Here is a 56661-nt window from a genome sequence, read left to right as displayed (position 1 = left end):
TCGTAATATGTGGGAAAGGATAGGCATCTGACACTGGATAAACAAAGGCTGCTAATGTCCCAAATGTTCCTAGTAATGCAAAATACTGCCTATATTTGGACTGACCAGGTAGCAAGAGCACCACAAACATAGCCATACGACAATGGTAAAAGGGTAAACTTTCTGACAGAGGCATATGATTGACCCCATACCAACCATAAATCAGGATCAACTGAACCGCCTGCAAGATTTGGAAAAATCGTTGGTAAGCCTTCTTTTCACGATAACGATAGGCTGTATAAAAGGTCAAAGCTAAAAGCGTAAATAGGCTAACATACCAAAAAAGGTCAAATTTAGGTGGTTCTGTTGCTTGGGTCGTAAAGAAAATATCCCATAAATTCATCTAGTCTTCCTCATGATTCAAAATTTTCCTGCATTTTATTATACCATGCTATTTGTCAAAAATGGATTTAAAAATACATAAATGTTTGACAAAATCACTTTGCTTAATTTTCTAAACTTTCTACCAACTTGGCTAGATTCATAGAGTTAGAGCCTTTGAGCAGGATTTGGTCATTGACTCCAAGGCTTTCTTTGACCTGCTTGACTAGGTCTTCAAATTGGTCTTGGTCTTCTGTTTTCTTGAAGTAGTAAACGTGGCCAATTGGGAACATTTGACTGGCCAATTGGGCTAATTCAGCAATGTCTTCTCCATAGAAAATAACGGTATTCAGCACATCAGGCGAGAGGCTCAAAATCATCTGATTATGAAGCTGAATAGACTGGTCACCAAGCTCCTTCATATCCGCCAACACTGCAATTTTCTTGCCACCTTCATTGGCTGGAATGGCAGAGAATGTCTCCAAAATCAGCTTCATAGCAGTTGGATTGGCATTATATACGTCTGACAGGATATCTGCTCCATTGGCTGCTTTCTTCCACTCAGTACGATTACGCGTCAATTCAAGACCTTGGAAAGACTGACGAATTTGCTCCTCTGAAACTCCTTCTTGTAGGGCAACATAGGATGCAATCATAGCATTGGTGGCATTGTACTTGCCAGTTACTGGCAAATCAAGGTCTTGCTCCAAGAAATTGGCCTTAAAGGTCAAGCTATCCTTACGCTCAACCAAGTCGGTAATTTCCAACTCTGCCCCTTGCCCAAAACGAACTACCTTTTTGTCAGTTGGCAAGTAGTCCTCTACAATCGGATCTGCTGGTGCCAAGAGCAAGGAATTCGAAGACATCCCGTCTGCAATTTGCATTTTTCCTTTAGCAATTTCAGAACGATCTTTGAAAAAGGCCAAATGGGCTTCTCCAACCAAGGTCACGATGGCTGTTTTTGGATGAGCCAATTCTGACAAGAGATGAATATCTCCCAAGTGATCCTGCCCCATCTCCAAGACCAACTTTTCTGTTCCTTCAGGCATATGGAGAACTGTGTAGGGAAGACCAATCTCATTATTGTAGTTGCCTTGTGTCTTATAGGTTTTGTAGGTTGTTGATAGCAAGTGCGCTAACATATCCTTAGTCGTTGTCTTGCCATTTGAACCTGTGACAGCAAAGACATCAACATCCATTTTCTCAAGATAGTAGGATGCTAGGGATTGAAAGGCAGCCAAAACGTCATCTACTAGAATGTAGGGATGATTTGCGACCTTTTTCTCAGACAGGGTTACAGCAGCACCTTTTTCAAAGGCTGTTTCGATAAAGTCATGACCGTCACGCGCACCTTTGAGGGGGACAAATAAATCTCCTGCCGCAATCAAACGACTATCAAACTCAGCATTTTCCAACCGAGCATCCTCAAAGATGCTGACATCATTTTTAGCTCCGACAACTTGGGCCACTTCATGGATTGTTAATTTCATTTCTACTCCTTTAAAAAGGGTCGAAGCACGAGAACTCTAGTCACCTTGCAGTGATGGTTCTGGCTTCTACCCTCTCTTTCATTTTATAGCAAATGCGCTTCGCGCTTGTCAAAACTTTCCTTGGCAAGATCAACCAATCGCTCGATTAGTTCTGGGTAGCCGATTCCCATATTGTCCCAAAGTAATGGATACATAGACCACTGGGTGAAACCTGGCATGGTATTAAGCTCGTTGAGGAAAACCTCTCCCTTATCTGTATAGAAGAAATCGCAACGAGATAGACCGAGCCCACCAATGGCACGGAAGGCAGTTTCTGCATTTTGACGCATGACAGCTACCACATCATCACTAATTTTGGCTGGGATATCCATAGTAATCTTGTTATCAATATACTTGGCATCGTAGTCGTAGAAGGCAACATCCTTAACAACTTCTCCTGGAAGCGTGCTTTTGACATTGTAGTTACCCAGTAGACCAACCTCGATTTCACGGGCATTTACCCCTTGTTCAACCAAGATACGACTGTCATATTGGAAGGCAAGTTTCAAGGCTTGACGAAGTTCCTCTTGATTTTCAGACTTAGAAATACCGACACTAGAACCCATGTTGGATGGTTTTGTGAAAACTGGATAAGTCAATTTTTCTTCAACTTCAGCAATTTTAGCAGTCATATCATCGCCTTCAACGATAGCCACATAAGGAACTTGGGCAATCCCGACAGATTCTAAGACACGCTTAGTGGTGATTTTATCCATGGCAAGGCTTGATGACAAGATATTACAGCCGACATAAGGCATTTTCAAAACTTCGAGGAAGCCTTGAACAGAACCATCTTCTCCCATCGGACCATGAAGGACTGGGAAGACCACTGCACCATCTTCGTAGATGGCACTTGGTGCAACTTGCTTATCCCAATCAATGGTTTCATTAGTCATAAGACGATCCTCTTGACCTGGAGTCTGGTTAAATTCTTGCGTTTTAATAAAGTCACCTGACTGGCTGATGAAGAAAGTCTTGACTGTGAAACGGTCGTAGTTGACCGCACGCATGACACTTTCAGCTGAAAGAACAGAGACTTCACGCTCTGCACTACGTCCACCGTATAAAAGAATAATCGTTTGTTTCATATTATTTGTTCCAATTCTAATAGAATACTCGTTCTTTAGTATATCATATTTGCTTCTTTTTTGAAACTTGAACCTGATACTGGTCTTCAATAAATCTAAAAAGAGACCGATAAAACAACTGTCGGTCTCCGTGATTTTTGTATAAATGAATTGAGTGTGTTAATTTGTCTACACTTACAACTCTGTTCGATTTTCAATGGCTCGTAAGAGTGTAACTTCATCCGCATACTCAATATCCGCTCCGACAGCGAGACCTCGTGCTAGACGCGTAACCTTGATACCAGCTGGCTTGAGCAAACGTGAAAGATACATGGATGTCGCTTCCCCATCTGCTGTAGCATTTGTTGCTACGATTACTTCTGAAACTTCACTATCCATAAGACGAGTCATAAGGCTCTTGAGATTGATATCATCTGGACTGACGCCATTCATGGGAGAAATGAGTCCATGCAAGACATGATAAAGTCCATGGTATTCTTGAATATTCTCCATAGTCGCCACATCGCGACTATCTTCGAGAACTAAAATCGTTGTCTGGTCACGAGTCGGATCGGTACAGATAGAGCAAGGATCGTCATCAGTCAGGCGACCGCAGATGGAACAGTAGGTCAGCTCTCTCTTAGCAGAAAGGAGATTTTTAGCAAATTCATTGACATCGTCATCAGACATTCCAATAGTATAGAAGGCCAGACGGGTAGCCGTCTTAATCCCGATACCCGGTAACTTCGAATAACTGTCAATTAGCTTAGCAATAGGTGTTGGATAAAGCATATGTTCCTTTCTAATTCATTGGATGATGTTGGTTATAGAGGTTGATAATATCGCGCGCAATGGAAGGTCCGACACCATTTGTAAGGTTGGTGTTATGAGGGAAGACAACAGCTACAGCGATTTGAGGATTATCTGATGGTGCATAGGCCACAGCATTGGTATTGTTAGCTTCTTGACCTCCCGCAACATAACTTTCGGCAGTACCTGTTTTTCCACTAATGGATACCGCTGCGCCATTTGAAAAGGCACGACCGGTTGTCAAAGCACTACCACCATGTGACACTTGATAAAAGCCTTGTTGGAGGATGGAAACATCAGACTCAGAAATATTAATTTTATTCATTTCCTTGGTTTCAACAGATTGGATTAAGTTCCCTAAGCCACCTTGTTCGTTGTTTCCATAAATCCCCTCGACAATGTGAGGTGCAATCCGAACACCGTTGTTGGCAATGGTTCCAACGTACTGGGCCAATTGCATAGGGGTGTAGTTATCAAACTGACCAAATGCATTGGTAATGTAATTAGCAAAATTATACTCTTTTGGTATAAAACCAGTTGACTCATCTGGAAGGTCAATGCCTGTTGAGGCTCCGAGACCATATTCCGCAAATGTCGAGCGAAGTTTCCCCATGGCGGAGTCTAAATTGTTAGTTAACACAAACATATTGGGTTGATAGGTCTGACCCATAATGCCCAAAGCCGTTTGGACCATGTAGGTATTAGAAGAATACTCCAAGGCTTCCACAGCTGTAATCGGAAATGAACCGTAAGCCTGAGTGTACCAAGAATTAATTGGAGCTGAACCTTGGAAAACAATCGGTTGGTCTGTCAAGGTCTGATTCCCTGATAAGACTCCATTCTCCCAACCAGAGCTGATGGTCGCCGCCTTGACAACAGAACCCGGGACAAAGACATTGGTTACTGTTCCCAAGGAATCAGGTGTTAAATCTCCCGTTTTCAAGTCATGTTTTAGCCCTGACATAGACAAAACCGCACCTGTTTTTGGGTTGAGGGCGACTGCATACACACCTTCTGAATACTTGGCTCCTCCATTTCCCAGTTCGGAATTGAAATAACTCTTAAGCAGATTGTCCACGCTATCTTGGAAGGCCAAATCAATAGTCAGTTTAATATTATTCCCTTTGGTACCATCTTCGATATTTTCGACACTTTCCATGTTACCGTACTTATCTAGATGGATCTCCTTAACTGAGCGTTTTCCTTGCAAGGTTTCTTCATATTGTTTTTCTAGATAAGAAGTCCCAACACGATCATTTAAAGAATAACCCTTTTTGATATAAGCATCTGCTTCTTCAGCTGGTAGACCAGCTTTTTCACTGGATACACTTCCTACTATAGACGAAAGAGAAGTCTCTAGAACCTTTCGATCCCACGAAGTTGAAATACTGATACCAGGTAAATTCTTAGAGGCCGAAGCAATCAAGGCAATCTGTGTATCTGACAAAGAATCTGTCGCAATGGTTCCTGTCGCAAAATTTCCAACTGCATTGAGTTGGCTAAAGAGGTAAATTTCTTTCTTTTCGTCATCCGAGTAGGCCAATTGGCTTGGATCGATACTTTCAACAGTATTATTGTAAAGCTCGGATTCAGATAATTGATTGCCATCAGAATCAAATCGCTTCTCACGTGGTAAACTTTCCACTGCTTTCTTATAGACATCTTGATCTGCTAGGTAATAGTCCGCCAACTGTCGGTCAGTCAATGTTGGAGAAGAAACTCCCACATAAGCCAGCAACTTCTTGGCTGTTTCTTTTAAATCTGCAGCCGTCATTTTGTTGTTTCGAGTAAAGGAAACAACTTGTTTCACAGTATTTTCAACTAAGGGCTTGCCGCTGGCATCATAAATTTCGCCCCGAGCCGAACTAGTGGTCACCTTTGTTTTACTAGCAGATGCTAATTTTGTCTCATAAAAATCCTTGTTCAAAACCTGCATATAAAGCAGGCGACCTATAATGGCCATAAAGAGCAAAATGACAATCGAAAACAATAAATTAAGCCGAATCGGAATCGAATGGCTGTCAAATTTTCTCATACAAATCAGTCTCATTTCTATTTTAAGTCTTACTCTTAATTGTACCATAATTTGAGAAGAAAATTATGGAAAAGAAGTGAGCTTTTTTAATTTAGTTTCTGATGGTTTTTTTATTTAAACATAACTATTTTATATGATATAATATTTACAAAAGCTACAAAAAATAATTATCGATTAATAGCTAGACTCAAATAAAGGAGTATCATGAACCCGCAAGATATCGCAAGCATTATTGATCTTCATTTTGAAGAGTTAACAGATCTAGAGCAAGAAATCGCTCGCTATTTTTTACAATCTGAAACCATTGCAGATGATTTATCTTCTCAGCAGGTCACTCAAAAATTACATATCTCTCAAGCCGCTCTGACCCGCTTTGCTAAAAAGTGTGGTTTTACAGGTTATCGAGAATTTATTTTCCAATACCAACACCAAGCAGATAATCAAGCTAGCCAACATCCCGACCACAGCCCCCTGACAAAACGAGTTCTTAGAAGCTACAGTAATATGCGAGAACAAACACAGGACTTGATTGACGAAAAACAACTAGAACGAATCGCCCAGTTAATCGAAGGTGCTGATCGTGTCTACTTCTTCGGAACTGGCAGTTCTGGCCTCGTCGCTCGTGAAATGAAATTACGCTTTATGCGTCTGGGGGTGGTATGCGAGGCTTTAACCGATCAAGACGGCTTTGCTTGGACAACCAGTATTATGGATGAAAATTGTCTCGTACTCGGTTTCTCACTTTCTGGCACAACACCTTCTATTTTAGATAGTCTATTAGACGCTAAGGAGATGGGGGCAAAGACTGTACTCTTTACAAGTGTTCCCAATAAAGATAGTCAGACCTATACAGAAAACGTTCTTGTTGCTAGCCACAGTCAGCCTTCCTACATTCAACGTATATCCGCTCAACTTCCTATGCTCTTCTTTATCGATTTGATTTATGCCTATTTTTTGGAAATCAATCGTGAAAGCAAGGAGAAAATCTTTAATAGCTATTGGGAAAATAAAAAACTCAATGGCTATCGTAGACAAAAACGCGTCAGAAAATCCTAGTTTGGCTCAGCCAAACTAGGATTGTTTTGTTTTAAAGTGATAATAAGCTCCCAACATACCTGCTGTATTTTGGTGATGGGCAAATTCTAATCGTGTTTTTTCAGCTAGGCTTGGCACCAAGGCATCTTTCAAGGCTGTGCGAATCTTGGGTTTGAGGATAGCCTCTTGTCCCATGATACCGCCACCGAGAATAACCACTTCTGGATTAGCAACGTAGCAAATATTTGCCAAACCTTTCCCTAGGTAATCTACCATCCGGTCAATACCAGCCATGCAGATTTTGTTTCCTTCAGTGGCTTCCTTAAAGATACGTCGGCCATTCCACTGGTCAACTGGATCTCCATGACCTGCTGCTACATACTCTACCAAGGCTGTCGTAGAAGCCAAGTCTTGGAAATCTCCATCCTGCATATGCATATAACCGACTTCGCAGGCTGAATTGCTAAAACCATGGAAGACTTTCCCATCCATAATCAAGCAGCCACCGATACCGGTTCCAATGGTCAAGCAAAGTGTCACACTCGCTCCCTTGCCTGAACCAGATACCGCTTCAGCAAGACCTGCACAGTTGACATCATTTTCAATCTCACAAGGAATATTAAAGCTAGTCTCGATTTCCTTCTTGAACTGAGTACCTGCGTAGTTGGGAATCTGAGGCCCAGCATAGAAAATCTCACCCTTGTCTGGATCCACCATTCCTGCAGAAGAAATGGCAACACCTGCTATTGGGCCTTTTTCTAAATAGCTAGCTACAGTATCTTTGGTCTTTTGTAAGATATGAGGTCCACCTTTATGCGCCTCTGTTGGCATTTCATGCGATTCAACAAGTTGGCCTTCTTGGTCGATCAAACCATATTTGATGTTGGTTCCACCGATATCAATTGCAACGTAGTGTGTCATAAATACCTCCTTATGGATTAGAGGAAGCGCTCCTTGGTTTCACGAATCAAGGCTGCAGCTGCTTCTACAACTGGGCGATCTTCTTCAGTCACTGGTGTCAATGGTGAACGAACTGATCCAATGTTAAGTCCTTCATTGATTTTCAAGACTTCCTTAATCACACCATACATATTTCCATGTGCAGCAGTCAATTTGCCAATGATTGCATTGATAGCGTATTGCAATTCACGCGCTTTTTCCAAGTCTTTGTCAGCAATCAACTGATTGAGTTTCAAGAATAGTTCTGGCATAGCACCATAAGTACCACCGATACCAGCTTTAGCTCCCATGAGACGACCACCTAAGAACTGCTCATCTGGACCGTTGAAAACGATATGGTCTTCCCCACCAAGGCTCACAAAGGTTTGGATATCTTGAACTGGCATAGAAGAGTTCTTAACACCGATAACACGAGGATTTTTCAACATTTCTGTGTATAGACTTGGAGTCAGAGCAACACCTGCCAATTGAGGAATGTTGTAAATCACGTAGTCTGTGTTTGGAGCTGCAGAACTGATATCGTTCCAGTATTTAGCAACTGAGTATTCTGGCAAGCGGAAATAAATTGGTGGAATCGTTGCAATGGCATCTACACCCAAGCTTTCAGCATGACGAGCAAGTTCCATACTATCTTTGGTATTGTTGCAAGCAACGTGAGCAATGATGGTCAATTTACCTTTGGCAACTGCCATGACTTCTTCCAAGATTAACTTGCGGTCTTCAACGCTTTGGTAGATACATTCACCAGAAGAACCATTGACATAAAGACCTTGAACACCTTTATCAATGAAGTATTGAACCAAGGCACGCGTACGCTCTGGACTTACTTCTCCTTGATCATCATAACATGCGTAGAAGGCTGGAATGACACCTTCGTATTTTTTTAAATCTGACATAGATTTTCTCCTAAGATTTCTTTTTTTCTGCTAAAAGCAGGATTTATTCTTTACGTGTTTAGTATACACCTTATGAAAAACGCTTTCAATATCTTGTGTACACTTAGATTTTAGTTTCGATATGAATTTTGAAATGTTTATGGCTTGAAAGTAGTTTCATAGACAAGCCATCCTATTGGTATTTTGCGAAAATTTTCTCCATCAATCCAGTCTGGAGAAAGACCAAGAGCCCAAACCCAAAAAGCAGGAAGGCTGAACCACCTAAAAGTAAAGTGAAGGCGGACAGATAAAGAACCATCACAATAAGAAAGAGAATAGCTAACATGAGGAAGAACCAAGGAAAGTTAAAACTTGCCAAGATAAGTCCTTTTTGTAAGACTTCTTTCCAAGTCAAATCATAGCGTGCAGCTATGGGATAGCTAGCCAACATCACGATAGTGAGGAAGATAAGAACGCCTAGACAGATAGCTTTCACCATTTGGAAAGGCATAGCTGTCTGACCCCAGAAGAGATAGAGGTCTAGAAGGCTTAATGAGACAATGCCCAACTCAAGCAGACCTAACTGAAGACCTAGTTTCAGATTTTGCTTGAAAGCTCTTAAATAGATTCTAAAGACAGGCACACGTCTACTCTTCTTAATCTCAAACATAGTCTCGTAGAGACTAATTTTAGCCACTCCAATCGTCACGATGGGCAAACAAGAGACGACAAAAAGAAGATTGGCTGTCACGATATCCAAGACCTTCTCACTAAAACGCATGAGAAAGTTATCTGTATCAAATGCTGCCTTGATAAGGCTTACTCCTTTTTGTGCCATATTTGCTCCTCCTGATTTTTTAATCAATCAAAATTTTAAAGAGATATTTGCGAACCTTCTCTTCCATACCTGCATAGCCATTCGGCTGGTGCGGTTCTCCTGGGAAGAAAATCGCAAAATTGTGATAACCCAACAAGAGTGGGTAGTGTTCATGACAATGAACAAAGCCAATGTCACTTGCTTCGTCGAATGCTACTGCCTCGTCTTTGATACGTGAACCGTAGCTCGAATATTCATGTCCTTCTAGCAGCAAATGCAAATCTGCATAGTTTTTATGATGCTCAAATTGATCATTTTCAGCTTGATTGAGGACATTTTCCTGCACAACTAGAAAGACCTTGTCCCCGTCAATCTCATACTTACCTAATTCAAATGAATCTTTACGATGCTGGTAGAGATAGTCGATAGCCTTGTCTAGATTGGGATGAATTCCTTTGTAAAAGGTGATGTTTTTCAAATCGTCAAAAATCATACTCTTTCCTTCGTTTCTGATAGTTAACTAAAATTATTCTTAAGTTGATAAGTGTCTAACAAAATCTCTAAGGTAAGCAAATACCCTACATTTTGTAGACACTTATAACTCTGTATTCTCTTATACTCAATGAAAATTGAAGAACAAACTAGGAAGCTAACCGCAGGCAATACTTAAGTATGGCAAGGTGACGCTGACGTAGTTTGAATTCAATTTTCGCAGAGTATTAACCTTTGACCGCTCCCATAGTAATACCCTGAGTGAAAGATTTTTGGAAGACTAGGAAGACTGTTACGATTGGAACTGCTGCAAGAGCGGCACCTGCCATGATCAAACCATAGTTGGTTGCCATTTCAGCTTGCATAGTTGCAACCCCAAGTGAGATGGTCAAGTTTTGACGTGAAGTCAACATAACCAACTGCATGAAGTAGTCGTTCCATGTATTGATGAAGGTAAAGATTGCAAGGGCTGCAAATCCTGGTTTCACAATCGGGAAGGCTACGCTCCAGAAAGTACGAATCTCACCACAACCGTCGATTTTAGCTGACTCAAGCAACTCTGTAGGGATATTCTCACTGAACTGTTTCATGAGGAAGACCCCGAATGGCCATCCAATCAAAGGCAAGATAACTGCCCAAAGTGTATCATGGATTCCCATGAAGTTGACGATACGTACCAATGGCACAAGGACAACTTGTTTTGGAAGTGCCATGGCAGCGATAAAGATGGCAAAGAGAATACGCTGACCATAGAAACGTTTTTTAGCCAATACATAACCTGCTAGAGAAGAGGTCGCACAGACTAAGAACATGGTTACCAATGAAATAAATACAGAGTTCCACATCCACTGCAAGGCAGGGTTTTGCACCATAAGTTGTTGGAAGTTTTCCATGGTTGGCATTTTAGGGAACCATTGTGGTGGAATAACGATTGTATCAGGTTGTGACTTGAAGGCACCTGTCAAAATCCAGTAGAACGGAAAGATGAACAGCACGGTCAACAAGAGCAAGATAATAGTTGAAATAACAGTAAAAGCTGTTAAAGGTTTCTTTTGTGTAGATTGCATAGCTGTCTCCTTTCTTTAGTATTCTACGTCGTTTCCAAGTACTTTAAATTGAACAAAGCTTACGATAGCGATCATAACTGCTAGGAATACACCAATTGTGTTGGCATAGCCATATTCTGTCAATTGGAAGGCTTTTTCGTAAAGGTAGTACATAAGTGTACTTGTTGAGTAGTTTGGACCACCAGATGTCAACAACTGAATCAAGGCGAAACACTGGAATGAGTTGATTGTTGTAATGATTGCGATGTAAAGAGTTGTTGGAAGAAGGCTAGGCCATTTAATCTTCCAGAAAACTTGCAATTCAGTCGCACCGTCAACCCGAGCTGCTTCTACCAATGAATTGTCAATATTTCCCATCGCTGCGATATAAAGGATAATCGGCTGACCAACAGATGTAGTCAAAAGGATAATCATAATCGCCATCAAAGCCCAGTTTTTATCTCCCAACCAAGAAATGTTTTGGCTGATGATGTGGCTTGACTTAAGGACAAAGTTTAGAATCCCTGATAGTGGGTCATAAATCCATTTCCAAACAACTGTTACGGCAACACTACCTGTTACAACAGGAAGGAAGAAGACGAAACGGTAGAAAGATCTGGCAATGGCATTTTGATGATAGGTCTGAGATGCTACAAAGAGTGAGAATAGAACAACCACTGGTACAGATCCAATAACCAGAATAACGGTATTGATCAAAGACTTCATAAAGACAGGGTCTTTAAACATGCGAACATAGTTGTCCAAGCCTACAAACTCAAATTTAGTCATTGAGTAGTTAAAGAAACTTGTAATGAATCCCATAATCATAGGAGCCAATACAAAGATGACAAAGAAGAATAATACTGGTGCTAGGAAAGCGTAGGAAATCACTGTTTCCCGCATACGAATTTTATTGACTTTCACAGTCGGCACCTCTCTTTCACAAATAAAATATTTTGGATTTTTTTAAACTATTTTAAAATCAAAATGAAATTTTTTAAGATTCGCTTATGTAAGAACTTCATTTTAATTTCGTGACAGTTCCTTACATTTCAAATAAAATCCCCCCTTTTCTTACATAGACTATGCACAGGGAAAAGGGAGGAGTCAATCTGATTTAGTGCTTATTGTTTTGTAGCTTTTTTAATTGTTTCGTTAGCTTTTTCAGTGAAGGCTTTCAAAGCATCCGCTGGTTTTTCGTCACCATTTGATACAGATTGCAACATTGGGAACCAAAGTGTTCTCATTTCAGCAAAACCATTGATAGTGTTGTAGTATGGTGAGTAGTATTTAGTCCAACCACTGATTGTTTCCATACGTTTGTCTTCATAAAGTTTGCCAAATGAAGTACGAACTGGGAAGGCACCTGTACGAACAACGTCTTTTGGACCCCATTCTTTGTCATCCGCGATGAATTGAACGAATTTCTTAGATGCTGCAACTTTCTTGTCGTCTTTATTGTTGAATACTGCAAATCCGTTTACAAGGTATTCAAGAGCTGGTTTACCTGAATCTGATGGGAATGGTACTTCTACCACTTCTACTTTACTTGCTTCCAAGAGTTTAGCTTGGATACCGTTTTGAGCTGGTGCCCAAAGGATTGTGTAAGATGTTTGACCGTTGGCAAAGTTTTGGATATCTGCTCCACCGTCAAATTGTGAACCATTGTTCAACAAACCGTCTTTAATCCAGCCAGCTGCTTTTTCAAGACCTTTGACGAATTTAGGATCATCAGTTGTATATTTTGTTACATCTTTATCTGTTACAGAACCGCCGTAAAGGTTTGAGATGAAGGCACGTGTTCCTTGGTCTCCCCCTTGACCAGAACTGAACAATGAACCTGGTGTGTAGCCTTTGTCTTTAAGCGCTTTCAAAACTTTTTCAAAATCATCAGTTGTCCAACCTTCTTTTACAAGGTTTGCAACTCCAGCCTCTTCCAACATTTTCTTGTTCATAGCCATATAGAATGGTGCAGAACTTATTGGATACATGTAAGCTTTGTCTCCAGCTTTACTTGCTTGTACAATGTTTTCATTGTTAACATCTTTAACAAATTCGTCTGTGAAGAGATCGTTCAACTCAGCCAATTTACCATTTTTACCGTATTGGATGATACGTCCTGGTGCGTCAAAAAGTACGTCTGGAGCTGTTCCTGCTTCGATAGCTGTTGTGATTTTTTCAGGACCTGACTTGAAGTCGATGGTTTCCAATTTCACTTTTACATCTGGATTTGCTTTTTCAAAAGCTTCGATGATTGATTTTTCATATGTTCCAACACCGTCACCAGTTTTTTCTTGAGTGAAGACTGGGAATGCCCACCAAGTGATTTCTGTTTTAGCGCCATCTCCACCTGATTTAGCAGCATCTTTGCTACCACCAGAATTACCACATGCAGCAAGGCCAAGAACCGCAGCACCCGCAAGTACTGTACAAGCTAGTTTTCTAAATTTCATTTGTATTCTCCTAATTGATAAGCGTATCCATATTGGATAATGAGTAAGATTGCATTTGTATACGTTTTCATTTCATCCGACGCATCCACCACTCTCCTCTGTTTTTAAATTGTGTTATTTAAGACCAGCAACGAAGCGTTCTGTAATCTCTTTTGGTCTAGTAATAGCGCCACCTACAACGATGCCTCGCACTCCATATCCCAGGATTTGTTTGGCTTGTTCTGGTGTATGAATTTTCCCTTCTGCAATGACATCTACACCGGCATCACAGAGTTTTTTAATTAATTCAAAATCGGGACCATCCACTTTTGGACTGTAAGATGTGTATCCTGATAAGGTTGTTCCGACAAAGTCAATTCCTGCTTCAACAGCTGCCAATCCTTCTTCGAAAGTACTTGTATCAGCCATCAAGAGCTGGTTAGGATATTTCTCCTTAACCTGACGAATGAACTCTTGGATCTCCAAACCATCATAGCGTTCACGCTTGGTACAATCCAGAGCAATCACTTCTATGTCCAGTTCTGCTAATTCATCAACTTCTTTCATAGTAGCAGTGATGAAGGGTTCTTGCGGTGGATAATCTCGTTTAATTATCCCAATGATTGGAAGGTTGGTAACCTCCTTGATTTCCTTGATATCGCGAACACTGTTTGCTCGGATACCAACTGCTCCACCTTGCTCAGCCGCTTTGACCAGCAAGGGAATGACTCCTCCCGCTTCTGTATAAAGCGGTTCGTGAGGAAGGGCCTGACAAGAAACGATGATTCCATCTTTGATTTGTGCAATCAAGGCTTCTTTAGTAATCTGTGGCATCCTCTTTCCTCCTTTTCTTTGTTCTTATGGGTTTATTATATATTATTTTTAAAGCGCTTTCAACACTTTGTAGTATAATAGATTTCAGTTTCAAAAGTTATTTAATTCAAACAGGCCTGCTGAAAGTACTTTCAGCAGGCCTGTTTGAATTTTTTTAGGAGAATACCAATGTTTATTGTACAACTTCAGACAGTTTTACTTTACGATCTTCAAACATAGATTTTGTACAAGCATCTGCAGTAGCAATTGCTTCTAGAGCCGCTTCACCTGTCAACAATTTTGCAAATTCTTCTGATACTGGAGCTCCTTGCATAATTTCATGTAGATAGCGCATTTCTTTATCAATGACTGATGATAACCATAATGGAGTACGTTTACCTGGTTTACCATAAGCAATTGCTCCGTCCATCTCTGTACTATGATAGATACGAGTCCGATCATCATCTTCTTCTTGCGATTCATGAATCAAGAAATAACTTTCTTGTCCATCTAGCTTAAGAGTTCCTTTACAGTTGAATAAGTCTAAGCGGATAGCACCTTTCGTTCCTTGAATCAAAACATAATGTTCACCCCAACGATAAGCTGACCCCCATTCTAACAAGGCAAAACGCTTATTAGAAAATTCCATATTGACAAAAATCATATCATCTTCATCACCGAAATTTTCACCTTCATGGGCTACATTTCCACCTGTCATGGTTACAGTTTCAGGCATACCACCCATAAGGAATTGCACGCAATCCAACTCATGGATGTGGTGATACAAGTGACCACCTGATTTTTCACGGATTTTTTTCCATGATACTGATGGTTGTTGTTCTTCCCAACCATTACGAGCTGTGTGACAGTATAGAACGTCTCCAATAACTCCTTGATTAATTAGTTCTTTTGCATGATGAACACCATTAAAGAAATTCATAATATGTCCTGCCATAAAGGTTACATTGTTTTCTTTACATGCATCTACCATCTCGCGACAATCTTGATAAGAAAGCGCAATTGGTTTTTCACAGAAAACATTTTTGCCATGTTGTGCAGCCTTAATAACTGGTTCTTTATGAAGATTATTTGGAGTTGCGACAATAACACAATCTACTTCATCGCTAGAAACCAAATCATCTAAGGAGCTTGCTACTTTTGCTCCCAATTCTTCTGCAATTGCTTCTGCATTATCTGGATCATAGAGAAGAGTAATCTCTGCTCCATCATTCTTTTGCATATAACGAGCTAACTCAGCCCCAAAATATCCTGTTCCAACAACACCATATTTAACCATGTTTTTCTCCTTTATTATTGAATAAACTTTCTAATTTTAACTTATTTTACAGATCCTTCTGACAATCCACTTGCAATCTTATTTTGGATGATAGAGAAGAAAATGATTGATGGAAGAACTACAATAACAGATGCTGCCATCATATCTCCCCAGTCTAGTATTTCTGAACCATTAAGTGAACGAAGAGCTACTGCTACTGTCATCTTTCCTGTATTGTTAATCAAAATCAAAGCATACAGGAATTCATTCCAAGCATTGATAAATGTATAAATAGCTGTTGCTACAATACCTGGTGCTACAATCGGTAGTACAACTTTATAAAAAGTAACAAATTTATTTGCACCATCAATTCTAGCTGCTTCTTCAATTCCAATTGGAACTGTTTGGAAAAATCCAACTAAGAGCCAAACTGCATATGGAACACTAAAAGATAGATAAACCATCATCAAGCCAAATAAACTATTTGTTAATCCAACTTTAGCAATGGCAATTGAATAGGGAATTGCTAACAAAATTGGTGGGAAAATGTAGGTAATAACGAGTAGTCTCGACATGATTGCTCCCAATTTAGGGAAGAATCGAACAATACCGTAGGCTGCCATAGCAGAAATAATAATCGCAATAACAGTTGTAGCTAAGGCAATGATTAAACTGTTTCGAATATTATCAATAAAGTGCAAATCGTTGATAACATGTGTAAAATAATCTAATGTAAATTGTTCAGGCCAAAATCGTGTTGGATACTGAGTTAATTCCCCTTTCCCCTTGACAGACGATATGATAATCCATACCAATGGGAAAATTGCAACAATGGTCGCACCTATCAAGAGTACATGTGAGAGAATATCTAAATAAATACTGGATTTCTTCTTCATTATTTTCTACCCTCCTTTTCCCACTTACTGATGATAGCAAAGTAGATAAAGCAAATCGCCACCAAGAAGATAAAGAGCAATACTGTAACTGCTGAGGCACGACCCAACAATTTAGTTCCCCACCCTAGGTTGTAAGCAAAAATTGGAAGCGTCGTTGTAGCATTGGCTGGTCCACCACCAGTAATTAGGTAGATAATGTCAAAGTTATTAAAGATCCATACAGTTCTCAAAACAACTAGAAGCCCTACAACCACTTTAATATGTGGAAAGACGATAAATTTGAACACTTGCCAACTTGAAGCACCATCTATCTTAGCAGCCTCAAATTGTTCTTCTGGTACTGTTTGCAAAGCTGAAAGCACATTAACCATAATCATCGGCGCTCCAAACCAAATGTTGATAAACACCAAACATAGGAATGCCCATGTACTATCTGTCAAAAATGCAGGCGTATGTTCCATTAAACCTAATTTTACGATGAGATTAGGTAAGTAACCATAAACCCCGTTTAGAATCCACTGCCAAGAAAAGGCAATAACGATGGTAGGAAATGCCCAAGGAACAATCAATAAGGTCCTATATAATTTCTTGAAGTGGCGTACTCTGTGAAGAGCTAAAGCCAATACAAACCCTACTAAAACTTGACCAACTAATGAGAAAACGGTCCACTTAATTGAATTAAAGAACGCATTAAAGAAGTTGGGATCTGATAGCACAGCTTTATAGTTAGCTAAACCAACAAATTTATAATTAGGCATAATCAAATGCTTATTGGTAAAGCTATAAAAAATACTCGAGAAAAACGGATAAACAAAGAGTAATCCTACGATAATCATAGCTGGCAAAACAAATATCCAGCGAGTTAAATTACGTTCTTTAACCATTCTCCTTCTCCCTTCTTTTACAAGATTGGGCTAGGGCTTTTCAGCTCACTAGCCCACCTATTTTCTAGTCTTTTACATCTACTGAGCAGCCTCAAATAAATCGTTTAATTGTTTTTCTGCTTCTTTTGCTGCTTTCATAGGATCTGTTCCATTTGAAATGATATCTTGGAACATTTGTTCAATAATGTGTTGGTTAGTCAACATACCAGCTTGTACACTTGGTCCATTTTCATAACCAATAGCAGTACCTTTTTTAACAGCTTCAGTAATTACTTCTTCAGCATGTTTAAATTTCTTACGAGTTTCATTTTCTTTATAGGCTGCAGAATCGCTAATACCCTTAATAGTTGGCAACATACCTACTGGAGTTGAATCAAGGAATTTAACGTAGTCTTCTTCATTATAAAGTGATTCTAAGAATGCTTTAGCAACTTCTGGGTGTTTTGAATTTTTCCAAACAACCATTGGAATGTTTGAGGTTTCAATTCCTTGGTCTTTATCAGATTCTTTGATTTTTGGAATAGGATAAGCATCAATCGAATCAATCAATTGAGGACTGTTGGCATTAATTCCTCCAATATGGAAGCCAGAGTTAAAGTCAAATGCTGTTTTTCCTTGATAGAACAAAGTAGCTTGTTGAAGGACATTAAAGTTCAAAGAATCTTGAGGTGAAATTTCTTTATACAATTTAACCCAGTATTTAATACCATCCTGAGCAAGTTGACTTGTCAAATCCGCTTTAAGATCTTTTGTCAAGAGACTTCCACCACCACTACGTACGTAGAAGTTCAAGAAACGTGTTGCCATTAAGTCATTTGTTCCGAACGGAACAGACAAACCATAAACTCCAGCTTCTTTCAATTTTTTAGAAGCTTCATAGAGTTGATCCCAAGTTTTAGGAACCTCAATATTATGTTCTTTTAATAAATCAGTTCTAACCCACATAACTTGTGCATGTGAATAAAGAGGAACAGAGTAGTAATCATCTTTAATTTTTGCTTCATTTAAGGCAGTTTCGTTAAATTTATCCTGTCCAATACGCTTGATAGAATCGTTTAGCGGAACCAAAGCATCTGAGTTTACCATTTCCATTACTTGGTTAGGAAGAGCTGTACTGATATCTGGCACATTCCCATTTGCTAAACCTGTAGTCCATTTAGTATAGAAGTCATTCCAAGAGAATGTTTCAATCTTGATTTTTGTTTTTGGATGCTTTTGCATGAAAGCATCTGCTGATTTTTGAATACTTTCTAAACGTGGTCCTTGAGTAAAGGAGTGCCACATTGTAATCTCACCAGATAATTCTGTCGGTGGTTCAGTGTCAGCTGTATTTTCTTTCTTTCCTGAACAAGCTACCAAGGCAACGGCTGCTAGCGCAATTCCGGCTAGACATAAAAACTTTCTCATTTTTTTCATGGTTCTTCCCTTTCTACATTAAGAAATCGCAACTTTAAAGACAACTTTTTTCACAGGTTCATCATTTATACGAACCTTTGGTTGATGTAAATCTTCTGGAAAAGTGATGAGGCATTCGCCAGCTCTCAAATGAACCAACTGTTCCACTTCCCCTGTGTATAATTCAATATCTTTCTCTTCATCATATTTTTGGGTAACGCTTACATTTTCTGGCGACGTAACAGCCATGGCTTCTTCGTTTTCCAAAACTAAATGAATATCTAAATATTTTTGGTGAGTTTCAAAGAAGTCTCCTGCTTGACCATCTGCTAAATATGTAAAGCAATTTCCAAACAATCGATCACCATCGATATCAATCGGACCTTCTATCAAATTTTCTAGTCCTGTTTTTTCTAGAAAATCTATTAATGTTGCAAAATGTGGATTTACTTTCACATAAGTTCCTAAACGACTAATTTTTGTAATAATCATACCGTATCCTCCTTTCTACATCTAGTTTCACCAATAACTTTTTAAGAGAGAAATACTCTACATTTCATTCTCTAAATTAGTTTTGTTAGCGTTTTCAATTAGAGTATACTTTTTTTTTTTAGCATTTCAACTCTTTTTCTAATTTGGAATTTAGTTTTAAATCTTTTTAACTATAGCAACCATATTAAAAGTACTTTCAAAAATAAGTAGGTTTCTTGCAAAACTTGTTTCGAGTGTACAAATTAAGAAACAGAAAAAGAAGAAAGTGGAAAAACTCAACTTCAGGAGAAAATGAAGTAAATCTTCCCACAATAAAACGCATAGTATCAAGGTTGTTCAATACCTGATACTATGCGTATTTGTGATTTTTAAGATTTTGTTCCTAGAGTCAACCCCTTATTTTAGATATTTAAAAGGAATCGCACTGCCACAGAGCCAGTTGTAGACTTGGTCATTGACAAAAACATTCATGGCCTCGTGGGCATATTCAGGCATGAGGCGATAGGCCTTATCGCAGGTCAGCCGATTGTAAATCGCAAACTGGGTAATAGGGTAGCAAACATCATCGTCCAAGCCCGTAATCATCTTAACCTCACCCTTGATACGATGGGCAAGATTTTTCACATCAATATAGGCAAGGGTCGCCATGATTTCCTCCTCAGTTTCATGGAAGGGGTCGTGAAACTTGAAATAACGGAAAAGTTCGTCGTAAGCCTCGCTAGTATTACCAATCTCAAGCACTCGTCTGAAGTCTGACAAGAAAGGATAGATGGCAACAGTTTTCTCAATTCGAGGATTGAGTGCCGCAGCAACCAAGGCTAGAGCCCCTCCTTGCGAGGCACCATAGCTTGAAAGTCGATTCTCATCCACCTGAGGCAGACTAGCAATAATTTCAACCAACTGGTAAATGTCCAGATAAACATCCTTATAAAAGAGGTGCTCCCGACCTTCCACAGCCCCACGGATAATATGTCCCTTAACCGTATTTCCTAGAGGAGAACGCAAACCTTCCTGTGAATAACCTGACTGTCCCCGCACATCCATGGAAACAACACCGTAACCAGCCACGGTGAAGGCCAGCATGTCGGCCCAGTCCCAGCCACGTCCCATATAACCATGGAAATGGAAGATTATCGGAACCTTCTCCTCACTCTTTGGAAGAACTACTCGTGCATAGACCTTGCCTTCATTGGTTCCTTCAAATGTTAACTCATAGCACTTGACTTGAGAAATATGGAAATCTCTTTCCTCCAACTGGTAGGCTGGAAGAGTAGAAACTTTTTTTACTTCCCCATCCCAGAAAACATCAAAGTCTTCTGGAACCTCATCCCGTCCTTTATAAGTCTTGATTTCTTCTAACAAAGCTGGATTTTTCATAGCATGCTCCTTCATTTTTGTAATCGCTACCACAACTGTAGCATATCTAGAAAAGCATTGCAAGAAAGAAGGGTAAATAGAAAGTGAATTTAGCTTTTTCCTTCAAGCCTATCGACTGAAAGTAATTTTAAAAACAAAAAAAGAGCATTTTCGCTCTTTCTTCTTCTGCTTAATCTTAATTTTTTGCTTCTTTCTTTTGGAAAGTGGTTTGGTAATTTACTTTAATCGTTACTGTCATGTGAGAGTCCTCGTTTCTTTTTGATGACTCTAGTATAAGGGCCAAACCTGAAAGCTAGCTTAAGATTTCCTTAGAGAAAGCTTAATCTAGATGTTCTTTCTTTTCCAGATGAAGGGCAATCATGCGCCACTCTGGATCCTCTTGCCAAGCTTCTATCGAACTAATGTAGCTAGCAACCTTTCTGGCTTCTTCTAAAATTGGAAAATCTTCGATAATATCAGCCACTTGGAACTCTGGAAGACCTGACTGTCTGGTTCCAAAAATCTCACCCGAACCCCGCATTTTCAAATCTTCCTCCGCAAGAACAAATCCATTGGTAGTTTCTGTCATGATGCGCATGCGGTCTTTCCCAGAATCAGTCTTGGGATTGGCAACGAGAACTGCATAAGACTGCTTATCTCCCCGACCAACACGACCTCTGAGCTGGTGAAGCTGGCTGAGCCCGAAGCGATCCGCATCCATGATAATCATAACGGTCGCATTGGGAACATTGACCCCTACCTCGATAACCGTCGTCGAAACCAGAATATCCGTTTTTCTCTCTTTGAACTCCTGCATAATCTGGTCTTTTTCATCACTCTTCATCTTACCATGTAGAAGAGCCACTTCTGCCTTACCAGCAAAATGAGCCGTCAACTCTTCTGATAAGGCAATGGCATTTTTCAAATCCAGAGCTTCTGATTCTTCAATCAAAGGAGAGATGACATAGGCTTGGGAACCTTTTTGGATTTCTCCCTCTAACCAAGTCAAGACCTGAGGTAATTGCTCATGTTTGATCCAGCGTGTCACAATAGGCTTCCGTCCTGCTGGCATCTGGTCAATAATGGAAACATCCATATCTCCAAATGCTGTGATAGCCAGCGTCCGTGGAATGGGAGTCGCCGTCATCATGAGGACATCTGGATTGTCGCCTTTTTCCCGTAAAACACGCCTTTGCCCTACACCAAAGCGGTGCTGCTCATCGATGATAATCAAGCCCAGACGAGCATAATCCACCCCATCCTGAATCAGAGCGTGGGTTCCAATAATCAAATCAGCCTCACCCTTGGCAATAGTCTCCAAGACTTCTCTCTTTTCTGCAGCTTTCAAGGAACCTGTCAAAAGAGCCAGTTTTAGGGCTGGGAAGAGACTCTTCAAACTCTCAAAGTGTTGCTCTGCAAGGATTTCTGTTGGCACCATGAGAGCAGCCTGGTAGCCAGCTGTCACCGCCGCAAACATAGCCAAGCCAGCGACTACCGTTTTTCCACTCCCCACATCCCCTTGTAGGAGACGATTCATGTGGTGGTCCGACTTCATATCGGTTAAAATTTCCTGCAAACTCTTTTCCTGATCTTGAGTCAAGGCAAAAGGCAAGCTTTCTTTGACTTCTGTCACTTTTTCCTGAGACCAGTTCAAAATCAGACCGCTGCCCTGAACTCTATTTTCAAACTTGAGCGTCTGCAACTGCATCTGAAAATAAAAGAGTTCCTCAAACTTGATACGGCGAAGGGTCTGCTTGTATTCTGCCAAATCCTTAGGAAAATGCATAGCTCGGACCGCCTGACAACGGGACATGAGTTTGTATTTGTCTAGCAAAGACTGGGGAAGATTTTCCTCTATCAAGAGGTCCAGTCCCTGATCAAAGGCTGTCTTGATGACCTTGACCAGACTGGCCTGACTAATTCCCTGAGCCAAGCGATAGACAGGTTGGAGGTCATCTTCCACCTGAGCTAGGACCTTCATCCCAGTCAGACTAGCCTTGGCGCGGTCCCATTTTCCAAAGACAGCAAGAGTTGCTCCCAACTCTATCTTATCAGCTAGATAAGGCTGGTTAAAGAAATTCACCGCAAAAACGACTTCTCCCTGCTTAAGACTAAAGCGTAGGCGATTGCGCTTGAAACCATAATACTGGACACTAGCAGGAGTCACGACTTGACCAGAAAGAACTGCCTTTTCGCCATCTTCCAGCTCTAGCACCTGCTTAGTCTTAAAGTCTTCATAACGGAAAGGAAAGTAGAGCAAGAGGTCTTGCAAATTTTCAATTCCTAGTTTGGCGTATTTTTCTGCTGACTTTGGTCCCACACCAGGTAAGACATGCAAGGGTTGATGTAGATTCATGCTCCACTCCTTTCTTTTCTAATAATATTCTCTCGGAATGCGGTCGCTGAGAAGACAAACCACCTCATAGTTAATAGTCCCACGGTAGGTCGCTACCTGAGTAGCTGTGATTTCCTTGTTCCCGTTAGAACCAATGAGGGTGACTTTTGTTCCTAAGGGATAAAGCTTAGGCAGACGAATAGTGATTTGGTCCATAGAAACTCGTCCAACAATTGGGCAAGCTTGCCCATCTACCAAGACGGAGAAATTCTGCATGTCACGTGTCCAACCATCCGCATAGCCGATTGGCACAGTCGCTATGACTTGCTCGCTATCCGCTTGATATGTCGCTCCATAGCCCATGCAAGCTCCAGCTGAAACTGTCTTGACATGAACCAGAGCAGATTCCAAGGTCAAGGCTGGTTTCAAGTCATAGGGTAAGTCCAAAACCTCTCCACTTGGATTGAGACCATACATGGCATCTCCCATACGAACCGCATTGAAAATAGTCTCTGCATGCCAGAGGGTCGTCGCCGAGTTGCTGGCATGAATCAGCTCTGGGACTTCCTTTATACTAGCCAAAATAGTTTTAAACTGTTCTAACTGGACATTAAAGTAGGCATCTGATTCCTCGTCTGCAGTAGCAAAGTGGGTAAAAATCCCTTCAACACCAGCACCATGTTGTTGGAGCAAGTCTTGAGCCTGCTCAGCTTCACTAGCCTCTCGAAAGCCAATTCGTCCCATTCCTGAGTCAATCTTAAGGTGGACTGTCAATCCAGTTAGGTCCGCTTCCTTATCTAAGAGTGCTTGAATCCACTCCAGCCCAGCCACAGTCAAGGTGATATCGTATTCTTTAGCTAGAGCAACAGCTTCTAGCTCAGAAACTCCTAAAATGAGGATTTTCTTCCTGAGTCCCGCTTGTCTAAGTTCAATGGCTTCATCAATATTGGAAACGCAAAAGCCATCAACATCATCTTGAATAGCCGTCGCAACGGCAACAGCTCCATGACCATAGGCATTGGCCTTGACTACTGCAAATTTGAGCGTTCCTTGAGGGATATGAGCCCCCATTTGCTGAATATTTTGTCGAATAGCTCCCAGATGAATCAGAGCCTTGGTTGGTCTATGTGGACTAGCTTTCATGATTTTCCTCCAAAATGACACTGGCTGTCACAAACTGATCTGTATGGCTGATAGACAGCCAAATCTTTCCTGAAAATGGTGACTGACTAAAATAAGGCGCCCCGCGTTCATTATTCAAGACTTCCAAATCCTGAAAACCGAGCTTCCCAATACCAGTTCCCATAGCCTTGGAAAAGGCCTCCTTAGCCGACCAGCGACCAGCCAAATATTCGATTTGCCTGCGCCCTTTAAGACTGTTAAACCGTTCCATTTCCTGAGCGGTCAGCACGCGCTTGGCAAAGCCTTCATGTCGTGTAACTGCGCTTTCTATCGAAGCCAATTCTTCGATATCAATTCCGTGTCCAACTATCATTCTCATCAAAAGGAGTTGAGATTCCCCAACTCCATCCTTTTCACTTATTTTGTCAAGGTAGCATAAATTTCTTCTACCAAGGCCTCTGTATTTTCCCAACCTAGGCAAGGATCGGTAATGGAGCAACCAAAGACCTCTGGTTGATTTTGACGACCATCTGCTAGGTAAGATTCAATCATAAAGCCTCGAACCGTCTTTTTGATTTTCTCATTCCAATCACGATTTTGCAAGGTCTGGCGAACAATTCGAATCTGCTCCATATATTGCTTGCCTGAATTATCATGGTTGGTATCAATGAGGATAAAGGGATTTTCAAGTCCCATGGCTTCATAGCGTTCAATGGCATTTAGCAGGGTTTCATAGTAAAAGTTAGGCTCATTTTTCCCATATTCATTGACTGCGCCACGAAGGATGACGTGAGCCAAGGGATTTCCTGAAGTCTCAACTTCTTGACCATGAAAGAGGAAGGTTTGTTTGTTTTGAGCGGCATAGATACCGTTAAACATAACACCAAGATTTCCTGAGGTTGGATTTTTCATCCCCACTGGTGCATCAATCCCTGAGGCCACAAAGCGGTGCTCTTGGTCTTCCACAGAACGAGCCCCAACAGCATGGTAGCTGACCAAATCATCTACCAAGACCAGATTTGACGGATAAAGCATCTCATCTGCTGTTGTCAAACCAGTCTCTGTAATCACGCGGTAGTGCAACTGGCGCACAGCCTGCAAGCCGTTGATTAGACTCGGAGCTTTTGAAGTATCTGGCTGGTGAACCAAACCTTTATATCCATCCCCGTTTGTGCGAGGTTTAGCAGTATAAACACGCATAACCATGAAAATCTTGTCCGCCACCTTCTTTTGCAAGGCGGACAAACGGCGGGCATATTCCAAGACAGCCTCTTCATTATCAGAAGAGCAAGGACCAATCACCAAAAGGATCCGGTCATCTTCTCCTGAAATGATGTCTGCCAATTCTCTGTCACGACGCTCCTTTAGTCGCAAGGCTTCCACAGACAATTGGGTTTCTGCCTTGATTGCTTCAATATCGATTTCTTGACCTTTTTCAATAAATGCCATCTTATTCTCCTAGTGTTTGGTAGATTTCTCTGACAAGGGCTTCTGTATTTTCCCAGCCAAGGCAAGGGTCTGTGATAGACTTGCCAAATACTTCTGGTTCGTTTTGACGGCCGTCTTCTAGATAAGACTCAATCATAAAGCCACGAACGTACTGCTTGATTTTTTCATTCCAATCACGGTTAATCAAGGTCTGGCGGACAATTCGAATTTGGTCCATATATTGCTTACCAGAATTGTCATGATTGGTATCCACAATGATAAAGGGATTTTCCAAGCCCATTTTCTCATACTGGGCAATGGTATCCATCAAATTATCATAGTAGTAGTTAGGAATATTCTTACCATACTCATTGATCGCTCCACGAAGAATGGCGTGTGAAAGCGGGTTCCCAGTTGTTTCCACTTCTTTTCCTAGGAAAAGGAAACTTTGTTTGTTTTGAGCAGCATAAATCCCATTAAACATAACATTGAGATTTCCAGAGGTTGGATTTTTAAACCCAGTCGCGAAATCTGCCCCACTTGCCACAAAGCGGTGTTGCTGGTCTTCAACTGAACGGGCACCAACCGCCATGTAAGAAATCAAATCATCTACAAGCGGAAGATTTTCAGGATAAAGCATTTCATCAGCTGTCGTCATACCTGTTTCTGTGATAACACGATAGTGAAGATGGCGCACGGCTTTAATCCCGTTGATGAGGCTAGGCGCCTCTGCCGTATTAGGTTGGTGAATCAAGCCCTTATAGCCATCTCCGTTGGTACGAGGTTTAGCAGTATAAACACGCATAACCATAAAAATACGGTCTGCTACTTCTTCTTGCAAAGTTGCCAAACGCTTAGCGTACTCAAGGACAGCTTCTTCATTGTCAGATGAGCATGGTCCGATTACCAAGAGAATTCGTTGGTCTTCTCCACGTATAATGGCTTCTAGCTCTTGATCACGCTGTGATTTTCTCTCCAAAGCTTGGCCTTCTAATTTTGATAAGGCACGAACTTCTTCAATATTAATTTTAGGACTTTTTGCTGTAAATACCATAACTCATCTCCTTATAAAGCAAACGGATACCAAGTAAAAATTTACTTTTCACAAGGTATCCGCCTCTAAACTATCTCATTTTATTGTCTTTTACCGTGACAGTTTTTAAACTTCTTACCAGAACCACATGGGCAAAGTTCATTCCGTCCAATCTGACTCAAATCCAGATTTTCAGGCATATTTGCTTGGTGGGCAGCGATATTACGAGTCGCTGTTGTACTGATATGGTGTTCTGCTTGTGGTCTTTCTTGTTCATGAATTTGGGCTTTCATCATCAAGCGTGTCACATCAAACTCAATCGAACCAATCATATCATTGAACATACGGAAACCTTCTGCCTGATACTCAACAACAGGGTTGTTTTGAGCATAGCCACGAAGCCCAACCGCATTACGCAATTGATCGAGGGCATCGATATGATCTGTCCACTTGTTATCTACCACCCGTAGAATCAAGACTTTTTGGAATTCTTTAACTGCTTCTTCATCGCGTAATTTTGAAACCTGACTATCGTAAACCTTCAAGGCACGTTGGAAGAGTTCTTCCTTAATAGCCTTATCAGACAAGCCTGACAAGTCTTCGATTGAAATAGAATCTTCTGGAAGCAAGTTGTACTTAGCAAAGTTCAAAATTGCCTCTAGTTTTTCATCTTGTTTGGCACGCGCATGACCATCGACGACACGACCAATCGTGCGTTTAATCATAGACTGAATTTCAGGTGCCAAGTCACGATCTGCAGTGATAACGTCGTAACGTTGAGCGTAGATAATCTCGCGTTGTTCACGCATGACATCATCGTATTGAAGGACTTGTTTACGGGTATCGTAGTTATTTCCTTCGACACGTTTTTGTGCTGCTTCAACCTGACGTGTCAACATACGAGACTCAATGGCCTCTTCAGACATGTTGAGACGTTCAAAGATTCCTTTCAAGCGTTCAGAACCAAAACGTTTCATCAAATCATCTTCAAGAGAGAGGTAGAATTGTGACTCACCTGGGTCTCCTTGACGACCTGAACGTCCACGAAGCTGGTTATCGATACGACGGCTTTCATGACGTTCTGTACCAATCACACAAAGTCCACCCAATTCGCGAACACCTTCGCCAAGCTTGATGTCGGTACCACGACCGGCCATGTTGGTTGCGATGGTAACAGCACCACGTTGACCAGCATTCATGATGATTTGAGCCTCTTTATAGTGGTTCTTAGCATTCAAGACTTCGTGAGGAACACCAGCAGCGACCAATTTCTTAGAAATGTAATCACTAGTTTCAACCGCTACTGTACCAACCAAGACAGGTTGACCTTTTTGGTAACGAGCCTTAACGTCTTCGACAACCGCCTTAAACTTAGCCTCGATACTTGCATAAAGAAGGTCTGAGTGGTCAATACGTTGAACAGGACGGTTTGTTGGAATTGGAATAACACGAATGTTATAGATTTCACGGAATTCTTCTTCCTCAGTCTTACCTGTACCCGTCATACCAGACAATTTCTTGTACATACGGAAGAGGTTTTGGTAAGTGATTGAGGCAGATGTCTTGGTTTCATCCTGGATTGGCACACCTTCTTTAGCTTCAATGGCTTGGTGCAATCCATCAGAATAACGACGACCTTCCATAGTACGACCTGTAAATTGGTCGACAATCAAGATTTCTTGTTCTTCGCTCACTACATAGTCAATATCGAGAAGCATGATGTAGTTGGCACGAAGGGCGTTATCAATAAAGTGAGTCAAAGCCACATTTTCGATGTCATAGAGGTTTTCAAGCTTGAAGTAGCTTTCAGCCTTGTCAATCCCTGAATCAGACAAACCAATAGTCTTAGACTGCACGTCGATGATGTAGTCGTCTTTGTCCAAAGATTTTACATAGTGGTCTGCCATGTGATAGAGTTGACTGGTTTCAACTGCGTTAGCACCTGATACGATCAAAGGTGTACGAGCCTCGTCAATCAAGATAGAGTCAACCTCATCGACCAAGGCATAGTTAAGCGGACGTTGTACCATGTTTTCAGCGCGAACGACCATGTTATCACGAAGGTAGTCAAATCCGATTTCTGAGTTGGTTGAGTAGGTAATGTCACACTCATAGGCTTCTTTTTTCTCCATTGGAGATTTGGCAGCCAAGTTAATCCCTACTGACAAGCCAAGCCATGAGTACAATTCACCCATCTCAGTCGCGTCACGTTCGGATAGGTATTCATTGACCGTAACTACGTGAACCCCTTTACCTGAAAGGGCATTGAGGTATACCGGCATGGTCGCAGTCAAGGTTTTTCCTTCCCCTGTACGCATCTCTGGCACGTCACCATGGTGAAGAACGATTCCCCCCATGACCTGAACCTTATATGGGAAGAGACCTAGGACACGTTTGGCACCTTCACGGACAACCGCAAATGCTTCATAAAGCAATGAATCCAGTGATTCTCCATTTTGATAACGTTCTTTAAATTCAACTGTTTTTGCTTTTAGTTGGTCGTCAGTCAAAGAAGCCATTTGGTCTTCGTATTTGAAAACCTTGTCAGCCATCTTTTCCAGACGACGGATTTCTCCTTTATCATTTTCGATAATTGTTTTTAAAATATTAGCCATGTTTTTCCTTACTTTAAATTCCGAATATTTTAGAATGTTCTTTTAATTTTAGCACAATTACTGATTATTTTCAAGGAAGAATCCCAATTTGAAAAGGAAAAAGAGGCTAGTTTCCAAGCTAACCTCTCTGACTTTTATGATACTTTAATTGCCAAAAATTGGCAAAAGAGCAAATAGGATACACATATTAATCCAAAGATTAATGCAACAGATGAGTCCAAAAATTAAGAGAACTCCATCGTTGGATAAGAAGGCCATCAAAATGGACAGAATTCCAAAAACTAGCAAGATTTTCTGCATAACGAAGATGTCAATCGTTACCCCCAGAATCGGACTGCCCCAAGGAAGAAAGAAGAAAGCAATCCAGATCAAAAGAACTAAACCAATATAGACCTTGGAATAGCGTGTAATAAATGATTTTAGATGTGTCATAAGCCACCTCCTACAAATAGAAAGTAATATAATACTCAATGAAAATCAAAGAGCAAACTAGGAAACTAGCCGCAGGCTGTACTTGAGTACGGCAAGGCGACGTTGACGTGGTTTGAATTTGATTTTCGAAGAGTATAAATCAATGCCTTCCACCGTTAGACTTCCCTAGTTCCCGTCTCAAGCGAAACATTTTTTTGAAACAGGAATAAGTTAACCAATTCAGACCAATAGCTAGCAGAATAAAAAGAAACCAAATGACCCAAAACTTGATATCTGTCACATTTCTCAAGACGATATTGAAAAACAGAACTGAAACAACTGTCCAAGCAAGGCTAAAAAGAGAATAGAGGGGGATGTAAACCCAGTAAAAATAGTAAAAAATTGGGAAAAATTTACTATTTCTGTTGGCCTTTTCAATCCAGTTATCAAAATAAAAGTAAGGTGCTAAAAGTAAGAATTTAAACAAATGTTCCATCATCGACACCTCTTTTGATAGCGTTTTTCCAACTTCATTCTATCAAAAAAATCTGGAAATGTCATTCCAGATTCTGCTTTTTTATTTGCGTTTTCTTGCGATGAGATGGATTGGGGTTCCTTCAAAGACAAAGGCCTTGCGAATTTGATTTTCCAAGAAACGTAGGTAAGAAAAGTGCATAAGTTCTTCTTCGTTGACAAAGATGACAAAGGTTGGTGGTTTGGTTGCCACTTGAGTCGCATAGAAAATCTTGAGGCGTTTTCCTTTATCTGTCGGTGTTGGATTGATGGCAATGGCATCCATAATAACATCATTCAAGACAGCTGATGGAATACGTGTATTTTGACTTTCGCTAATTTGTTTGATCATCTCAGGAAGTTTGTGAAGACGTTGCTTGGTCAAGGCTGATACAAAGATAATCGGGGCATAGGGCAGGTATTGGAACTGCTCACGAATATCTTCTTCCCAGTTTTTCATAGTGTGGTTGTCTTTTTCAAGCGTATCCCACTTGTTGACCACGATAATCATCCCTTTACCAGCTTCATGGGCAAAACCTGCGATACGCTTATCGTATTCACGAATACCCTCTTCCGCATTGATGACCATCAAGACCACATCTGAACGGTCAATAGCACGCATGGCACGCATGACAGAGTATTTCTCAGTATTTTCATAAACCTTACCAGACTTACGCATACCAGCCGTATCAATCATGGTAAACTCTTGACCATCTGTATCTGTAAAGTGTGTATCGATGGCGTCACGAGTTGTTCCAGCAACGGGACTAGCAATGACACGGTCTTCACCCAAGATAGCATTGATCAAGCTTGATTTTCCAACATTAGGACGACCAATCAAGCTAAACTTAATCACATCTGGATTTTCTTCTTCATATTCATTTGGAAGATTTTCTACGATGGCGTCTAGCACATCCCCTGTACCGATACCATGGACAGATGAGATAGGCAGTGGTTCACCTAAACCGAGAGCATAGAAATCATAGATATCATTTCGCATCTCAGGGTTATCCACCTTGTTAACCGCAAGAATAACTGGTTTGTGGGTCTTATAAAGCTTACGAGCTACGTATTCATCTGCATCAGTAATTCCTTCCTTACCAGACACGACAAAGACGATAACATCTGCTTCTTCCATGGCAATTTCTGCCTGGTGCTTGATTTGTTCCATGAAAGGAGCATCGACATCATCGATTCCTCCCGTATCAATCATGCTAAAGGAACGATTGAGCCACTCACCCGTTGCATAGATACGGTCACGTGTCACTCCTTCGACATCTTCTACAATGGAGATTCGCTCACCAGCGATCCGATTAAATAGGGTTGATTTCCCAACATTGGGACGTCCTACAATGGCAATAGTTGGTAGGGCCATAATTTCTCACTTTCTACAATAACTTCTTCTGTTCAAGATTTTTTCTAGTTGAGCTTGGTTCAGCTTGACCAAACTGTTCTGCTAGGCGCTGACTCCAGCTTGTGGTCGCACGTGCTCCAGCATAGTCCGCCTGTACACGGTCATAAGCCTCAATCGCATCAACTGTTTGTTCCTGATATTCTTCCTCAAATACCACTTGATGCAATGGCAAGCGAGGTTTGACTTCATGTTCTTCATTTGGAAGACCTAGCGCCATCCCAAAAACTGGATAAGTGTAGCCAGGCAGGTTAAAGAGCTCTGCCACTTCTTCTGACTTGTACCGTACCAAGCCAATAATGACACCACCATAGCCCAAGCTTTCAGCTGCCAGCAGGGCATTTTGACCGGCAAGAGCCGCATCGACCGAACTAATCAAGAGGCCTTCCACACCTTGGGGTTGGAATGTATCAGTATGAAGCTGGGCTCCCTTTTCCGCTCGGTTCAAATCTCCGACAAAGAGAAGGAAAATAGCTGACTGGCGAATGGCTTCTTGAGGCACCAATTCATACAAGGCATCTTTCTTTTCTTGACTTCGCACTACAATCACAGAGTAGGATTGAAAATTCTTCCAAGACGAGGCCATTTGGGCTGCTGTCAGGATTTCAGTCAAGTCTTCCTGAGGGAGGGCTTGCTCCTTAAATCTTCGAACAGACTTATGAGCTTTCATCAGTTTAATCGTTTCTGTCATCGGCGGTTCACTCCTTCTAAACGAGTCTCCTCAGCCAAATAACGGATGCGTTCCATGACGCGTCTGGCTTCCCAGGTTTCGTCATTTCCATGCTTCCCTTTAGCGAAATGCCGCTCCAAGTCTTCAAAGTTGAAGTTGGAAGTAAAAAAGGTCGGTAAATTTTCCTGCATCCGATATTGGAGAATGACTTGTAGGATTTCATCCCGCACCCAAGCTGTTGATTGCTCGGCACCAATATCATCTAAAATCAGGACTTCAGAAAGCTTAATCTCATCCACCAAGGTCTTGACATTGCCATCACTAATAGCATTTTTGACATCAATGACAAAGCTAGGATAGTGGAGGAGAGTTGATGAAACACCGCGTTTTTCTGATAAATCATGAGCCAAGGCAGCCACCATGAAACTTTTACCCACACCAAAGTCTCCATACAAGTAAAGACCTTTCAAATTATTGGGGTAATCGTTAACAAATTCTATCATTCTTTTTAGAACAGTTATACGCTGAACATCATCACGATAAACATCTAAAAAACTGACATTTTTCAGGCTAGATGGAAAATTAATTAAGTTGAGACGTTTCTTGATAGCCGCTTCTTTTTCAGCTGCGATTAGTTCAGGAGTTTCTTCATAAGAAACATCCGCATAGCCATGGTTCATGACTAGTATAGGCTTGTAGCCTTTGGCAATATAATCTGTATCTCCTCGGAGGAATTTATCTCTCTCAGTGATGTATTGGTTAAACTTGGAAATACTACGATTCAACTCGTCCTGATTGAGGGATTCTTGCTGGACAAAGGCCGCAACATCAGGATCCTTCATGATTTTCTGGACCAAATCTTGATAGTGAAAACGACTTGGTTGACGTTTGAGTACATCTCCGACACTTTCCATCTAATCACCTCCGTTATCTAATTTTGCTAATAATTCTAGGGTTTGGCGTTCCATCTCTTCTAATTCCTCAGCGGATGAAGTATTTTTATATTCAGGATTACTCCATTTAGGAACATTGGTTTTTGCTGGGGCAGTCTGATTCTGTTTTTGTGTTTTTGCTTTCTGCCCTCGCTCACGGATTCGTAAGACTGCCTCTTCTGCCGAATGAATCTTTTGATAGGCATAGTCATTAGCTACCTTCATGGCATATTTCTCATTGATATTTGCCGAATCCACCTTATTAAAGGTCAATAAGAGAATAATATTGATGACTTCGTCCAGCAAGCCCAAGCCAGCCATCTGTTGCAAGAGTTCTCTTTCTGTTTGGGTAATGGTCCCCTTGCGTGTTTGCTTGATTTCTGCTAAGAACTGCAGGGCAGTTTTACTTTTTGCTTCTTTGATAATGGTCGCTTCCTTAGGATTAAAGTCAGAGGAAACAGGTTTTTGAGCGATTTTTTCCCGCATGCGTTTGGTTGAAATAACCTGGGAAACAGCTGTTGACTTGGCCAATTGATAGGTTTCAAACCAAGTCCACTTCTTCTCATCGGCAATGGCAAAGAGGTTTAAGACATCGGACTGCTCATCCGCAAATCGAAGCCCATCTCGAGCCATAAGCTGACGAAAATGATCTAAGTCAAAATCATTGGCCACTTTCTTCTTGAGACCAAGGTCTTCTTGACTTCCCAGTTCTGCCAAGTCTGGAAAGACTTGGTTGAGTGAGACAGGTATTTCTTCCCCCTCAGCACTCTCAACTTTCAAATCCTCCACAGCTGCATCACCAATCTTTTTCTCCAAGAGTCTGCGATAAACAGGATGTTCCAAGAAGTCCTGACTCGAGAGAGGGGCATGGATGGCTAGCTGATAAACGTCCCCCTTTTGATAGAGGGTCAAAAGATTGAAAGCAGATAGGATTTTCAGGGATTTTATCAGTCTATCCATCCCAAAATTGAGATGGTTGAGAATACTTGAAAAAAGATATTCCTTTTTGCCATTATCCCAAAAACTAATCGTATAAAGATAAAGGCTCAGTGCCTCCTGACCGATAATCGGGAGGTAGCACTGTACCAAAGATGAGGTATCTTGCGACACCCGATTATTCTTTAAATAAGAAAAACGGTCAATTGGCTTCATTTATCTTTCCTTTTTCTTTTTAGAGGACTGGGTAATTTGTTGGAGCAAGCTCTCTAGCTCACTGACATCCTTAAAACTACGATAGACACTGGCAAAACGTACATAGGTAATCTCATCCAACTCAGCCAACTCCTCCATGACAAGTGAACCAATATCCTCACTTTGAATTTCATTTTCATTTCGACCACGGAGTTTCTGTTCGATACGATTGACTACCATGTTGATTTCATCACTTGACACAGGACGTTTCTGGGCTGAGCGGATAATTCCATTAAAGATTTTATCTCTGGAGAATTGTTCCCGTGTGCCATCTTTTTTAACGACTACTAAGGTTCTTTCTTCTACCCGTTCGTAGGTCGTAAAACGGTGTTGACATTCATCGCACTCACGTCTTCTACGAATGGTGTTCCCTTCTTCTGCTTGGCGACTATCGATAACACTTGACTTGGTAGCCCCACATTTTGGACAACGCATCCTTTCCCTCCTTATCGTTTTCTTTTCATTATACCATTTTTTAAGCGATTCCCAAAACAATTCTTCTTTTTGCTTGACAAGTTTTTTGTTTTGTTGTATTATTTAATTAAGACAAAAGGGTGAAAGAAAGGAGACCAAGATGTCCTGGACATTTGACAACAAAAAACCCATCTATTTACAGATTATGGAGAAAATAAAGCTTCAGATTGTTTCCCATACACTGGAACCCAATCAACAACTTCCAACCGTGAGAGAGTTAGCTAGCGAGGCCGGTGTCAATCCCAACACCATCCAAAGGGCCTTGTCAGACCTCGAACGAGAAGGATTTGTCTACAGTAAGCGAACAACTGGACGATTTGTGACTGAGGATAAGGAGCTAATCGCCCAATCGCGCAAACAATTATCGGAAGAAGAATTGGAACACTTCGTTTCCTCCATGACCCATTTTGGCTATGAAAAAGAAGAACTACCAGGCGTAGTCGGCGATTATATTAAAGGAGTTTAAGCCTATGTCATTACTAGCATTTGAAAATGTATCCAAATCTTATGGAGCAACCCCAGCCCTTGAAAATGTTTCTCTTGACATTCCAGCTGGAAAAATTGTTGGTCTCCTTGGCCCAAACGGCTCAGGGAAAACAACCTTGATTAAACTAATCAATGGCCTCTTACAACCAGATCAAGGACGTGTCCTTATCAACGACATGGACCCAAGCCCAGCAACCAAGGCCATCGTAGCTTATTTGCCAGATACGACCTATCTCAATGAACAAATGAAGGTCAAAGAAGCCCTAACCTACTTCAAGACCTTCTATAAAGATTTCAATCTTGAACGCGCCCATCATCTGCTTGCAGACCTTGGCATTGATGAAAATAGTCGTCTCAAGAAATTATCAAAAGGAAACAAGGAAAAGGTACAACTGATTTTGGTTATGAGCCGTGATGCCCGCCTCTACGTTCTGGACGAACCCATTGGTGGAGTGGATCCAGCAGCCCGTGAGTATATACTCAATACCATTATCAATAACTACTCACCAACTTCTACCGTTTTGATTTCTACCCACTTGATTTCTGATATCGAGCCAATCTTGGATGAAATTGTCTTCCTAAAGGACGGAAAAGTCGTCCGTCAAGGCAATGTAGATGATATTCGCTATGAGTCTGGTGAATCCATTGACCAACTCTTCCGTCAGGAATTTAAGGCCTAAGCAAAGGAGATTATTATGTTTTGGAATTTAATTCGCTACGAATTTAAAAATGTTAACAAGTGGTATTTAGCCCTTTACGCTGCCGTTCTAGCCCTTTCTGCCCTTATCGGAATACAGACACAACATTATAACAATCTACCTGTCAAAGAAAGTCAACCTACTATGCTACTTTTTCTAGCTACAGTCTTTGGTGGCTTGATGCTTACACTTGGAATTTCAACCATCTTCTTGATTATTAAACGATTCAAAGGAAGTGTCTATGACCGACAAGGCTATCTGACTTTAACCTTGCCAGTTTCTGAACACCATATCATCACAGCCAAACTAATCGGTGCCTTTATCTGGTCGTTGATTAGCACTGCTGTCTTACTCCTATGTATCTATATTATCTTATTGTCAACAAATTATAATGAAGTTCAACTTTCTACTCTTCTGTCATTTGTTGGAGAACATTTTACCGGCTTTGGTCTTACTGTCTTATCCTTCCTGCTTAGTACAATTTCATTTATCCTCTGCATTTACTTGGCCATTTCCATCGGACAACTTTTCAACGAATACCGTACAGCACTCGCTGTTGCAGCCTACATTGGTATCCGAATCGTCATTGGAATTATAGAAGTCTTCTTCAATACCAGTGCTAACTTCTATGTCAATTCACTTGCAGGATTTAATGATAATTTCTATATGGGAGCAGGTACGGGCATTTTTGAAGAACTCATTTTCATAGCTATCTTTTACCTCGGAACCTACTATATCTTGAAAAACAAGGTTAATTTACAATAAAAAATGCCCAGCTAAAAAGCTGGGTTTTGATTTAACTCAATATCAAACTGGCTACGATAGGGCTGACAAAGACATAGAGAATACCGGTGACACCAATAGCCAAACCACCCATGGCTCCTGCTACAGAGCCGTATCGAAAGGCTGTTCCTGTTCCGACTGCATGGCCTGTTCCTCCAAGGGAAAGACCAACAGCTACTGGGTCGTCAATTTTCAACCACTTCAAAAGGGTTGGGCCGATAACACTGGTTAAAATCCCAGTTGCCACTACAACGACCAAGGTCACAGTCGTCAAACCTTGCAATTTTTCTGTGATTCCCACTGCCATAGCGGTTGTTACTGACTTAGGAAAGAGAGAAATGGCTAGGAAAAAGTCCATTCCAAAAATCTTTGCTACAAGGGCCGTGAAAGAGGTATTAACAACTACTGCTAACAGACTACCAAAGAGAATACTCCGTGCATGGTGCTTCATCAAGTGAAAACTCTTATAAAGCGGAATCCCTAGAGCCACGGTCGATGGGACAATCAAGTTGTTCAGATAAACCCCACCTTGGTAGTAATCTTGGTAAGAAATACCCGTCACTTTTAGAAAGATGATAATGAAAACAGCTGACAAAAGCAAGGGCGTTGTCAATGGATGGGGAAAACGTCTGTAAATCAGCATTCCTACTAGATAAGCTAGGATAGACAGGGCAAGCCCAAACAGGGGATTGGAAACAAATTCACTCATTTGGCATCTCCTTTCTCATAATCTCCCTCAAACCGTCGTTTGATAAACTGAACTACCAAGGCTATGAGGATAACATTGATGACTGCTGCAAAAAAGACAATCAAAACAATTGGCAAAAGATAGGGAGCAATCACATCAAACTTTTCCATGATTCCCACTGCTGGCGGCAAAAAGAGAATGGTCATATTGGCCAGCAAGAAATTCCCCACCATATTGACATGCCTGGTTCTCAGCCACTTGAATTGTAGGGCTAGAAAAAGAATAATCAAACCGATAATACTGCCTGGGATGGGCAAGTGAAAGAAACTGGAAATCCCCTCTCCGATTAGAGAAATCACAAAGAGAATCATTAATTGAACATATAATTTCATCCTAAACTCCACGAAATAGACTTCTTGCATACCAGTTTACTCTTTTTTCAGAAAATTTCAAGGAAATGCACAAGAGATAATAAAAATTAGAAAGGAAAGGGGATACAAACAATTCTTGACTTGTGAAAACAGGCATGATTTAGGATAAAAGATGCCAGCGTCTTTCTTGCCAGCTCTTTTGAAAAGTAGTATAATTATTGCATGCGCAATCATCTTGTGATGCATAGACTGTCCGTAAATGGACTTTCTTCTATTTACAACTCTAAAAAGAAAGGAGATACTATGACCTATTTGGAAAAATGGTTTGACTTCAATCGGCGTCAGAAAGAAATTGAAGGTCTCTTGGAAGAGACCATTGCCCTGCAGAGTGAACAAAGTCTGACCTTGAAAGAGTTCTACCTCCTCTACTATCTGGACTTGGCTCAAGAAAAATCTCTACGCCAGATTGATCTGCCAGATAAGCTTCATCTGAGCCCGAGCGCTGTTTCTCGGATGGTGGCTCGCTTGGAAGCCAAAAATTGCGGTCTACTTAGTCGCAGGTGTTGTGATCAAGATCGACGCTCTAGCTTTATCTGCCTGACAAGTGATGGGCAAAAGACACTAGCCACTCTACAAAAGGCTGTTGAAGAGAGCCTGGAAACTGGTTTGGATTTCTTGATTTAAGATGATTTTAGAAAAAAAGTTGCGTGCGCAATCATTTTTCTTGACATTCTCTTTTACAAGGAGTAAAATAAAATCATCATTAAACAAAGGAGTTTTAAACATGATTGAAATTACCTATCTAGATGCCAGCAAGAACGAAAGAACTGTAACTTTCGAGTCTTATGAAGACTTTGATCGTTCACAACAAGCTTGCCTTATCGGCGTCGCAGACTACTACCCCGTCCAAAAATTAACTTACAACGGTCATGATTTGGACTACCATGGGACTTATGGAGATATCTTCTTCTATCTCAAGAAACAAGATTTAAGCCAATATAACTAAAAAAGGAGAAATACAATGGCAAAAGCAATTACAGATGCAACATTCGAACAAGAAACTAAAGACGGTTTGGTCTTGGTAGACTTCTGGGCAACTTGGTGTGGTCCATGTCGTATGCAAGGTCCAATCTTGGATAAATTGTCTGAAGAACTTTCAGAAGATGTTTTGAAAATCGTTAAAATGGACGTTGATGAAAATCCAAACACAGCTCGTGCTTTTGGAATCATGTCTATCCCAACTCTTCTCTTCAAAAAAGACGGCCAAGTAGTGAAACAAGTTGCAGGTGTTCACACAGCAGAACAAATCAAGGCCATCGTTGCTGAATTGAGCTAATCATATTAGAGACCAAGTACTTTCTTTGGTCTCTTTTTTCTTGCCCTTTGCCATTTTTCAAAAAATATGCTAGACTGTAGATAGAATATTACGATGTTTGGGACATGCCATCGCTAAAAAAAACCTCTACTTGGTATTTTTTAGCTCCCTCAAGGGAGCTTTTTGCGTGCTCTGAACATTCCCCATTTTGGAAGGAGTACTATGAAACGTCAATCAGCCTTGGTCGTCTTTAGTGGCGGTCAAGATTCCACAACCTGCCTCTTTTGGGCTAAAGAACACTATGAAACTGTTGAAGCCGTCACCTTTGCCTACGGCCAACGCCATCATCTCGAAATTCAAGTCGCTGAAAAAATTGCTAAGGAACAAGGCATTCGTCATCATATCCTCGATATGTCGCTACTGGGACAAATCACTGAAAATGCCCTGACCTCTGATCTGGAAATTGAGCAAAAAGAGGGAGAGGTTCCCAATACCTTTGTTGACGGTCGAAACCACCTCTTTCTATCCTTTGCGGCAGTTCTTGCTAAGCAACGAGGCATTAAAGATATCGTGACAGGTGTCTGCGAGACAGACTTCTCAGGCTACCCCGATTGTCGAGATGTCTTTGTCAAATCTCTTAATGTTACCCTCAACCTGGCCATGGATTACGACTTTGTTATCCAAACACCTCTCATGTGGCTAGACAAGGCTGAAACTTGGGAATTAGCCGACCAACTCGGTGCCTTTGACTATGTTCGTGAAAAGACCTTAACCTGCTACAACGGGATTATCGGAAGTGGCTGTGGAGATTGTCCAGCCTGCCACCTACGTCAACATGGCCTAGATGTCTATCTCTCACAGAAAGGAGAGGGCTAATGTTTTTTGCACCCAAAGAAATCAAACAGGAAACCGGGGAGTCTCTTGTCTACAATCCTCACAGAACCTTGGTATCAAAAGAGTTTACCTTCGATGCTGCCCACCACCTCTTTCACTATGAGGGAAAATGTAAATCCCTTCATGGTCACACCTATCATCTGCAGATTGCTGTTAGTGGATTTTTAGATGAACGTGGCATGACCTACGATTTCGGAGATATCAAAGCAATCTACAAGAACTACTTAGAGCCCCACTTAGATCATCGCTATCTAAACGAAACCCTTCCCTATATGAACACGACTGCTGAAAATATGGTTTACTGGATTTTCCAAACCATGAGTCAAGAATTGCCAGACGAACGTGGTCTCCGTTTGGAATACGTTCGCCTCTATGAGACTCCGACTGCCTTTGCGGAGTTTAGACGGGAGTGGTTAGATGACTAGGGAACGTGTCCTCAAACTACCAGTTCTGGAAATTTTCGGCCCAACCTTTCAAGGCGAAGGTCGTGCTATTGGGCAGAAAACCATGTTTGTCCGCACTGCAGGTTGCGACTACCACTGCGACTGGTGCGATTCTGCCTTTACATGGGATGGCTCTGAAAAACCAACTCGCATGACAGCTGACGAAGTCATTGCTGCCTTGGATAAATTAGGGAGCTACGACTATGTAACCCTATCTGGGGGAAATCCTGCTATCCTAGCAGCCAATATGGCCGAATTGGTCACCAAGCTCAAGGAACGCGGTGTCACTCTGGCTGTTGAGACCCAAGGCTCCCGATGGCAAAATTGGTTGAAAGACATCGATCAGGTCACTCTGAGTCCCAAACCTCCTTCATCAAAGATGGAAGTCAACTTTGAAACCTTGGACTTTATCGTTTCCCAACTAGAGCCAGACAAGGTCACCTTTAAAATACCTGTCTTTGACGATGCCGATTTGGCCTTTGCCAAAGGGATTCAAGAGCGCTACCAACCAGATGTTCTCTTCTTATCGGCTGGAAATCCTGAGCCCAAGGCCACAGGCAATATTATCCAAGACCAACTGGACCGTCTCAAAGAACTCTGGGAACGCGTCGCTGCCGACGATAGTTGGGGCAATGTCCGCGTTCTTCCTCAACTCCATACCCTCCTCTACGATAATCAACGTGGTGTTTAAGATTAGAAAGAAAAAATCATGTCACAACAAGAAGAAATGAAAAACCTTAGCCTACTGGGCAACAAAGAAACCAACTACATTTTTGAATATCAACCAGAAGTCCTCGAATCCTTTGACAATCGTCATGTGGAAAATGACTATTTCATCAAATTTAACTGTCCTGAATTTACCTCACTTTGCCCAATCACTGCTCAGCCAGACTTTGCGACGATTTATATTTCCTACATTCCTGACAAGCTCTGTGTCGAGTCAAAATCCCTCAAACTCTACCTCTTTAGCTACCGAAATCACGGAGATTTCCACGAAAACTGTATCAACACTATTGGGAAAGACTTGGTCAACTTGCTAGACCCTCGCTATTTGGAGGTTTGGGGAAAATTTACTCCGCGCGGTGGCATTTCAATCGACCCCTACTACAACTACGGTAAGCCTGGAACTAAGTATGAAGGCTTGGCAGAACAACGCCTCTTCCAACACGACCTTTATCCAGAGAAAATTGACAACCGTTAAACTCAAACTCAATGAAAATCAAAGAGCAAACTAGGAAGCTAGCCGCAGGTTGCTCAAAGCACTACTTTGAGGTTACAGATAGAACTGACGAAGTCAGTAACATATACCTACGGCAAGGTGAAGCTGACGTGATTTGAAGAGATTTTCGAAGAGTATCATACGAAAAAGCCCTGTTCCTCAAAATGAGGAGCAAGGCTTTTTGAGTTTCAATTATTCTTCTGTTACAAGGAAGTTTTTCGCAACAAGAGCTGCAAGAACACCACCAACGATTGGCGCAAGGATGAAAATCCAAACTTGTTGAAGAGCTGCGCCACCTACCAAAACAGCTGGTGCCAAGCTACGAGCTGGGTTTACTGAAAGTCCAGTAATGTTCAATCCCACAAGAATCATCGCCATCAAGGACAAACCGATTACCAAACCAGCAATAGCACCATTTCCCTTGCTTTCTGAAGTCACAGTCATGATAACCAAAACAAACAAGAAAGTTGCGATAACTTCAAACAAGAAACCACTAAAGACAGTGACACCGTTTGCCAAGGCATTTTCACCAAGACTAGCAGTTGACATACCTGAGTTAGACAAGAGGAAGAATACCGCAGCTGACGCAAGAAAAGCTCCAACTACTTGTCCAAGGATGTAGTTTACAAGCTCTGAAGATGACAAACGTTTGTTTACAAACATAGCAATCGAAACAGCTGGGTTCAAGTGAGCACCTGAAACATTTCCGATTGAGTAGGCTGCAACTACGATTGCCAGACCAAAGGCAAAGGCGATTCCAAGGTGACCTAGGCCATCAAGACCATTTCCAAAAACAACAGCTCCTGTTCCGACGAACACAAGCATGAACGTACCGATTAACTCAGCGACAAATTTTTTCATTTTCTTTCTCCTTTTTTCAAAAACTAGATACTAGTCTATAAAAAGAGGGAAAGGGTTTCAAGAGAATTGATTGGAAATTGTTTGGAAATCATAGAACTATTAGCTAATCTCTAGTATTGAAAAGACTGGATAGCTTCTTTCAAGTCATCTTGTAAACTATTTCTCTGGTCAAGTTGGACATAGACTTCCAACAGACAGGATCTGAAGTTGGAAAATTTATAAAAATCTTCCCTTTCTTCTATCGGAAAGTCAACAGTTTTTATCCAAGAAGCTACTTGCTCTTGCTTCAACTTCCCTTGTAAAATAGGTTCATAGATCACTCTTGCTAAACGCCAATCCTCATCATCTGTAAAGCGAATCGAAATTCTTTTAAATAGTTGGCCAAGTATATCAAATACTTCATGAACTCTATTTTTAGGAAAGTCTGGATGACAAACCACCTCTGTTAGTAAATCGGCTCCATGTGCAAAAGCATGAACCCAACCATACTGACTTGAAAAACCTGTTGTATCCTTTTCTTTTGAAAGATAGTACAAACCTTGATTTAAAAGGACATTACGAATTTCTGATTGTAATCCCTGATAAAAAACCGATTGCTGGTTGGCATCAGCAGACAAGAGATTTGCATAAATAAGCGCCCTAAAAGAACGTTCAAGGGTTGACAAGCCTACCTTATCAATCTCTTTGTCTAGTCCTCCATCAGATAAAATTTCCTCAGCAATGAAATGAAATTGTTCCTGTGTAAATAGCTCTTCCTGAATCCCTCTAGCAAAGCTTGTAAAAACAAGGTCATCGCGAATTTCTGGAGAAGGATCTCCCAAATGATCAAGTAGCCACTGGATTCCCTCCTGGTTATAACTTGGTTTTTCTTCTGCTATTTTTCTAAGTAACTCTTGATACATGGTCAATACCTCTACATTTCTAGCAACTGTTCAAAAAGCCGTCCCAAGATAACTTTCTATCTTATTCTTTTTGAGATAGAGTTTTTCCTGCAGCAATTGCATCGGCCTCTGTCATCTCGACAACATTAGATTTAATAGTTTTTGAAGGCATTCTATCCTTACTATACCAATAAACTTTTGATTTTCCATGGTTTGCAACATAGACAATTCTATCTTGCTGTTGGGCTTTAGTATCAGCTTCACGTGCAATTCTTTTCTCTTCTTCTTTTTGAGAAATTAAAGACTCAACTGCATCTATCCTACCAAGTAATTCTGCCTTTTTATCATTATTTTCAATCTGATTAACTGTTTCTTTAGCAGACTTCACTTGACTTGCATCTTGACTTTCTTCCAATTGTTTGACTAAGGTTTCACCTTTTTCTTGCAACTCATTTGCAGCTTTTTCTTTGGCAATTCTCTCTTCTTCTGCTTTTTCTTTAGCTTTTTTCTCTTCTTCAACTCGTTTTGCTTCTTCTGTACTAGATGAAGCATCGGTTGTTGACTCTACTTTAGCAGTGGATGCCGCAGTTTGCTTAGTTTCTGATTGAGAAGATGAAATTTTCTTTGTGACTGTCGGAGTTTGAAGAGAAACTACAATAAAACTAACAACAAAAAGTCCTATCATTAAATTTCTTTTTCGAATATCTGGTACTTTCTTTACAAAATACCAAATACCAACTCCGCTCAAAACAAGATAGAGAGTAGGAAGAGCAATCAATAAAATGATTCCCAACAAGACTAGGCCTATTTTTATAAAACGTATTCTTTGTGAATCCTGCTCCAGCCATTTTTTAATTCTGTTCATATCCTTATCCTAAATTCCCCCTACTCTCCCAACTGGGCACTGTAGGCGATAATCTGGTCAACTGTGTCAGACAAGAATTGGATTGTATCACGGAGTGGTTTATCTGTTGAAATATCAGCTCCGATAATCATGGCTGACTCAAGCGGTGTCTTGCTACCTCCTGATTTGAGGAGATTGAGCCAGTCTTCAGCTCCAGTTTCTGAATGTTTCAGATGAAGGTAACCTGCAGTCGAGATAACAAGACCAGCAGAGTAAGTGTAGCTATACAAACCCATGTAGTAGTGAGCTTGTCGCATCCAAGTCAAAGCCGCATCGTCGTCAATCTCAATGGCATCTCCCCAGAAATCCGTCAAAACTTCCTTCATAATGCTATTGAGTTTGCTTGCCCCGAAGGTTTCTCCTTCTTCAATCAATGTATACACCTTACGCTGGAAGGCTGCTTCCAAGAGGTGCGTAATAAAGTTATGGAAGTAGGTGTCTGTTAAGCGGTGAGCCAGAGCGAAGCGTTTTTGACGAGGGTCGTCAGATTGGTGCTCCAAGTAATCACTGAGAAGCAATTCATTGAAAGTTGACGGCGCTTCAACATAGTAGGTCGACATGTGGGCATTAAAGTAGCTTTGATGATTATCTGAAAAGATGAATTGACCAGAATGCCCGATTTCATGAATCAAGGTATAAACATCGCTCAAACGACCAGTCCAGCTCATGAGGACATAAGGATGCACGCGATATGGATCCGCCGCATATCCACCAGAATCCTTGCCACTATTGGCCGCAAAGTCAACCCAGCGCTCTTCTTGATAGCGAGCAACTTCCTGACAATATTCTTGCCCCAAAGGTTCTACCGACTTCATGACCAAATCATAGGCATCATCAATGCTCACTTCAGGATTGAGGGCGCTGTCCAAGTCCAATTTCCAGTCAGCAAAGGTCATCTTTTCAAGACCATTAACCTTGGCAACATGCTTGAGGTATCTCTGAGCAACGGGCGCAAAATCCTTCATGATGAGGTCAATCTGACGATCAAACATAGCACGGTCCACTTCTTGCTCAGCTAGAAGATAATCAAAGACTGAGTCGTAACCCTTCATATCTGCTAGTAGTTTTTCAGACTTGATTTGGGCTAGATAGGCTGCTGCAGCCGTATTTTGGTGCTTACGAAGACCTTCTGAGAAGGAACGGAAGGATTTCTCACGGACCTCAGCGTCCTCATGGTTTTGGTAGAAATTCTCATAAGTAACAAAGCTGTTTTTGTAGGTCTTACCATGAGCTTCAAAGTCAGCCATTTCAAAATCCCCAGCTCGCATCTTAGTGTAAATATCCTGCGGACTGTAGAAAACCTCGCCGAGATTGGTCAAGGCCTTCTCCACATCAGCCCCTAAATAGTGGGCTTTTTTGATTTTGGCCTGACGAATGGCAGCTGTTAAATGAGGCAATTTACCCAAACGGTCCAAGACTTCCTCATCTGCTACCATCAAGGCATCGTCAAAGAAGGTCAGAGCTACGCTGGCGTCTGTTTCAAATTCCATCCCAGCTTGGGCAATGTTGGCAAATTCGTCATTGCTATAGTCTGTCGTCTGAGGCATAAAGCCATAGTTGCCAATATGGCTCATCTGAATGTAGATTTGTTCCAATTCCGCAAAGGCCTTCTCGAAATCTTCAAAAGTGTGAAGATTGCCATTGTAGTCACGGCTAAACTGGTTGATGTCTTCACGAGCCTTCTCGATTGCACGCAAGAAATCCTCACGGTCTTGGTATAGGGCTGTTAAATCCCAAAGTTCCTTCTCTGGAAATTCTGAACGGTGTTTTTGTTCCATTTTCTTCCTCTTATTTCTCTAATTCTAATAAAACACTAAGGGCTGATAAGGCGTAAAGCGGTGCTGTTTCTGCTCGCAAAATACGAGGACCAAGACCTGCCAAGACTGCTCCCTTAGCTTCAAAACTTTCGATTTCTGCAGGTGACAGACCACCTTCTGGACCAAAGATAAAGAGCAATTTGGCTCCCTTCTCGAGTCCATTAACTGCTTGTAAAAGCGCAGCGGCTTCTCCTTCTTTGGCCGACTCTTCATAAGCCACTACGATAGAGTCAAATTGGTCCAGTTGAGCTAGAAAGTCTGATTTTTTCTCGAAAAGTGTGACACTTGGTACTAGATTACGCTTGCTTTGTTCTGCTGCTCCAAGGGCAATTTTTTCTAGTTTTTCAACCTTTTTACCCAATTTTTTGCCATCCCATTTGGCAACGGACCAGTCGGCAGGAAAGGCCCAGATTTGGCTGGCTCCGAGCTCGGTTACTTTTTGAGTGATAAACTCCAGCTTGTCCCCCTTGGGAAAGCCGGATGCAATGGTCACTTGGACTGGCAGTTCCACATTGCCAGCCAATTCTTGGACCAACTCAAACTGACGGGCTTCCACATCCAGCACACGCGCCAAGCGCTTAATTCCATCATCAAAGACCAAAGTAACCTCATCATCTTCTTTCAAGCGCATAACCTGAAACATATGCTTGCTGGTTTCCTTGTCCTCGATGGTGACAGGAGAGATGGCACTCCCCTTGACAAAATACTGCTGCATGCTAGCCTCCAATCACACCTGAAATATCCTTAGTTTTTTTGAAAACACAGGCATTCCATTCCCCTTGAACCATGTGGGTTTCAAGGAAAAATCCAGCTGACTCAGCCGACTCGCGCACCATGTCCCACTTGTCCTTGATAATCCCACTCATGATGAGGTAGCCTTCGTCCTTAACCAAACGATAGGCATCGTCTGTCAGATGAATGAGGATATCCGCCAAGATATTAGCTACAATCACATCTGCCTCAATCTCAACTCCCTTAAGCAAGTCTCCTGCTGCTACATGGATGTTTTCCATACCAGGGTTGAGCTCAATATTTTCCTGAGCAACACGAACTGCCACATCATCTAGGTCATAGGCGAAAATTTCCTTAGCACCAAGCAGCGAGCTGGCAATAGAGAGAACCCCTGAACCAGTCCCCACATCTAGCACCGTTTCGCCACCACGAAGGACCTGCTCCAAGGCAAAGAGGCTCATCTTAGTGGTTGGATGGGTCCCAGTTCCGAAGGCCATACCAGGATCCAGCTTGATAATCTTTTCTCCCGCAGTCGCCTCATAGTCTGTCCAAGATGGCACGATGGTCAAATCATGAGTGATACGAGCTGGTTCATAGTATTTCTTCCAGTTGTCTGCCCAGTCTTCCTCAGCCAAGGCAGTGGTCCCCATTTTGACCTCTCCCAAGTCCATAAAATCTGTCAATTCTGCTAGGCGAGCCTGCAAATCCGCCTCAACCACTGCCACATCAACCGTATCAGGATAGTAGGCTGTTACAACGATTTCTTCTTGCTGCTCAACCTCTGGGAAAATCTCACCAAAACGATCCACATTTCCCACATAGTCCATGCTGTCTTCAATCGCAACACCTTGCGCTCCTAGCTCAATCAAGAGATTAGAGACCAGCTCCTCTCCCTCACGCTTCACTGTAACTTTTAACTCTTGCCATGTTTCCATAAATTTTTTCCTTATCAATCTATTAATTCTTCTAATTCTTTTAAAGTTCTTCCATCCTGATTTTTCCAATCAGTTCGACCGTTCGTTTGCATACCCAGCAAAAAAGCCGCTGCATAAGAAGGGCTAGAAAAGAGTTGTTTTTCTTTTAACACTCCATCTTGAATGACCCGAGAAGCTATTAAATTCTGACGCATTTCTTTTAAACTTGCTGGAAGGTATGGAGAATCCTTTATTTCTACTTGACTTCCTTCTAAAACAACAAAACCTTCAGTTGTCCGTTCACAAGTTGCTTCTATTACTTTGTTAGATTTCTTAGTTTTACGCTTTAAATAAAGATAAGTTGAATGATTATCAGTCAAATCTTGACTAACTTCCTTTGTCATTGGAACAAAAACACGATAACCTAGAGTGCCGATAATCATTAGCGTATTTTCAACAATTTCATCCAGTTCAGATTCCTTTTCCTCAGTTACATTACCAGGATTTGGATCATTCCCATTTTTCACAATGTAGCGACCAGCTTCTTTAGCAAGTTGAGTAAATTTATTTTCCAAATAGCTAATTTCTGTTGGACCGAAAGAATTGTTTTGAGTTGTTAGAATGATGACATCATTAAAATAATCTGCATGAGTATCACGGGTATGCTCTTGAATTCGCAACAATACCCCTTCACCATTTTTCCGAGTTGTCGCCTGACCAATATAGGTCACATCTTTCTGTTTATCTTCATCTCGACCAAATAAGAAATAAATACCACTTTGTTTCATTTCATCACGCGACTTTAAATCTCCCAACTGAATACGAGGTATTTTGTAAATCACTCCCGTCCAATTTGACAAAGTACATTTGATTTTTCCAGTCACTTCACCATCCATGAGAAACATATTGATATTTTTGCTACGCTTCGCCATTTATCAAACTTCCTCCATATAATCTCTCACTCTATCCTGCAACTGAGGTACAACTTGACTGGAACTAAGAAATTCCTCAACATTCATGAGCTGATAACCCTGTCCTTCATCACCAAAGGTGATATTGTCAAATTGCTCCTGTGTCAACAGACCGACTAGAAATACAGATTGTTTATCCGCAAAAAGCATACTTGGATAAACCTTCGCCCAAAGTAGACAATCCTCAGTCAAATGAATTCCCAGTTCTTCATAAACTTCACGCGCCACACATTCAAAAGGACTTTCATCCCCCTCTCGCCCACCACCGGGCAGTTCCCACATATTGGGCCAGGGAATGCTTGCCTTATCATCGCGTAAGATAGTCAGAAGCTTATCTCCACAAAACAAAGCAATCTTACAGCCTGTGAAATCAGAAATCTCTATTTCCATATTAGACTCCTTCGGTTAATTCCTTTTCCAGCTCAGCTAACCAGTTTTGATAATAGATTTTCTCATCCCGTAACATCCGGCTGCTATTCATTTTATGTCTAGCAATCTTCATAGCCTTGTGAGTTTGAACTACATCTTTCTTTACCTTAAATTGATACCAGGCTTGAATGACCTGCATATCTGCTGTTTTAATAGATAAAAAGGATTTGACCCCTCGAATACTTGCATATTCTTCCGCTTTCTTATTATCTCCTTCCATCAGAGCAACTTGAAGAAGGTATATTTGAGAAATAGTTTTAGACATTGGATTATCTGTTTTCTCTAACACAGACTGAAACTGTTGCTTTGCAAGCTCTATATTATCATCCAATATAAATACCAATCCCTGAAGAGTCTGAACACTTTCTGCAAAACTCCCTCTCGCATCCTCATCAACAGGCATGGTAAAGTCTTTCAAGTCATATTCTTGAGGAGCTAACAAGGTCTGGGCAGAATGCCTCAACACCATGTAGGCGTATTTGGTATTTTCAGGGTGTTGTAGCAATTCCCAGATTTTTGCTCCATCGGTGATACCGACTGGCAAAGCATTGTTTAGGAAGAAAGACAAATTAAGAAAAATCCAAGTACCAGCAAAATACCAGCTTCTTGTCAAAAATCCAAACAATATCGCCAATAATATTAAGCTAAGATGAACCATCAAGCCTCCTGAAAGCATCAGGATGATTCTTTGGTCGCTTTCATCTTCTTTCAATCCAATATACTGAGCACCAACATTTTTCATAACGGCTGTTCGACTAAGATAAAACCTGCCTGACTTTTTGGTCAAAAGAAAATGTCCTAATCCAAAAGCCACCAGCCGATAGCCTGTCAAGTAGCCACAAAAAGCATGACCCAGCTCATGAAGAATAAAAATTAAATACATGCTTAGAAGAGCAAAGGAATAACCAATAGTGAAGGCTAAAACTGCGGAATACCCCAACTCTGCAAATGCGATAGTTCCACAAGCAAAAGCTAGCATAATAAAGACAAAGGCTAGCACATAAACCAAATAAGTCCCAATTTTTTTCATAAAACCTCCAACCAACTCCTAGTATCTCGGATAAGGATAAAATTCCCCTTCTTCCAAGCCGACTTTTCCTTCTTCAAAGACTTCTTGGTTCCATTCCATGACAAATTCTTCGGCTTCTGGGTCTTCCAAAAAGTCCATGAGGGCATCTAGTCCAACCTCGGCAGTATCTTTAAGGAATAGCGCAAAATAAGCTAAAAATTCGCGAGAAAATCCTTTTTTTGGAAGATAAGGTATGACAGTCAAATAGTCTTCCTCATTGACGGTTGATTTGGCAGGATTGTAGAAAAGAACTGCTTCTTCAAAGAGAATGTCATCTGACGAAACCTCTCCGTCCTCATCCACCATCTCCACACCTGTAGCGTTTTGCGCTTCCAATAGAAAACTCACTTCAACTGCGTGGTTACGCTTGTCCCAACTAATCTCAAAGTCAAAGGGAAAGTTCTTCTCCAACTCTTCCTCTAAAACATCTAAAAATCCATATGTTGCCATTTTGTCCTCTTTCTATGCGACTCTTAAATCGCCCCGATTGCTCGGAAATATGCTAAAATAGATACTACCATCTTACCACAAAATTATTTTATGTCCTAATTATACCATATTACCTCATTTAAACCCTTGGTATTAGTGATTTTCTTAAACGGTTGATTTCCTTATTTTTTCCAAAAACTCAACACAAAAAGCCCTCGAAAGGGCTAGCAAATCTATAGGATCAATAGACAAGTAACCAGCACAATTAGGAGTGCTTTTTTTATTGACTATTCCCACGATGTCACACTTAATCTTAGGCTTGAATTTTCTTATCTGCAATAGCGTCTGTCAAAGTCTGAGAAAAGTTAAGTCCCATTTCTCGTCCCAACTTATCTGCCCATCTTGGTATGGTCAAGGTCTTTTTAATGGGTTCCTGACTTCCTAAATACTCTGATACATCAACAGATACCATAGAAATAAAAGATTTATCAAGGTCATAGGTTGACACGAAATCTTCATCATCTTTAAAAGGATCATTATCAATTAAAGACAAGCTATTGATATCTGATGGCTGGGGCAAGTCTTCATCACTCTCTATCAAATCTGCAACAGTTATGCCTAACCACTCTGAACCCATAGCCAGAGCCTCAGAAATCCCCTCTCCTTGTGTCGCTGAGTATTCAAAATCCGGGAAATGGACAAAATAAGTCGCTTCTGCTCCGTCTGTATCGTCATAATAAAATAAAGCTGGATACGTAACTAACATCTCACTACCTCCATATCAAAAAGCAGGGGCTGAATTTTACAACCCAGCTTGCTTTCTTATCCCTCTTTCAGTGTACTTATTCAGCTCACCATGAGGGATTGTGATAGGTCTTTCTCCTTGCTTCTCCATTTTAATATGGGAACCTTTACCGCCTCTAGTCTTTATCCAACCATGGGCCGTAAGGAGTTTAACCATCTCTTTTTGTGTCATAGGCATAGCGCTTTTACCTCCTGACAACACCATTATAACACGTGCTACACGTATTGTAAAGGAGTGATACTTATTATTCTCTTATACATAAAATCCCCTAGATGTGGTTCTAAGGGAAGCCTTATATAAACGGATAGACAGAACTATCAGAGTTCCTGCTTTTCTCGACCCACTAGAAATGGCGCGATTCAATCTTAACATTACTTCTCCTCTCTTCATTAAAAAATGATTATCACCCAAAATTATATTACGATTTTTATAAAAGACTAGCAAAAACTACTAAATCAATACATTCAGCAGACGAGAAACTTGCATTGTCAGATAAACTGTTTTATCATTTACCATACTTTATTCATTAGTAATATCACTTGATTTGAAGTATAATATTGGAAAGGAAATCAGTAATGAATTTAGAACAATATTTAGGAAAAGAAATTAGGGTTGTTTTTGTTGACGGTCAAATTTTAGAGAGTCATTGTAATAGCTTTACAGGGAAACTTGATACAGAAGATGAACTCTATGATGAAATTAAAATAAGAACAGATAAATATCCATATGTTGGATTTAATGAATCTGAAATCGCATCAATAGAGTTAACTCAAGACGGTATTACAAAATAACAGGAGTTGTTTATCATGAATAAAACTAAAAAAGAAAATTTAATTTTCATTGATGGTTGGGAGCATGTGCATTGCCCTGTATGTGGAACTTTAGTAGAAACTTATGATATTTGCGATGTTTGTCATTGGCAAAATACGGGAGCATTTAATATCGATGGCGGTCCTAATAAAATAACGCTTGCTGAAGCAAAAATGGCTTATAAAAGGAAAAACGACATAAATGAATCACAAAAGACTTGGGTAATTGATGGATATTTATGGCTACATTGCCCTGTTTGCGGAACTGAAGTTATGGACTATGATATCTGTGACGTCTGTCGTTGGCAAAATACGGGTATTATAAATATTGACGGTGGCCCTAACAAGATGACTCTCGCAGAAGCCAAAGAAGCTTACGCAAGGAGAAAAATCGTAAAAATTCTAGAATTTGATACAGTGTTGTTAAAAAACGGTCAAACGGCGACAATTGTCGAAAAGTTAAGTGAAGATACTTTTATTGCTGACATAGGAGATTCCCCGAAAGACTGGGATACCATAACAATTACAATCAATGATATTGAAAAAGTAGTGTATTGAAATAGCTAATATATTTGTATAGTGTTGGGAGTAACCTTAAATGAATAAGACTGGAAAAGAGAATTTAATCATTATTAACGGTAGCAAATATGTCCATTGTCCAGTATGTGGGACTGTTACAGCAGTGTATGACATCTTGACGTCTGTCAGTGGCAAAATACAGGAGAAACTAATATAGATGGCGGCCCTAATGAAATGACACTTGCAGAAGCCAAAGAAGCTTACGCAAAAGGGAATTCCAATAATATAAAATATATAGCTACTATTTCACTTTTCAACCATGTTTATAATTTCTTTTAAGCTTGGTTTGGTTTTTCTAATTCTATCCCATGACCTCATTTTTAAAAAAATCCCTAAATAGATGCCATTTATCTTTGGTAATTCGTTAGAAAGATTGTATTTCTCTCTAATCTCATCTTTATGACTTTCTACAAATTTGCTACGAGGTAAGCAATAAAAAATACCTTCCCCAAAATAACTTAAATCTTCATCAGATAGTTCAATAAGCTCTTCAGGTTTTACAAAAATCGCTCTATTCACTCTATCTTTGCCACTGGCAAAGGCTTTCTCCACAAACCTTTTATCTAGTCCCATCTTTATTTAACTCTCTCAAATTGTTTTAGTTCCAGAACAGTCAGTTCTTTAAATTCTTTTCCTGTTTCGTTTAAATATTTGTTAATTTTTCCAAGATTGTATTTCATAGGTGCTGATTTCACTCCATTTGGTAAACCAACTAGTCCGTCAAGTTCCATAAATGACTTATTTTCAAGTAGCTTTGAATTTGAAGTATTCATCTAGTTCCATTTTCTCCTTTTCAAATATTGCTATCTAAATTTATATCTACTATGTACTTTACCAAGAAAACTTCCTAACTTGGTAATTCCATTATTTCCACTACTTATCACCTCTCTTTTCATTATAGTTCATGCAATAACATTTAGCAATATTATTTCTCAAGTCAGCACTTCCACTTCTTTAGGCTCAACTATCCTATTTTGAGTTTTAAGGGAAATCCATTATCTCATGCTGATGCCTCTCCTCATTAAATTAAATAGTCAAAAAGATTCTATCTCACACCCTGAATATTACAAAACCATTGAAATATCACAACTAATAGGCTAGAATGGACATAGTAAGATATATTAGATGAGTCATTCTACTCAAAAAATATGACACTAAAATCCACGTTAGAAAGGACTGCTATGCCAGACAATCTCGCGCTTCGCATGCGCCCTAAAACCATAGACCAGGTCATCGGTCAGGAGCATCTGGTCGGACCTGGAAAAATCATCCGCCGCATGGTGGAAGCCAACCGCCTGTCTTCCATGATTCTCTACGGACCTCCTGGAATCGGCAAGACCAGTATTGCTTCTGCCATCGCTGGGACTACTAAGTATGCCTTTCGTACCTTCAATGCGACAGTTGACAGTAAAAAACGACTGCAAGAAATCGCGGAAGAGGCTAAATTTTCCGGGGGTCTCGTCCTATTGCTAGACGAGATTCATCGTCTAGACAAGACCAAGCAAGACTTCCTCTTGCCTCTCTTGGAAAGTGGACTGGTCATCATGATTGGCGCTACGACTGAAAATCCTTTCTTCTCTGTCACTCCTGCCATTCGTAGCCGAGTTCAAATTTTTGAGTTGGAACCTCTGTCTAACCAAGACATCAAAGAGGCTCTGCAAATAGCTCTAAGTAACCCTGAGCGTGGTTTTGATTTTCCAGTAGAACTAGATGAGGATGCGCTGGATTTTATTGCTACCTCTACAAACGGAGACCTTCGCTCTGCCTTCAACTCACTGGATTTGGCAGCTCTCTCTACCCCTGAGAATGATAAGGGCATCCGCCACATCACCCTCGACATCATGGAAAATAGCCTGCAGCAGAGCTACATCACTATGGATAAGGATGGAGATGGCCACTATGATGTTCTCTCAGCCCTGCAAAAGTCTATCCGTGGCTCAGATGTGGATGCCAGTCTCCACTATGCTGCCCGCTTGATTGAGGCTGGTGATTTGCCAAGTCTCGCTCGTCGCTTGACTGTTATCGCCTATGAAGATATCGGCTTAGCCAATCCTGAAGCCCAGGTTCACACCGTAACTGCTCTGGATGCTGCCCAAAAGATTGGTTTTCCCGAAGCTCGCATCCTCATTGCCAACGTCGTGATTGATTTGGCTCTTTCTCCAAAATCCAACTCAGCCTATGTAGCTATGGATAAGGCACTTGCTGACCTCAAAACATCAGGGCACTTGCCTATTCCGCGGCACCTGCGTGATGGGCACTACAGCGGAAGCAAGGAACTGGGGAATGCCCAAGACTATCTCTATCCACACAACTATCCTGGAAATTGGGTCAAGCAAGACTATCTACCAGAAAAAATTCGTAATCATCACTATTTCCAAGCAGAAGATACTGGTAAATATGAACGGGCTTTGGCTCAAAGAAAGGAAGCTATCGACCGTTTGCGAAAAATCTGAAATCCTTTTCAAAAAATTGCACTTTCCTCTTGATTTTTTTTGAAAAAGTGGTATCATATAAACATAGAAACGCTGTGGTGTACGACTTCACACTTAAGTGTTGACCGACTATTTTTTGTATTATTAGGGAAACAAAAGTCTTCTAACAGCATGTAGGCCGTCTCACACGGAAACAGCTTCAGTTAGAGCGAGTTGCCCACCTGCTTAATTGCGCGGGTTCAATACAAACCGTGAAGTTTCGGCACCAATACAGCTTTTTTCTTTGCCTCCTTAGCTCAGCTGGCAGAGCAGCGGACTCTTAATCCGTGGGTCACAGGTTCGATCCCTGTAGGGGGCATCTAAATACAACAGGAAAAGCCTTGATAACCAAGGCTTTTTTGCTTATCTATAACTGATTTGCCTCATCATTTGCCCCACTTTTAAATCTATCTTTTCTTTTTGAATCAAATTACATCTTTACAAATAGTGTAAAGCCAGTTACTTTTGCTTTGATTCCATACAATATTTTCATGTAGAGAAGACAAATTTTATCTTCTCTTTTTATTTTCAAAATAATAAAAACTGATTTTCTTTTCATAAATCAGACTGAAACTTCCAAATTTTCCATTTTGTTTATTGACATTTCCTCTAAAAAGGTGTATAATATTTTTATTATCAAACTATACTATACTATACTATATAGGGGGTATTGAAATGAAATTTTCTAATCGTTTACTGCTATTCCTTGCAGGAGTTGTTTTTGTCCTTTTAGGACTTTTCCTATTTACAAACCCAGTAGCTAATCTTGTTGTTTACAGCTGGTGGATTGCATTTGGTTTACTGGTTTCTTCTATAGCAGCTATTTTAGGCTATTTCTCTGTACCAAAAGAGCTTCGCTCACCAGCTCATCTTTTCCAAGGGATTGTTAATCTTCTCTTAGCTCTTTACCTCGTTGCCTATGGCTTTGTGACGCTGCCAGTTGTCATTCCAACTATTTTAGGAATTTGGTTAATTGTAGAAGCCATTATAGTTTTCTTTAAAGGCAATCGTCTGGGATTGATTTTCCCTATTATTGGCAACCGTATCATGTGGATAGCGTTGCTTGCATTTTTACTAGGTCTAGTGATTTTGTTCAATCCAGTAGCTACAAGTGTCTTTGTCGTTTATGTCGTTGCCTTTGCATTTTTAATTGTTGGTTTCACCTATATCCTTGATGCCTTTCGTAAATAATCTAGCTGCCATTTTGGGCATATTAAAATAGCTGGGAAGTTACATTCTCAGCTTTTTCTGTTGCCTCCTTAGCTCAGTTGGTAGAGCAGTAGACTCTTAAGCTATGGGGCGCAGGTTCGAGCCCTGCAGGGGGCACATCTAAATCAACAGAAATAAGCCTTGAAACCAAGGCTTTTTTTAACGTCTAATAGCTTTTT

General features: G+C 40.9%; 62 protein-coding genes, 2 tRNA genes and 3 pseudogenes (1 of these 67 only partly in view). 19 read left to right on the top strand and 48 right to left on the bottom strand.

The genetic code is table 11. The features are described from left to right. From ACLNCV_RS05205 to pbp2b, 5 genes are all read right to left on the bottom strand, one after another. Positions 1 to 382 carry the 5' portion of a YwaF family protein gene (locus ACLNCV_RS05205; protein WP_125454885.1) on the bottom strand. The gene continues 323 nt to the left of window position 1, outside the view, so only the first 382 of its 705 coding nucleotides appear in the window; its start codon is at positions 380 to 382; its stop codon lies off the left edge, out of view. Between the two features lie 103 nt (positions 383 to 485). Further along, the gene (locus tag ACLNCV_RS05200; RefSeq protein ID WP_424844939.1) at positions 486 to 1850 is read right to left on the bottom strand and encodes a UDP-N-acetylmuramoyl-tripeptide--D-alanyl-D-alanine ligase; all 1365 of its coding nucleotides are present in this window, start codon (positions 1848 to 1850) and stop codon (positions 486 to 488) included. An 83-nt stretch (positions 1851 to 1933) separates the two neighbouring features. Continuing rightward, positions 1934 to 2977: a D-alanine--D-alanine ligase gene (locus tag ACLNCV_RS05195; protein ID WP_125442943.1), complete on the bottom strand. Its 1044-nt coding sequence runs from the start codon at positions 2975 to 2977 to the stop codon at positions 1934 to 1936. A 174-nt stretch (positions 2978 to 3151) separates the two neighbouring features. Beyond that, a complete protein-coding gene (gene recR / locus ACLNCV_RS05190; protein ID WP_424844938.1) occupies positions 3152 to 3748 on the bottom strand; it encodes a recombination mediator RecR in 597 nt (198 codons plus the stop codon). Positions 3749 to 3758: 10 nt separating this feature from the next. Then, entirely contained in the window at positions 3759 to 5816 is a 2058-nt protein-coding gene (gene pbp2b / locus ACLNCV_RS05185) for a penicillin-binding protein PBP2B (RefSeq protein WP_261126260.1), read from the bottom strand. Between the two features lie 189 nt (positions 5817 to 6005). Between pbp2b and ACLNCV_RS05180 the strand changes: the two genes are divergently transcribed. Further along, positions 6006 to 6857 carry a MurR/RpiR family transcriptional regulator gene (locus ACLNCV_RS05180; RefSeq protein WP_084888731.1) on the top strand — a complete coding sequence of 284 codons (852 nt, stop codon included), beginning with the start codon at positions 6006 to 6008 and terminating at the stop codon, positions 6855 to 6857. A gap of 15 nt (positions 6858 to 6872) precedes the next feature. Here ACLNCV_RS05180 and ACLNCV_RS05175 read toward each other — a convergent pair whose 3' ends face one another. From ACLNCV_RS05175 to nrdR, 27 genes are all read right to left on the bottom strand, one after another. Beyond that, entirely contained in the window at positions 6873 to 7757 is an 885-nt protein-coding gene (locus ACLNCV_RS05175) for an ROK family protein (RefSeq protein WP_049544865.1), read from the bottom strand. A gap of 17 nt (positions 7758 to 7774) precedes the next feature. After that, positions 7775 to 8692, bottom strand: coding sequence for a dihydrodipicolinate synthase family protein (locus ACLNCV_RS05170; RefSeq protein WP_049544866.1), 918 nt, complete (start codon positions 8690 to 8692; stop codon positions 7775 to 7777). A 172-nt stretch (positions 8693 to 8864) separates the two neighbouring features. Then, on the bottom strand, positions 8865 to 9509 hold the full coding sequence (locus ACLNCV_RS05165) for a YesL family protein (protein WP_060628657.1): 645 nt from the start codon (positions 9507 to 9509) through the stop codon (positions 8865 to 8867). Positions 9510 to 9528: 19 nt separating this feature from the next. Then, positions 9529 to 9981, bottom strand: a complete 453-nt coding sequence (locus tag ACLNCV_RS05160) for a YhcH/YjgK/YiaL family protein (protein WP_125393914.1) — start codon at positions 9979 to 9981, stop codon at positions 9529 to 9531. A gap of 226 nt (positions 9982 to 10207) precedes the next feature. Further along, positions 10208 to 11047 carry a carbohydrate ABC transporter permease gene (locus ACLNCV_RS05155; protein ID WP_001192120.1) on the bottom strand — a complete coding sequence of 280 codons (840 nt, stop codon included), beginning with the start codon at positions 11045 to 11047 and terminating at the stop codon, positions 10208 to 10210. A 15-nt stretch (positions 11048 to 11062) separates the two neighbouring features. Beyond that, complete coding sequence (locus tag ACLNCV_RS05150) at positions 11063 to 11929, bottom strand: carbohydrate ABC transporter permease (protein ID WP_153198773.1); 867 nt, start codon at positions 11927 to 11929, stop codon at positions 11063 to 11065. A 221-nt stretch (positions 11930 to 12150) separates the two neighbouring features. Further along, the gene (locus tag ACLNCV_RS05145) at positions 12151 to 13479 is read right to left on the bottom strand and encodes an ABC transporter substrate-binding protein (protein ID WP_045611137.1); all 1329 of its coding nucleotides are present in this window, start codon (positions 13477 to 13479) and stop codon (positions 12151 to 12153) included. 114 nt (positions 13480 to 13593) lie between these two features. Beyond that, on the bottom strand, positions 13594 to 14292 hold the full coding sequence (locus ACLNCV_RS05140) for an N-acetylmannosamine-6-phosphate 2-epimerase (protein WP_001135679.1): 699 nt from the start codon (positions 14290 to 14292) through the stop codon (positions 13594 to 13596). Between the two features lie 172 nt (positions 14293 to 14464). Next, positions 14465 to 15568 (bottom strand): Gfo/Idh/MocA family protein, encoded by a 1104-nt coding sequence (locus tag ACLNCV_RS05135; RefSeq protein ID WP_000241730.1) that lies wholly within the window; start codon positions 15566 to 15568, stop codon positions 14465 to 14467. A 41-nt stretch (positions 15569 to 15609) separates the two neighbouring features. Continuing rightward, a complete protein-coding gene (locus ACLNCV_RS05130; RefSeq protein WP_000730468.1) occupies positions 15610 to 16443 on the bottom strand; it encodes a carbohydrate ABC transporter permease in 834 nt (277 codons plus the stop codon). Continuing rightward, positions 16443 to 17327, bottom strand: coding sequence for a carbohydrate ABC transporter permease (locus ACLNCV_RS05125; RefSeq protein ID WP_000237988.1), 885 nt, complete (start codon positions 17325 to 17327; stop codon positions 16443 to 16445). The genes ACLNCV_RS05130 and ACLNCV_RS05125 overlap by 1 nt, the downstream gene beginning before the upstream one ends. Before the next feature lie 78 nt (positions 17328 to 17405). Beyond that, entirely contained in the window at positions 17406 to 18743 is a 1338-nt protein-coding gene (locus ACLNCV_RS05120; RefSeq protein WP_424844936.1) for an ABC transporter substrate-binding protein, read from the bottom strand. Positions 18744 to 18761: 18 nt separating this feature from the next. Next, a complete protein-coding gene (locus ACLNCV_RS05115) occupies positions 18762 to 19214 on the bottom strand; it encodes a YhcH/YjgK/YiaL family protein (protein ID WP_261087447.1) in 453 nt (150 codons plus the stop codon). 396 nt (positions 19215 to 19610) lie between these two features. After that, positions 19611 to 20591, bottom strand: a complete 981-nt coding sequence (locus tag ACLNCV_RS05110; protein WP_424844935.1) for an acetylxylan esterase — start codon at positions 20589 to 20591, stop codon at positions 19611 to 19613. 319 nt (positions 20592 to 20910) lie between these two features. Then, positions 20911 to 22926 carry an ATP-dependent DNA helicase RecG gene (gene recG, locus ACLNCV_RS05105; RefSeq protein ID WP_261239805.1) on the bottom strand — a complete coding sequence of 672 codons (2016 nt, stop codon included), beginning with the start codon at positions 22924 to 22926 and terminating at the stop codon, positions 20911 to 20913. 18 nt (positions 22927 to 22944) lie between these two features. Further along, positions 22945 to 24048 (bottom strand): alanine racemase, encoded by a 1104-nt coding sequence (alr, locus tag ACLNCV_RS05100; protein ID WP_261126255.1) that lies wholly within the window; start codon positions 24046 to 24048, stop codon positions 22945 to 22947. Beyond that, a complete protein-coding gene (gene acpS, locus ACLNCV_RS05095) occupies positions 24038 to 24400 on the bottom strand; it encodes a holo-ACP synthase (protein ID WP_049544584.1) in 363 nt (120 codons plus the stop codon). The genes alr and acpS overlap by 11 nt, the downstream gene beginning before the upstream one ends. Positions 24401 to 24444: 44 nt before the next feature. Continuing rightward, positions 24445 to 25476, bottom strand: coding sequence for a 3-deoxy-7-phosphoheptulonate synthase (locus ACLNCV_RS05090; RefSeq protein WP_049521667.1), 1032 nt, complete (start codon positions 25474 to 25476; stop codon positions 24445 to 24447). Between the two features lies 1 nt (position 25477). Next, entirely contained in the window at positions 25478 to 26509 is a 1032-nt protein-coding gene (locus ACLNCV_RS05085; RefSeq protein WP_261126653.1) for a 3-deoxy-7-phosphoheptulonate synthase, read from the bottom strand. Positions 26510 to 26589: 80 nt separating this feature from the next. Next, a complete protein-coding gene (gene secA / locus ACLNCV_RS05080) occupies positions 26590 to 29103 on the bottom strand; it encodes a preprotein translocase subunit SecA (protein ID WP_261126652.1) in 2514 nt (837 codons plus the stop codon). Positions 29104 to 29247: 144 nt separating this feature from the next. Further along, the gene (locus ACLNCV_RS05075; protein ID WP_261126651.1) at positions 29248 to 29535 is read right to left on the bottom strand and encodes a hypothetical protein; all 288 of its coding nucleotides are present in this window, start codon (positions 29533 to 29535) and stop codon (positions 29248 to 29250) included. Between the two features lie 139 nt (positions 29536 to 29674). Next, positions 29675 to 30010, bottom strand: a complete 336-nt coding sequence (locus tag ACLNCV_RS05070) for a hypothetical protein (RefSeq protein WP_261011231.1) — start codon at positions 30008 to 30010, stop codon at positions 29675 to 29677. Between the two features lie 81 nt (positions 30011 to 30091). Next, complete coding sequence (gene der / locus ACLNCV_RS05065; protein ID WP_001207696.1) at positions 30092 to 31402, bottom strand: ribosome biogenesis GTPase Der; 1311 nt, start codon at positions 31400 to 31402, stop codon at positions 30092 to 30094. Positions 31403 to 31415: 13 nt separating this feature from the next. Then, positions 31416 to 32129 carry an NADPH-dependent oxidoreductase gene (locus tag ACLNCV_RS05060; protein WP_424844934.1) on the bottom strand — a complete coding sequence of 238 codons (714 nt, stop codon included), beginning with the start codon at positions 32127 to 32129 and terminating at the stop codon, positions 31416 to 31418. Next, the gene (gene dnaI / locus ACLNCV_RS05055; RefSeq protein WP_424844933.1) at positions 32126 to 33022 is read right to left on the bottom strand and encodes a primosomal protein DnaI; all 897 of its coding nucleotides are present in this window, start codon (positions 33020 to 33022) and stop codon (positions 32126 to 32128) included. Before dnaI ends, ACLNCV_RS05060 begins: the two co-directional genes overlap by 4 nt. Then, entirely contained in the window at positions 33023 to 34192 is a 1170-nt protein-coding gene (locus ACLNCV_RS05050; RefSeq protein WP_424844932.1) for a DnaD domain protein, read from the bottom strand. Next, entirely contained in the window at positions 34193 to 34666 is a 474-nt protein-coding gene (gene nrdR, locus ACLNCV_RS05045) for a transcriptional regulator NrdR (protein ID WP_001203672.1), read from the bottom strand. It abuts the gene before it with no gap. Positions 34667 to 34805: 139 nt separating this feature from the next. Here nrdR and ACLNCV_RS05040 point away from each other — a divergent pair, with 139 nt between their 5' ends. The 3 genes from ACLNCV_RS05040 to ACLNCV_RS05030 are packed head-to-tail and all read left to right on the top strand — an operon-like array spanning position 34806 to position 36654. After that, a complete protein-coding gene (locus ACLNCV_RS05040; RefSeq protein WP_000119149.1) occupies positions 34806 to 35171 on the top strand; it encodes a GntR family transcriptional regulator in 366 nt (121 codons plus the stop codon). 4 nt (positions 35172 to 35175) lie between these two features. Next, positions 35176 to 35871, top strand: coding sequence for an ABC transporter ATP-binding protein (locus ACLNCV_RS05035; protein WP_000054197.1), 696 nt, complete (start codon positions 35176 to 35178; stop codon positions 35869 to 35871). Positions 35872 to 35886: 15 nt separating this feature from the next. Continuing rightward, on the top strand, positions 35887 to 36654 hold the full coding sequence (locus ACLNCV_RS05030; protein ID WP_424844931.1) for a hypothetical protein: 768 nt from the start codon (positions 35887 to 35889) through the stop codon (positions 36652 to 36654). 31 nt (positions 36655 to 36685) lie between these two features. Here the strand turns inward: ACLNCV_RS05030 and ACLNCV_RS05025 are convergent, their stop codons facing one another. Further along, entirely contained in the window at positions 36686 to 37381 is a 696-nt protein-coding gene (locus ACLNCV_RS05025; protein WP_001288952.1) for an LrgB family protein, read from the bottom strand. Then, entirely contained in the window at positions 37378 to 37752 is a 375-nt protein-coding gene (locus ACLNCV_RS05020; RefSeq protein ID WP_261065382.1) for a CidA/LrgA family protein, read from the bottom strand. Before ACLNCV_RS05020 ends, ACLNCV_RS05025 begins: the two co-directional genes overlap by 4 nt. A gap of 282 nt (positions 37753 to 38034) precedes the next feature. Between ACLNCV_RS05020 and ACLNCV_RS05015 the strand changes: the two genes are divergently transcribed. The 7 genes from ACLNCV_RS05015 to queF all read left to right on the top strand — a co-directional run bounded on the left by ACLNCV_RS05015 (position 38035) and on the right by queF (position 41584). Beyond that, complete coding sequence (locus ACLNCV_RS05015; protein ID WP_247930679.1) at positions 38035 to 38415, top strand: MarR family winged helix-turn-helix transcriptional regulator; 381 nt, start codon at positions 38035 to 38037, stop codon at positions 38413 to 38415. A gap of 100 nt (positions 38416 to 38515) precedes the next feature. Further along, the gene (locus ACLNCV_RS05010; protein ID WP_000570255.1) at positions 38516 to 38737 is read left to right on the top strand and encodes a DUF4649 family protein; all 222 of its coding nucleotides are present in this window, start codon (positions 38516 to 38518) and stop codon (positions 38735 to 38737) included. A 15-nt stretch (positions 38738 to 38752) separates the two neighbouring features. Beyond that, positions 38753 to 39067 (top strand): thioredoxin, encoded by a 315-nt coding sequence (gene trxA, locus ACLNCV_RS05005; protein ID WP_001029581.1) that lies wholly within the window; start codon positions 38753 to 38755, stop codon positions 39065 to 39067. 201 nt (positions 39068 to 39268) lie between these two features. Continuing rightward, on the top strand, positions 39269 to 39922 hold the full coding sequence (gene queC / locus ACLNCV_RS05000) for a 7-cyano-7-deazaguanine synthase QueC (protein WP_424844930.1): 654 nt from the start codon (positions 39269 to 39271) through the stop codon (positions 39920 to 39922). Beyond that, positions 39922 to 40365, top strand: a complete 444-nt coding sequence (gene queD, locus ACLNCV_RS04995) for a 6-carboxytetrahydropterin synthase QueD (protein ID WP_000464575.1) — start codon at positions 39922 to 39924, stop codon at positions 40363 to 40365. Before queC ends, queD begins: the two co-directional genes overlap by 1 nt. Continuing rightward, positions 40358 to 41074 (top strand): 7-carboxy-7-deazaguanine synthase QueE, encoded by a 717-nt coding sequence (gene queE / locus ACLNCV_RS04990; protein WP_424844929.1) that lies wholly within the window; start codon positions 40358 to 40360, stop codon positions 41072 to 41074. Before queD ends, queE begins: the two co-directional genes overlap by 8 nt. Before the next feature lie 18 nt (positions 41075 to 41092). Beyond that, positions 41093 to 41584, top strand: coding sequence for a preQ(1) synthase (queF, locus tag ACLNCV_RS04985; protein ID WP_000082587.1), 492 nt, complete (start codon positions 41093 to 41095; stop codon positions 41582 to 41584). Positions 41585 to 41794: 210 nt separating this feature from the next. Here the strand turns inward: queF and ACLNCV_RS04980 are convergent, their stop codons facing one another. The 12 genes from ACLNCV_RS04980 to ACLNCV_RS04925 form a co-directional block, all read right to left on the bottom strand. After that, on the bottom strand, positions 41795 to 42463 hold the full coding sequence (locus tag ACLNCV_RS04980; protein WP_424844928.1) for an MIP/aquaporin family protein: 669 nt from the start codon (positions 42461 to 42463) through the stop codon (positions 41795 to 41797). A gap of 110 nt (positions 42464 to 42573) precedes the next feature. Beyond that, positions 42574 to 43365 (bottom strand): DUF2785 domain-containing protein, encoded by a 792-nt coding sequence (locus ACLNCV_RS04975; RefSeq protein WP_424844927.1) that lies wholly within the window; start codon positions 43363 to 43365, stop codon positions 42574 to 42576. A 61-nt stretch (positions 43366 to 43426) separates the two neighbouring features. Beyond that, positions 43427 to 44209 carry a deoxyribonuclease gene (locus ACLNCV_RS04970; RefSeq protein ID WP_125442967.1) on the bottom strand — a complete coding sequence of 261 codons (783 nt, stop codon included), beginning with the start codon at positions 44207 to 44209 and terminating at the stop codon, positions 43427 to 43429. 20 nt (positions 44210 to 44229) lie between these two features. Next, positions 44230 to 46026, bottom strand: coding sequence for an oligoendopeptidase F (gene pepF, locus ACLNCV_RS04965; RefSeq protein ID WP_424844926.1), 1797 nt, complete (start codon positions 46024 to 46026; stop codon positions 44230 to 44232). 10 nt (positions 46027 to 46036) lie between these two features. Then, positions 46037 to 46780: a 16S rRNA (uracil(1498)-N(3))-methyltransferase gene (locus ACLNCV_RS04960; RefSeq protein ID WP_424844925.1), complete on the bottom strand. Its 744-nt coding sequence runs from the start codon at positions 46778 to 46780 to the stop codon at positions 46037 to 46039. Between the two features lies 1 nt (position 46781). Then, entirely contained in the window at positions 46782 to 47732 is a 951-nt protein-coding gene (gene prmA / locus ACLNCV_RS04955; protein WP_125453212.1) for a 50S ribosomal protein L11 methyltransferase, read from the bottom strand. Between the two features lie 14 nt (positions 47733 to 47746). Beyond that, a complete protein-coding gene (locus tag ACLNCV_RS04950; protein WP_261126641.1) occupies positions 47747 to 48643 on the bottom strand; it encodes a GIY-YIG nuclease family protein in 897 nt (298 codons plus the stop codon). 3 nt (positions 48644 to 48646) lie between these two features. Continuing rightward, a complete protein-coding gene (locus ACLNCV_RS04945; protein ID WP_125454906.1) occupies positions 48647 to 49072 on the bottom strand; it encodes an NUDIX hydrolase in 426 nt (141 codons plus the stop codon). Position 49073: 1 nt separating this feature from the next. Continuing rightward, positions 49074 to 50141 (bottom strand): M50 family metallopeptidase, encoded by a 1068-nt coding sequence (locus tag ACLNCV_RS04940; RefSeq protein WP_049543075.1) that lies wholly within the window; start codon positions 50139 to 50141, stop codon positions 49074 to 49076. Positions 50142 to 50159: 18 nt separating this feature from the next. After that, positions 50160 to 50630: a DUF3013 family protein gene (locus tag ACLNCV_RS04935; protein WP_045592523.1), complete on the bottom strand. Its 471-nt coding sequence runs from the start codon at positions 50628 to 50630 to the stop codon at positions 50160 to 50162. Positions 50631 to 50922: 292 nt separating this feature from the next. Beyond that, positions 50923 to 51375 (bottom strand): type II toxin-antitoxin system HicB family antitoxin, encoded by a 453-nt coding sequence (locus ACLNCV_RS04930; protein WP_084888798.1) that lies wholly within the window; start codon positions 51373 to 51375, stop codon positions 50923 to 50925. 36 nt (positions 51376 to 51411) lie between these two features. Further along, the gene (locus ACLNCV_RS04925) at positions 51412 to 51591 is read right to left on the bottom strand and encodes a type II toxin-antitoxin system HicA family toxin (protein WP_001132287.1); all 180 of its coding nucleotides are present in this window, start codon (positions 51589 to 51591) and stop codon (positions 51412 to 51414) included. A 398-nt stretch (positions 51592 to 51989) separates the two neighbouring features. On the opposite strand from ACLNCV_RS04925, the gene ACLNCV_RS04920 reads away from it, so the two are divergent. The 4 genes and pseudogenes from ACLNCV_RS04920 to ACLNCV_RS04905 all read left to right on the top strand — a co-directional run. Next, a complete protein-coding gene (locus ACLNCV_RS04920; RefSeq protein WP_084888801.1) occupies positions 51990 to 52205 on the top strand; it encodes a hypothetical protein in 216 nt (71 codons plus the stop codon). 15 nt (positions 52206 to 52220) lie between these two features. Further along, positions 52221 to 52412 (top strand): annotated as a pseudogene (locus ACLNCV_RS04915) (CPCC family cysteine-rich protein); the annotation flags it as partial. Then, positions 52398 to 52607: pseudogene (locus tag ACLNCV_RS04910) on the top strand (CPCC family cysteine-rich protein); the annotation flags it as partial. The pseudogenes ACLNCV_RS04915 and ACLNCV_RS04910, both read left to right, overlap by 15 nt. Before the next feature lie 214 nt (positions 52608 to 52821). Then, a pseudogene (locus tag ACLNCV_RS04905) lies at positions 52822 to 53015 on the top strand (CPCC family cysteine-rich protein); the annotation flags it as partial. Between the two features lie 33 nt (positions 53016 to 53048). Here the strand turns inward: ACLNCV_RS04905 and ACLNCV_RS04900 are convergent. Further along, positions 53049 to 53375, bottom strand: coding sequence for a hypothetical protein (locus ACLNCV_RS04900; protein ID WP_084888805.1), 327 nt, complete (start codon positions 53373 to 53375; stop codon positions 53049 to 53051). 2 nt (positions 53376 to 53377) lie between these two features. Further along, a complete protein-coding gene (locus ACLNCV_RS04895) occupies positions 53378 to 53575 on the bottom strand; it encodes a hypothetical protein (RefSeq protein WP_084888807.1) in 198 nt (65 codons plus the stop codon). A gap of 408 nt (positions 53576 to 53983) precedes the next feature. Here ACLNCV_RS04895 and ACLNCV_RS04890 point away from each other — a divergent pair, with 408 nt between their 5' ends. The 4 genes from ACLNCV_RS04890 to ACLNCV_RS04875 all read left to right on the top strand — a co-directional run bounded on the left by ACLNCV_RS04890 (position 53984) and on the right by ACLNCV_RS04875 (position 56599). Further along, entirely contained in the window at positions 53984 to 55255 is a 1272-nt protein-coding gene (locus ACLNCV_RS04890) for a replication-associated recombination protein A (RefSeq protein ID WP_261015370.1), read from the top strand. A gap of 264 nt (positions 55256 to 55519) precedes the next feature. After that, positions 55520 to 55592: transfer RNA gene (locus ACLNCV_RS04885), tRNA-Lys, on the top strand. A 356-nt stretch (positions 55593 to 55948) separates the two neighbouring features. Beyond that, entirely contained in the window at positions 55949 to 56464 is a 516-nt protein-coding gene (locus tag ACLNCV_RS04880) for a DUF308 domain-containing protein (protein ID WP_084888812.1), read from the top strand. Between the two features lie 62 nt (positions 56465 to 56526). Then, a tRNA-Lys gene (locus ACLNCV_RS04875) sits at positions 56527 to 56599 on the top strand. Positions 56600 to 56661: the final 62 nt, after the last annotated feature.

Source organism: Streptococcus sp. CL5.50 (assembly GCF_049738015.1).
Classification (GTDB): Bacteria; Bacillota; Bacilli; order Lactobacillales; family Streptococcaceae; genus Streptococcus; species Streptococcus mitis_CA.
Note: the sequence above shows the minus strand (reverse complement) of the source record. Positions and strands in the feature narration are given on the sequence as shown.

Coding starts and splice junctions, on each gene's coding strand:
- ACLNCV_RS05155 (WP_001192120.1), bottom strand. CDS start 11,047: ATGCAATCTACACAAAAGAAACCTTTAACAGCTTTTACTGTTATTTCA.
- ACLNCV_RS05085 (WP_261126653.1), bottom strand. CDS start 26,509: ATGGTATTTACAGCAAAAAGTCCTAAAATTAATATTGAAGAAGTTCGT.
- secA (WP_261126652.1), bottom strand. CDS start 29,103: ATGGCTAATATTTTAAAAACAATTATCGAAAATGATAAAGGAGAAATC.
- ACLNCV_RS05110 (WP_424844935.1), bottom strand. CDS start 20,591: ATGAAAAATCCAGCTTTGTTAGAAGAAATCAAGACTTATAAAGGACGG.
- ACLNCV_RS05125 (WP_000237988.1), bottom strand. CDS start 17,327: ATGGTTAAAGAACGTAATTTAACTCGCTGGATATTTGTTTTGCCAGCT.
- ACLNCV_RS04930 (WP_084888798.1), bottom strand. CDS start 51,375: ATGTTAGTTACGTATCCAGCTTTATTTTATTATGACGATACAGACGGA.
- nrdR (WP_001203672.1), bottom strand. CDS start 34,666: ATGCGTTGTCCAAAATGTGGGGCTACCAAGTCAAGTGTTATCGATAGT.
- ACLNCV_RS05175 (WP_049544865.1), bottom strand. CDS start 7,757: ATGACACACTACGTTGCAATTGATATCGGTGGAACCAACATCAAATAT.
- ACLNCV_RS05135 (WP_000241730.1), bottom strand. CDS start 15,568: ATGGTTAAATATGGTGTTGTTGGAACAGGATATTTTGGGGCTGAGTTA.
- ACLNCV_RS05180 (WP_084888731.1), top strand. CDS start 6,006: ATGAACCCGCAAGATATCGCAAGCATTATTGATCTTCATTTTGAAGAG.
- ACLNCV_RS05070 (WP_261011231.1), bottom strand. CDS start 30,010: ATGGAACATTTGTTTAAATTCTTACTTTTAGCACCTTACTTTTATTTT.
- ACLNCV_RS05140 (WP_001135679.1), bottom strand. CDS start 14,292: ATGCCACAGATTACTAAAGAAGCCTTGATTGCACAAATCAAAGATGGA.
- ACLNCV_RS05015 (WP_247930679.1), top strand. CDS start 38,035: ATGACCTATTTGGAAAAATGGTTTGACTTCAATCGGCGTCAGAAAGAA.
- queF (WP_000082587.1), top strand. CDS start 41,093: ATGTCACAACAAGAAGAAATGAAAAACCTTAGCCTACTGGGCAACAAA.
- ACLNCV_RS05160 (WP_125393914.1), bottom strand. CDS start 9,981: ATGATTTTTGACGATTTGAAAAACATCACCTTTTACAAAGGAATTCAT.
- ACLNCV_RS05200 (WP_424844939.1), bottom strand. CDS start 1,850: ATGAAATTAACAATCCATGAAGTGGCCCAAGTTGTCGGAGCTAAAAAT.
- queC (WP_424844930.1), top strand. CDS start 39,269: ATGAAACGTCAATCAGCCTTGGTCGTCTTTAGTGGCGGTCAAGATTCC.
- ACLNCV_RS04890 (WP_261015370.1), top strand. CDS start 53,984: ATGCCAGACAATCTCGCGCTTCGCATGCGCCCTAAAACCATAGACCAG.
- acpS (WP_049544584.1), bottom strand. CDS start 24,400: ATGATAGTTGGACACGGAATTGATATCGAAGAATTGGCTTCGATAGAA.
- ACLNCV_RS04950 (WP_261126641.1), bottom strand. CDS start 48,643: ATGGCGAAGCGTAGCAAAAATATCAATATGTTTCTCATGGATGGTGAA.
- ACLNCV_RS05020 (WP_261065382.1), bottom strand. CDS start 37,752: ATGAAATTATATGTTCAATTAATGATTCTCTTTGTGATTTCTCTAATC.
- ACLNCV_RS05075 (WP_261126651.1), bottom strand. CDS start 29,535: ATGACACATCTAAAATCATTTATTACACGCTATTCCAAGGTCTATATT.
- queD (WP_000464575.1), top strand. CDS start 39,922: ATGTTTTTTGCACCCAAAGAAATCAAACAGGAAACCGGGGAGTCTCTT.
- ACLNCV_RS04925 (WP_001132287.1), bottom strand. CDS start 51,591: ATGCCTATGACACAAAAAGAGATGGTTAAACTCCTTACGGCCCATGGT.
- ACLNCV_RS04920 (WP_084888801.1), top strand. CDS start 51,990: ATGAATTTAGAACAATATTTAGGAAAAGAAATTAGGGTTGTTTTTGTT.
- ACLNCV_RS05150 (WP_153198773.1), bottom strand. CDS start 11,929: ATGCGGGAAACAGTGATTTCCTACGCTTTCCTAGCACCAGTATTATTC.
- ACLNCV_RS05130 (WP_000730468.1), bottom strand. CDS start 16,443: ATGAAGAAGAAATCCAGTATTTATTTAGATATTCTCTCACATGTACTC.
- ACLNCV_RS04900 (WP_084888805.1), bottom strand. CDS start 53,375: ATGGGACTAGATAAAAGGTTTGTGGAGAAAGCCTTTGCCAGTGGCAAA.
- ACLNCV_RS05010 (WP_000570255.1), top strand. CDS start 38,516: ATGATTGAAATTACCTATCTAGATGCCAGCAAGAACGAAAGAACTGTA.
- ACLNCV_RS05060 (WP_424844934.1), bottom strand. CDS start 32,129: ATGACAGAAACGATTAAACTGATGAAAGCTCATAAGTCTGTTCGAAGA.
- ACLNCV_RS05170 (WP_049544866.1), bottom strand. CDS start 8,692: ATGTCAGATTTAAAAAAATACGAAGGTGTCATTCCAGCCTTCTACGCA.
- pbp2b (WP_261126260.1), bottom strand. CDS start 5,816: ATGAGACTGATTTGTATGAGAAAATTTGACAGCCATTCGATTCCGATT.
- trxA (WP_001029581.1), top strand. CDS start 38,753: ATGGCAAAAGCAATTACAGATGCAACATTCGAACAAGAAACTAAAGAC.
- ACLNCV_RS05040 (WP_000119149.1), top strand. CDS start 34,806: ATGTCCTGGACATTTGACAACAAAAAACCCATCTATTTACAGATTATG.
- ACLNCV_RS04980 (WP_424844928.1), bottom strand. CDS start 42,463: ATGAAAAAATTTGTCGCTGAGTTAATCGGTACGTTCATGCTTGTGTTC.
- ACLNCV_RS05195 (WP_125442943.1), bottom strand. CDS start 2,977: ATGAAACAAACGATTATTCTTTTATACGGTGGACGTAGTGCAGAGCGT.
- ACLNCV_RS05050 (WP_424844932.1), bottom strand. CDS start 34,192: ATGAAGCCAATTGACCGTTTTTCTTATTTAAAGAATAATCGGGTGTCG.
- recR (WP_424844938.1), bottom strand. CDS start 3,748: ATGCTTTATCCAACACCTATTGCTAAGCTAATTGACAGTTATTCGAAG.
- ACLNCV_RS04970 (WP_125442967.1), bottom strand. CDS start 44,209: ATGAACAGAATTAAAAAATGGCTGGAGCAGGATTCACAAAGAATACGT.
- prmA (WP_125453212.1), bottom strand. CDS start 47,732: ATGGAAACATGGCAAGAGTTAAAAGTTACAGTGAAGCGTGAGGGAGAG.
- ACLNCV_RS05145 (WP_045611137.1), bottom strand. CDS start 13,479: ATGAAATTTAGAAAACTAGCTTGTACAGTACTTGCGGGTGCTGCGGTT.
- ACLNCV_RS05115 (WP_261087447.1), bottom strand. CDS start 19,214: ATGATTATTACAAAAATTAGTCGTTTAGGAACTTATGTGAAAGTAAAT.
- ACLNCV_RS04935 (WP_045592523.1), bottom strand. CDS start 50,630: ATGGCAACATATGGATTTTTAGATGTTTTAGAGGAAGAGTTGGAGAAG.
- ACLNCV_RS05030 (WP_424844931.1), top strand. CDS start 35,887: ATGTTTTGGAATTTAATTCGCTACGAATTTAAAAATGTTAACAAGTGG.
- dnaI (WP_424844933.1), bottom strand. CDS start 33,022: ATGGAAAGTGTCGGAGATGTACTCAAACGTCAACCAAGTCGTTTTCAC.
- ACLNCV_RS05035 (WP_000054197.1), top strand. CDS start 35,176: ATGTCATTACTAGCATTTGAAAATGTATCCAAATCTTATGGAGCAACC.
- ACLNCV_RS05165 (WP_060628657.1), bottom strand. CDS start 9,509: ATGGCACAAAAAGGAGTAAGCCTTATCAAGGCAGCATTTGATACAGAT.
- ACLNCV_RS04895 (WP_084888807.1), bottom strand. CDS start 53,575: ATGAATACTTCAAATTCAAAGCTACTTGAAAATAAGTCATTTATGGAA.
- ACLNCV_RS04945 (WP_125454906.1), bottom strand. CDS start 49,072: ATGGAAATAGAGATTTCTGATTTCACAGGCTGTAAGATTGCTTTGTTT.
- alr (WP_261126255.1), bottom strand. CDS start 24,048: ATGAAAGCTAGTCCACATAGACCAACCAAGGCTCTGATTCATCTGGGA.
- ACLNCV_RS05120 (WP_424844936.1), bottom strand. CDS start 18,743: ATGAAAAAAATGAGAAAGTTTTTATGTCTAGCCGGAATTGCGCTAGCA.
- pepF (WP_424844926.1), bottom strand. CDS start 46,026: ATGGAACAAAAACACCGTTCAGAATTTCCAGAGAAGGAACTTTGGGAT.
- ACLNCV_RS04880 (WP_084888812.1), top strand. CDS start 55,949: ATGAAATTTTCTAATCGTTTACTGCTATTCCTTGCAGGAGTTGTTTTT.
- ACLNCV_RS04975 (WP_424844927.1), bottom strand. CDS start 43,365: ATGTATCAAGAGTTACTTAGAAAAATAGCAGAAGAAAAACCAAGTTAT.
- der (WP_001207696.1), bottom strand. CDS start 31,402: ATGGCCCTACCAACTATTGCCATTGTAGGACGTCCCAATGTTGGGAAA.
- ACLNCV_RS05025 (WP_001288952.1), bottom strand. CDS start 37,381: ATGAGTGAATTTGTTTCCAATCCCCTGTTTGGGCTTGCCCTGTCTATC.
- recG (WP_261239805.1), bottom strand. CDS start 22,926: ATGAATCTACATCAACCCTTGCATGTCTTACCTGGTGTGGGACCAAAG.
- ACLNCV_RS04960 (WP_424844925.1), bottom strand. CDS start 46,780: ATGCAGCAGTATTTTGTCAAGGGGAGTGCCATCTCTCCTGTCACCATC.
- ACLNCV_RS04940 (WP_049543075.1), bottom strand. CDS start 50,141: ATGAAAAAAATTGGGACTTATTTGGTTTATGTGCTAGCCTTTGTCTTT.
- queE (WP_424844929.1), top strand. CDS start 40,358: ATGACTAGGGAACGTGTCCTCAAACTACCAGTTCTGGAAATTTTCGGC.
- ACLNCV_RS05090 (WP_049521667.1), bottom strand. CDS start 25,476: ATGGCATTTATTGAAAAAGGTCAAGAAATCGATATTGAAGCAATCAAG.